Below are 57671 nucleotides of genomic sequence, written 5' to 3' on the forward strand. Positions count from 1 at the left end.
ACGGACCGGCTTCACCCGGAGCCGGACGCTCCAACGCCCATACCGCGGTCTCCGGCCACCACGTACAGCGCGGATGGGTCAGCACCCGCCGGCGCTGTCGGTCGAAGGCCGCCCAGCCGTGCTGGAGCCGCTCCGGACGGTCGGCGGCGTACGCGGCGGGCAGCATCCGGTGGTACTGGCCGCCGGGCTGCTCCGCCGTGTCGATCAGCGTCACATCGGCGCCCGCGCCGAGCGCCGCGCCGGCCGCCGCGAGGCCGGCGGGACCTGCGCCGACCACCACGACATGACGGCGCGTCACCGCTCCTCCTCGACCCGGGACTGAGTGGTCACCACGTCGCCGTCGCGGGCCCGGCGCCGACAGGCGCGCACGTCGCGCTCGGTGCCCACGGTCACCAGGCAGTCGAAGCAGACGCCGATGCCGCAGAACACCCCGCGGGCGCTGCCGGAGGGGCCGCGGCGCCAGGCCAGGCGGCCGGCGGCGAGCATCACGCCCGCGAGACTCTGGCCGGCGATACCGTCAAGGGGCTCGCCGTCGACGGTGATCCGCAGCGGCCGGTCACGCCGTCCGGCGGCGTCGCTCTCCACGGGGACACGTCGCGGGCTCATATCGTCTCCTCATTTCCGGTGCGCGCGGCTGCGCCGAGTACGGCCGGACGGTCCACCCGGAACGCCGTCGCGTCGATCTCCGTCGGCTGATTGAGCATCAGGTCGCGCAACATCACCGCCGTGCCGAGTGACAGGCCGACCCCGGCGCCCTCGTGGCCACCGGCGTGCCACAGGCCCGGGAGCCGGGGGTCGGAGCCGATGACCGGAAGGTGATCGGGCACGTAGGGGCGGAAGCCGCCGTACGCACGCATCACCGGTACGCCGGCCAGGCCGGGGAACAGCCGCAGCGCCTTGGCGGCGATCGCCGAGAGCACCTCGGGGCGCAGCCGGTCGTCGAAGCCGGCCCGACGGCGTGAGGAACCCAGCAGAACGCTGCCCGCCCGGGTGGACTCCACCACCGCCGAGGTCTGCAATTCCTCCGCGCTGTTGCCGACCGCGCCCACGTAGTCGGCGTCGTAGACCTTGTGGAACACCATGGGCGGCAGGGGAGTCGTTACGAGGATGTCGCCGCGCCGGGGCCGGACGTCGACCGGTGCCCCGAGGCGGGCGGCCAGCTCGCCGGCCCACGGGCCCGCCGCGTTGACGAACAGGTCCGCATCGAGGAGGCCGGCCGAGGTACGTACGGCGATGAGGCGGCCCCCGCGCGTGACGGCCCCGAGCACCTCGCACCCGGTCCGCAGCGCCGCACCGGCCGTGAGTGCGTCCGTGAGCAGTGCCACGGCAGCGCCTGCGGGCTGCACTTGGGCGTCGTCGGGGTAGTGCAGGGCCGCGGTGTGGTCGCGGGTGACATGGGGCTCGGCCTCGGCGAGCGCTTCCGGGCCGAGGACCTCCGCCCGTACGCCGGCCTCGCGCTGGGCGCCGGCGAAGCGGGCCAGCTCACGGGCGCCGGCGTCGGTGGTCGCGACGACGATGCCTCCCTTGGGCTCCCACTCCACCGCCGCCACCGCCGCGGCCCCCCGCGCGGACCGCTCGGCGATCGCGCCGAGCACTTCGGGCCAGAGCCTCCGGGACAGCTGGGCCAGCAGCAGCTCCGGGCCGGGGCCCTTGTCGGAGAGGAGGACGTTGCCTTCGCCGTGCGAGGTGGTCGCCGCGGCGGGGCCGCCCCGGTCGACGACGGTGACGCGGAAGCCGGCGAGGGCGAGTTCGCGAGCGCAGGCCGCACCGACGATCCCGGCGCCCAGCACCGCCACGCGCGTTCCGCTCATCGCTCCTCCGTTCGGTTTAACGAACGAAGGTGAGGCTATGGCGGGGTGAGGGGCATGTCAACGGCCAAGCGGCGGCAAGGAATCGCGGTGGGGCGTCACCTGCGGCGCCCCCTGGTCCTTGCGGTATTGCAGCAGCAGTACGGAGCGCACCGGACCCCCGGTCGCGAGGTATGCGTGCGGCAGGGACGCGTCGAAGCCCACATAGTCGCCCGGGCCCAGCTCCACCTCGTGCCGGTCCACCCGTACGCCCAGCCTGCCGCACTGTACGACGGTGTGCTCGGTACCGGTGTGGCCGAGCGACTCCTGCCGGCAATCCGCCCTGAACTGCTGGTCGTAGACCTCGAAGACGGTGTCGCCCGTGTCGATCCGCCTGAGCGCGCGCAGGTCGACCCCCTCGCCGCTCAGCACCTCCACGTCATCGGCGCGCACCACGGTCAGGCCGCCGGGTGGCCGCGCGTCCAGCAGATCCGACACCGGCATTTCCAGTGCGCGCGACAGGCTGAACACCGTCTCGATGGTCGGGTTGCCGCTCCCGGACTCCAGCTGCGACAGCGTCGCCTTGCCGATCCCGGAGCGCCGTGACAGCTCGGAGAGCGACAGCCCGTGCAGGGCCCTTGCCCGCCGGAGATTGGCCGCCAGCATCTCCTGGATCGAGCCCCTGTGGTCGCTCACGCCTTCCCCCTCCATCGCCTTCGTTCACTTTAACGAACGAAGCGGCTCGCGCGGCACCCACCACAGCCGCGGCCTGAGCACGATTCCCCGGGGAAGCGCTCCGCACCGAAGCCTCGGATAAGGTGATTCCGTAGGAAATGCACCCTCCCGGGGTTAGGTCGATGCGTTGGACACACACCAGTCGGCGGGCGAGGTGCCGGCACAGCCCCCGGCGGTCGTCGGGTACGCGGGTGTGCTCCGCGAACTGCTTCCGATCGCGCTGTGGCGCGAGGACGCGGACGGGCGCATCGTCGAGTGGTCGCTGGCCGCCCGCGACCTGCTCGGACATCAGCCCGAAGACGTCATCGGCCGTCCTGCCACCCCCCTGCTGGTTCCCGACGGCAACCGGGAACTGGCCGATCAGCTGACGCGGCGGGTCCAGGGGGGAGAGACCGTCGTCGGAACCCTGCCGGTGCGCCATCGCGACGGTCACGACGTGACGATGGAGATGTGGATCGTCCCCGCCACCGACCCGCGGGGACGGCCGGGCACCCTGCTGATCGCCGTGGAGACCTCGGAAGTCCTGCACATGCGGGACTCTCTGGCGGCCCTCGAGAGCCTCTTCACCCAGTCACCCATCGGCCTCGCCACCCTCGGACCGGACCTCCGGTTCCTGCGCGTCAACGACGCCCTGGCCCGGATGAACGGTGTCTCCGCCGCCGAGCACCTGGGCAAGCGGCTGACCGAGGTGGTGCCGGGCGTCAACGCCACGGCGCTGGAGGCGACGATGCGCCAGGTCCTGGAGCGGGGCACGACCGTGGTCGACGCCCGCCGGACCGGCCGGACCCCTGCCGACCCCGACCGCGACCGCACCTGGTCCTGCTCGTACGCCCCGCTGCTCGACAACGCCGGCCGGCGGCTGGGGCTGATCGCCTCCCTCATCGACATCACCGAGGGCCAGCAGGCACAGATCGAGGCCGAGCGGGCCCAGCACCGTTTCGCTCTGCTCGCCGAGGCCGGCACCCGGATCGGCACCACCCTGGACCTGCGGCAGACCGCCGAGGAAGTCGTGCAGCTGCTCGTGCCGCAGCTCGCCGACTCGGCCGACGTACAGCTGCTGGAAGAAGTCCTGGAACCGGACGAGGCCGCCGCGTCCACCCGCGGTGTGGTCCGCCGGCTGGCGGCCGCCTTCCCCGAACCGTCCGCCCCCACGGCGAAACTCGTGCCGGGCATGACCTTCCGGATTCCACCCGGCTCCGTGTACGAGCGGGTCATCGCCGACGGTCTGCCCATGAACCTGTACCAGTCCGACGTCCCGGCGCTGATCACCGACCCCCGCGCCGACAGGCTGCGTACGTACCTCACGACCCTGGGTTCCGCGCGGCTGATCCCCCTGGTCGCCCGTGGCAAGGTGCTCGGCGCGGTGGTGATCACGCGACTGCGCACCCGCGAGCCGTTCGACGAGCAGGACTGCGTACTCGTCGACGAGCTGGTCGCGCGCGCCGCGCTGAACATCGACAACGCGCGGATGTACACGAGCCAGCGGGAGGCCGCCCTCACCTTGCAGCGCAGCCTGTCGAACAACGCGCTGCCCGAGGTCACCGGCCTCGAACTCACTGGGCGCTACCTCCCCGCCAGTGACCACGACGTCGGCGGCGACTGGTTCGACGTCATCACACTGCCCCAGGGCAGGACCGGACTTGTCATCGGGGACGTGATGGGGCACGGGATCCATGCGGCGGCCGTCATGGGACAACTGCGCACAGCGGTACGCACGCTCGCCCGCCATAACGTCTCCCCTGCGCAGATGCTCCGCTCCCTCGACGCCGTCGTCGCCGATCTGGGCGAGGACGAGATGGCGACCTGTGTCTACGCCGTCCACGACCCGACGACGGCCACCTGCGTGATCGCCAGAGCGGGCCACCCCCCGCCGGCCGTCGCCACGGCCGGCGGGGGGATCACGTTCCTCGACGGTCCGCAAGGCGTGCCCCTGGGGACGGGAGGCGAGGACTTCCGGACCCAGCGGGTGGCGCTGCCGCCGGGCAGCCTGCTGGTGCTCTACACCGACGGCCTCATCGAAGCCCGTGACAGGGACCTCGACGAGGGGTTGGAGCAGCTCGCGCGGGCGCTGGTCCACCGCGAACAGCCGCTGGACGACCTCTGCGACGGCATCCTCGAACAGCTGCTGGCCGCCCGCCTGGCACAGGACGACGTGGCGGTGCTCCTGGCCCGCACCCGGCGGACATGAGCCTTGGACGGACATGAGCCTCAGAGCGTGTCGATGTCGATGTCGTCGATGTCGAAGAAGCCCAGGAGCTCCTGTTCCGGGTCTCCCGAGGCGCCCGGCAGCGCCTGCTCGGCCCAGATGACCTTGCCCGCCGGCGTGTACCGGGTCCCCCACCGCTGGCTCAGCTGCGCCACCAGGAACAGTCCGCGTCCTCCCTCGTCCGTGGTGGCGGCGTAACGCAGATGAGGTGAGGTGCTGCTTCCGTCGGACACCTCGCACGTCAGTGTGCGGTCCCGCAGCAGCCGTATCCGGACCGGCGCGGAGCCGTAGCGGATGGCGTTGGTGATCAGCTCGCTGAGGATCAGCTCCGTACCGAACGCGAGAGCCGACAGACCCCATTCGTCCAGTTTCTTCACGACGACGGCCCGCATGGCACCGACCGCGCTCGGTTCGAACGGCACGTCCCACTCGGCCACGCGGTCCGCGCCGAGTGTCTTGGTCCGGGCGATGAGCAGGGCCACGTCGTCCCGCGGACGAGCCGGCAGCAGGACGTCGAGAACTGCCCGGCAGCTCTCCTGCGGGTGCCGGTCGGGATGGCTCAGGGCCCCGCGCAGCAGCTCCAGTCCCTCATCGATGTCACGGGTACGGTCCTCGATCAGCCCGTCCGTGTAGAGCACGAGCTGGCTGCCCTCTTCCAGGTACAGCTCGGCGGTTTCGAACGGCATCCCGCCCAGCCCCAGCGGCGGTCCGGTCGGCAGCTGAAGGATCTCCACCGGTCCGTCGGGACGGACCACCAGCGGCGGCGGGTGTCCCGCCCGTGCCATGACGCAGCGCCGGGACACCGGGTCGTACACGGCGTACAGACAGGTGGCACCCAGCATGCCGTCGTCGGCGTCGGCGTCGGCGCCGTCCTCGCCGTTGTGGTCGATGCGCTGAACGAGGTCGTCGAGACGGGACAGCAGCTCGTCGGGCGGCAGGTCGAGGGACGAGAAGTTGTGCACCGCCGTACGCAGCCGCCCCATGGTGGCCGCGGCGTGCAGCCCGTGGCCGACCACGTCACCGACGACGAGGGCGACGCGGCTGCCCGACAGCGGGATCACGTCGAACCAGTCGCCGCCCACCCCGGACTGCGCGGGCAGGTAGTAGTGCGCCACCTCGACGGCGCTCTGTTCGGGGAGGCCGCGCGGCAGCAGACTGCGCTGGAGCGCTACGGCCACGGTGTGTTCGCGGGTGTAGCGGCGGGCGTTGTCGATACTGACCGCGGCCCGCGCGACCAGTTCCTCGGCCAGGGACAGATCGTCGTCGTCGAAGGGTTCCGGCTTCTCCATGCGCCAGAAGTTGACCACTCCGAGGACCACGCCCCGCGCTTTGAGGGGCGCTGTGATGAGGGAGTGGATGCCGTACTCGACGATGCTCCGCGCCACGGGCGGGTCCTGGGCGAACCAGCCCGGCGCGTCGGACAGGTCGGGCACCAGCTCGGCCTGGCCGCTGCCGAGCCCGCGGGCCTGCGGGGTGGACGGGAGGAAGTCGATCAGTTTGCCGCGCGGATAGAGGGGCTGGTCGTCGCGGATGCCGCTGACCGCCGTACGCCGCAGGTCCGCGCCCGAGCCGGTCGGCTCGTCGCCGTGCAGCACCTGGTCCGCCAGATCGACGGTCACGAAGTCCGCGAACCGCGGTACGGCGACGTCCGCCAGCTCCTCGGCCGTGCGCACCACGTCGAGCGTGGTACCGATGCCGACACCCGCGTCGTACAGCAGTTTCAGCCGTCGGCGAGCGGCGTCGGCCCGGCGCGTCAGGACGCGCATCTCGGTGGAGTCGCGGATGGTGACCGCCGTCCCCTCGGGCTGGCCGTGGGGTTTTGTCGGCCGTTGGTTGACCACCAGCAGCCGGTTCCCGGCCGCGAGGACCTCGTCCGTGGCCTCCCGGCCGGACAGCAGGAGGCCGGCCATCTTCTGGTCGAGGCGGGGAAGCTGCCCGATGTGCTGTCCCTCCGCGTCGGCCGGAAGATCGAGCAGCCGTTTCGCCTCGTCGTTCGCCAGCAGCAGGCGGCCGTCCCCGTCGGTGATCAGGACGCCCTCCCGGACGGCGTGCAGGACCGCGTCGTGGTGTTCGTACATACGGGTCATCTCAAGCGTCCCGAGCCCGTGGGTCTGCCGCCGCAACCGCCTGGTGACCAGTGCCGTGCCGATGGTGGCCACGGCCAGGCCGGCCGCGCTGACGCCGAGGATGACAGGGAGCTGCCGTTCGACCACACCGGTGACGTTCTGCACGGTGAGACCGGCCGAGACCAGCGCCACGACCTCGCCGTCGGCGGCGGTCACCGGGACGATGGCCTGTATCTCCTGGCCCAGAGGCCCTTCCACGCTCTCGGTGTGCACCCGGCCGGCCAGGGACGGCTCGATCGTGCCGACGAACCGCTGGCCGATCCGGTCGGGCTGGGGGTGCGTGTAGCGGATACCGCGGGTGTCCATCACCACGATGAAGTCGACGCCCGCCCGTCTGCGTGTCTCTTCCGTGAGCGGCTGGAGGATCCTGGACGGATCGGGGGCCTTCAGCGCCTCCTGGAGCCCGATCGAGTGGGCGAAGGTCTCCGCGACCGCGACCGACCGGTTACGGGCCTCACGATCGCCGTCGTGGCGCGCCTGAAGCACCAGTGCCAGCACGGCACCGGCGGCGAGCAGCAACACGATCGCCACCTGGAGGACGAAGACCTGTCCGGCGACGCTCCGCGGGCGCTTCCTGGTTAGTGACCGCACCGACACGCCCGGTACGGGGTGAAACGATCGACCACATTGTTATTTGTACTCCCGCGCGGCCTCCCGCGCCTAGGTGGTGCGCAGACCTTCGTGGTGCCGAGGGCCATTCGCGCGACGGGTGAGCCGTGTCTCACCAGCGCGGTGGCGCTTGTCTATGCAACGAGTTGCATAGAAGGATCGGGGCATGGCGCTCGAACACGCGATCCTCGTTTCCCTGCTGGAGCAGCCGGGCTCCGGCTATGAGCTGGCCCGGCGGTTCGAGCGGTCCATCGGTTACTTCTGGAACGCCACGCATCAGCAGATCTACCGCGTGCTCAAGCGCATGGAGAGCGACGGCTGGATCGACGTTCGCGACGTACCGCAGCAGGCCCGGCCGGACAAGAAGGAGTACTCCGTCGCAGCCCTCGGCCGGGCCGCCCTGTCCCAGTGGCTGCACGAGCCGATCGAACCCGAGAGCGTCCGGCACGACCTCGCCGTGAAGATCCGCGGCGCGGCCTTCGACGACCCGGCCGCGCTGATCCGCGAGGTCGAGCGGCACCACGGGGCGCACACCGACCGGCTCGCGCACTATCTCGCGGGGGAGCGGCGGGACTTCACCGGACCCGAGGCCACCGCGGGCAGCGAGCCCGGTGCCGGGCGGGAGCTTCAGCATGTGGTGCTGCGCGGCGGCATCGCGTACGAGCGGATGATGCTCGCCTGGCTCGACGACGTACTCGCCACCCTCCACCGACTGGGCACCCGGCGCTGACGCGCCATCACCCCTGACCTCCCACCACCTCACCCTCAAGCCGGAAGGCGAACATCCATGGCTGACCCGTTGCTGTTCAACCCGCGCACCTACGACCCGGCGCACTTCGACCCCGAGACCCGCAGGCTGCTGCGTGCCACCGTCGACTGGTTCGAGGACCGCGGCAAGCGCAAGCTGATGGACGACTACCGCTCCCGTGCCTGGCTCGGGGACTTCCTCGCGTTCTCGGCCAAGGAAGGCCTCTTCGCCGCCTTCCTCACGCCCGCCTCCGCCTCCGCTTCCGAAGGGCAGCCGGAGCAGGACACGCGCTGGGACACCGCCCGGATCGCCGCGCTCAACGAGATCTTCGGCTTCTACGGGCTCGACTACTGGTACGCGTGGCAGGTCACCATCCTCGGTCTCGGCCCGGTCTGGCAGAGCGACAACGCCGCCGCTCGAACCCGCGCGGCCGAACTCCTCTCCCAGGGCGAGGTGTTTGCCTTCGGCCTGTCCGAGAAGACCCACGGCGCCGACATCTACTCCACCGACATGCTGCTGGAGCCCGACGGTGACGGCGGCTTCCGGGCGAGCGGTTCGAAGTACTACATCGGCAATGGCAACGCCGCCGCCCTGGTCTCCGTCTTCGGCCGCCGCACCGACGTCGAAGGCCCCGACGGCTACGTCTTCTTCGCCGCCGACAGCCGCCACCCGGCGTACCACCTCGTGAAGAACGTCGTCGACTCGTCGAAGTACGTCAGTGAGTTCCGCCTCGACGACTACCCCGTCGGTCCCGACGACGTGCTGCACACCGGCCGCGCCGCCTTCGACGCCGCCCTCAACACCGTCAACGTCGGCAAGTTCAACCTGTGCACCGCCTCGATCGGCATCTGCGAGCACGCGATGTACGAGGCCGTCACCCACGCGCACAACAGGATCCTCTACGGTCGCCCCGTCACCGCCTTCCCGCACGTGCGCCGCGAGTTGACCGACGCGTACGTACGCCTCGTCGGGATGAAGCTGTTCAGCGCCCGCGCCGTCGACTACTTCCGCTCCGCCGGCCCCGACGACCGCCGGTACCTGCTGTTCAACCCGATGACGAAGATGAAGGTGACCACGGAGGGCGAGAAGGTCATCGACCTCATGTGGGACGTCATCGCCGCCAAGGGCTTCGAGAAGGACACGTACTTCTCCCAGGCCGCCGAGGAGATCCGGGGGTTGCCGAAGCTGGAGGGCACGGTCCACGTCAACCTCGCGCTGATCCTCAAGTTCATGGCCAACCACCTGCTGCGTCCGGCCGAGTACGCGCCCGTGCCCACCCGACTGGACGCGGCCGACGACGCGTTCCTCTTCCGTCAGGGGCCGGCCCGTGGCCTGGGATCCGTACGCTTCCACGACTGGCGCCCCGCCTATGACGCGTACGCCGATGTGCCCAACGTCGGCCGCTTCCGGGAACAGGCGGACGCCCTGTGCGAGTTCGTCACCACCGCCGCCCCCGACGAGCAGCAGAGCCGAGACCTGGACCTTCTCCTCGCCGTCGGCCAGTTGTTCGCGCTGGTGGTTCACGGCCAGCTGATCCTGGAGCAGGCGCGCCTGACCGGCCTGGACGAGGACGTGCTCGACGAGCTGTTCGCCGTCCTGGTACGCGACTTCTCCTCGTACGCCGTCGAGCTGTACGGCAAGGATTCCGCTACCGAGCAGCAGCAGAACTGGGCCCTGGGCGCGGTCCGGCGCCCGGTCGTCGACGACGCCCGCGCGGCCCGGGTCTGGCAGCGCGTGGAGGCGCTGTCCGGGGCGTACGAGATGGCGCCGTAACAGCGCGGCGAGTGAGCGGTGTGCCGCCGGCCAGGGCCGATACGCCCTGGCCGGCGTTTTTACCGGCCCCGACGTGACGTTCTCACGCCGCATGCGTGACAAAGGGTGGTGTTTCGTGGCGGGCAACTCTGGAATCCTCGCTAGTGATCAGAGCGAATATTCCCGACAAGCGCCCAGATTTCCAGCCAGGCCACAGAGCAACGGATCTGCCTCAGGGACACCGAGCCCACGACGGAGACTCCCGTGGATATGCGCTACGAGGCCTATTGCCTCATGGATCCCCACTTTTACGACACGCCTACCAGCGCGCAAGGGGACAGAGCAGACTTCGAGCGGACGCGATGTCCGGCTCCCGACGGGTGGCTGCGCGCCGAACTGGGCGAGTGGGTGGTGCTCGGTCCGGAGGGCGCCGAGCTGCCCCCGCAGGGCTGGAAGATCCATGTGTCGGCGTGCCTCGACAACGCCCGGGACATCCTCGACGACGTATGGGACTACTGCGTCGCCCGCCGGATCGCCTTCAAGTTCCTCCCCAGCGAGGACGACCTCCTCCTCGCGAACGGGAAGTACGCCCCCCGCGGATCGAGCGGCAAGTTCCTGACGATCTATCCGGCCGACGAGGCCCAGCTCGAGGTGGTCCTCCGCGAGCTGGGCGCCGTCCTGGACGGCCGGCCCGGCCCGTACATCCTCAGCGACCTGCGCTGGGGCTCCGGTCCGCTGTACGTCAGGTACGGCGGTTTCACCTACCGGACCTGCGTATCGCCGGAGGGGGAGCCGGTGCCGGCGATCGAGGACGAGTCAGGCCGGCTCGTGCCCGACGTGCGCGGACCCACGTTCCGGGTGCCGGACTGGGTGACGATGCCCCGCTTTCTCGAACCCCACCTCGCCGCACGCAACAACATGACCGTCGGTGATCTGCCGTACCGCATCGAGAGCGCCCTGCACTTCTCCAACGGCGGTGGCCTCTACACCGGTCAGGACGTACGGACAGGACAGCGAGTCGTGCTCAAGGAGGCCCGGCCGTACGCGGGGCTCACCCTGGACCGCGCCGACGCGGTCACCAGGCAACGCCGTGAGCGGGAAGCCCTCGAGCGATTGAGCGGGCTCGATTGTGTGCCCGCCCTGCTCGACCACTTCGTACTGGGGGAACACCACTTCCTGGTGGAGGAGTTCGTCGAAGGGCAGACGCTCAACAGCCTCTTCGTCGACAAATGCCCCCTCGTGCTTCCGGAAACCGACGACGCGGACACCGCCGCCTACACCGCATGGGTTCTCGACATGCTCGACAAAGTCGAGCGCGCCGTCGCCGCCGTGCACGAGCGGGGCCTGATTGTCGGCGACCTCCACTCGGACAACATGCTGGTCCGCCCCGACGGCCGACTGGTGCTGATCGACTTCGAGGGTTCGGTGGACGTGGCCGACCAAGGGGAACAGCGCCTCGCCGCCCCCGGGTTCGTGGTCCCGGCCGGCCGGACCGGTGTCGAGATCGACCGCTATGCCCTGGCCTGCCTGCGACTCTCGCTTTTCATACCGCTCACCGGCCTGCTGCCGCTCGACGAGGGAAAGGCGCGGCAGCTCGCCGAAGAGGCAGCCCGTACATTCCCGGTGCCCCACGGATACTTCGACGACGCGGTACGAGTGATCACCGGGGAAAGCCCCGGGGCACCGGCAGGCGCCGACACCCAGCAGCGGCTGGAACCGGACCGTGAGGGCTGGATACGCGCCCGCGACTCCATGGCCGCCGCCATCCTGGCGTCCGCGACACCCGAGCGTGACGACCGGCTCTTCCCGGGCGACATCGAGCAGTTCGCCGCGCCGGGTGGGGGTCTGGGCCTCGCGCACGGTGCGGCCGGGGTGCTGTACGCGCTCGACGCGGTCGGCGCCGGGCGCCACCCCGACCACGAGGAGTGGCTCGTACGCCGCGCCCTGCACCCGGAACCCCTCACGCGCCTCGGCTTCTACGACGGCCTGCACGGTGTCGCGTACGTCCTCGACCACCTCGGCCACCGCGAAGAGGCGATGAAGGTCCTCGACATGTGCATGGGCGAGCAGTGGCAGCAGCTCGGACCCGACCTGCGCTCGGGACTGGCGGGAATCGGCCTGAACCTTCAGCACTTCGCCGCGGCCACCGGTGACCTCGCGCTCCGTGACGCGGCGTTCTCGGTGGCGGGCATCGTCGCCGACCGGCTGGGACCGGCCGACGGGGCGGCGGACGATGACGACGAGAACGCGTACGCCGGGCTGCTGCGCGGCTCGACGGGGCCCGCCCTGTTGTTCCTGCGGCTTCACGAGTACACCGGCGACCCGGAGTTCCTCGACCTGGCAGCCACGGCGCTCCGCCAGGACCTGGACCGTTGTATCGTCCGGGCGAGCGGGGCGATGGAAGTCGACGAGGGCTGGCGGACCTTGCCGTACCTCGGCAACGGCAGCGCGGGCATCGGCCTGGTGCTCGAGGACTACCTCGCCCACCGTCAGGACGACCGGTTCCGCGAGGCGGCCGCCGCGATTCGCAGGGCGGCCACGGAACAATTCTTCATCCAGTCCGGGCTCTTCGCAGGCATGGCGGGGATGATCCTGACCCTCAGCCGGCCGCATCCTCCCGGCACAGCCGCAGAGCGTGACCCGGTGGTTGCCGAGCATGTGCGCCGTCTGTCACGGCACGCGCTCACCTACGAGGGTCACCTGGCCTTCCCGGGCGAACAGCTGATGCGGCTCTCCACCGACCTCGCGACCGGCAGCGCGGGCGTCCTGCTCGCCGTCGGCTCCGTCCTTCACAACAGCCCCGTGCGGCTGCCGTTCCTCGCTCCCAGCGACGGACACGCCGCACGGTCACAAACCCCTTCGTCCCCACGAGGTCAGGGAGGAGGTGAACCTCGATGACACTCCTGGAACTGCAGAGCCTTGAGCCGGATGTCAGCTACGGCGGCGGCGGCAAGAAGAGGCACAGCAACTTCAGTGTGACGCTTTGCGCCGGCGGCGCGAGCAACGTCAGCCTGTTGCTTTGTAGCGGCAAGTAACCGTCGAATGCGGGGGCGCCTCGTGCGTCCCCGCCCAACCCGTATCCCGGTCTCGCACGGACCCGAGGTTTTCACCACGGCGCAGGCGCGCCGCTCGGTACCGAGCGCGACCGGGACGGCTGGGAGGAGCCATGAGCCTCCGCGCGGCGGACCGACTTCTGCTGGCGTCAGCCCGCCGAGGCGGTGTCTGGGTGGGCGTCACGGCGGCCACATCGTTGCTGCTCACCGGCGCTACTCTGGCGCTGCCGGCCGTCATGGGCCGTACGCTCGACGCCGTCCTGAGCGACGGCGACGTGGCCCGGTGGCTGGCCCTGAGCGGCGCGTTGATCTTCATCCTGGTGGCCTGCGACGCCGTGGACGATCTCGTGGGGCAGGCGGCAGAAGCCAGGTCGACCGCGTGGCTGCGGCATACGCTGCTGGGGCATGTGCTCGCGCTCGGCACGCGTGCCACCCGCAGGTTCACACCGGGAGACCTGGTGAGCCGCCTGGTCGGCAACTCCGCCAGGACCGGGAACATCGCGTCGGGCCTGGTATGGGTGGTCATGGGCCTCGTCCCGCCGATCGGAGCGATCGTCGCCCTGGCGTTCATCGACTACTGGCTGTGCCTCACCTTCCTGGTGGGGATGCCCCTCGTGGTCCTCATCGTGAGGGCCTTCCTCCGTGGCATCTCCGACGCGAACGAGGGCTACTTCCGCGTGCAGGGCACCATCGCCGCACGGCTCACCGACGCCCTGGGCGGAATCCGGACGATCACCGCGGCAGGAACCGTCGACCGTGAGGCGCAACGGGTCCTCGCGCCCCTTCCCGAACTGCACCGGCACGGAATGGGCATGTGGAACGCGATCGCGCGGATCTCGGCGCGCGGAGATCTCGTCGTTCCCCTGCTGGTGGTAGCCGTCCTCGCAGTGGCCGGACTGGGGCTCGCACAGGGGCGTATCACGCCGGGAGACGTGCTCGCGGCGAGTGAGTACGTCGTCATGGCGGCCGGCCTCGGCGGCGTGATGTCGTCGCTGAACCAGCTGGCCCAGGCCCGCGCGACGGCCGGGCGGATCGCCGAGGTGGTCGCCGAACCACCCGTCGTGTACGGGCATGAGCGACTTCCCGAAGGCGGCTCCGGGCGGCTGGAGTTCCGGCGGGTGACCGTACAGGGGGCGGGCGGCCCTGTCCTCAAGGACCTCGATCTGGCCCTCCCGGGAGGCGCTCTGGTCGCCGTGGTGGGCAACTCCGGAGCGGGCAAGTCGCTGCTCGCCGCGCTGGCCGGGCGCCTCGTCGATCCGGACGAAGGTGACGTGCTGCTCGACGGGGTGCCGTTGCGCCGCCTCGCGCGGGGCGAGCTCCGCCAGGCCGTGGCGTACGGCTTCGAACGCCCCGTGCTGCTCGGCGAGACCTTCGCCGACGCGATCGGGTTCGGACCACGGACCCCCTCCGCGGACGAGGTGTCGGCGCAGGCCGAAGCCGCCCGGGCCGACGCGTTCATCCAGCACATGCCGTCGGGTTACGACAGTCGCGTCGCCGACACCCCCGTCTCCGGCGGGGAGGCGCAACGGGTCGGGCTGGCGCGCGCGTTCGTCCAGGCCGGTCGGGTGCTCATCCTCGACGACGTGGCAGCCAGCCTGGACACCGTGACCGAGCACCACATCAGCCAGGTGCTCACTGGCGCGCTCGCCGACCGTACGCGCCTCATCGTGACGCACCGGGCCTCCACCGCGGACCGGGCGGAAGTCGTGGTCTGGCTCGCCGACGGCGGAGTCCGCGGGCTGGGGACGCACCGCGAGTTGTGGGCGGATCCCGGCTACCGGGCCGCGTTCCAGCCGGTTTCCCCCGCCCGCTCCGAGCCGGTGGCCGGCGTGGGCGCGGGCGCGGGGGGTGTGCGGTGAACCGGCGGTCCCTGCAGATCCTGCGCTCGTCGCTGAGTCGTCGCCGCCGGGCGTACTTGCGGCTCGTGGGCTGGTCGCTGGTGCAGGCCGTACCGGCCTTCCTGTCCGGGTGGGTCGTGGCCCGCGCCGTCGACCGGGGATTCCTCGCCGACCGGCCCGTCACCGGCCTCCTCTGGCTGGGGGTACTGGCGGTCGCCTTCGTCGTCGGAGCGTGGGGAACCCGGCACGCCATGCTGGGGCTCGCCGCGCTCATCGAACCGTTCCGGGACGAGCTCGTCACCCTCGTGACCACGGGCACCCTGCACCGGTCCGCCCGGCTGGGGGAGCCGGCCGACACCGCCGGCGTGGCACGGCTCACCGAGCATGTGGAGCGGGCCCGCGACGCCTACGGTGCGGTCGTCCTGTTCATACAGGGCTTTGTCGTCACGTCTGTGGGCGTCCTGCTGGGCATGGCCAGCCTCGATCCCGCACTGCTCCTCCTCGTCCTGCCCCCGCTGCTGCTCGGGCTCGCCCTGTTCGTCGCGGCGCTGCCGGCGATGGCCGCACGGCAGCGCGCGGTCATCCTGCTGGACGAGCGCATCGCCGAGACCACGAGCGCCATGACGGCCGGGCTGCGGGACGTGGTCGCCTGCGGCGCCGAAGAGCGCGTACGAGCAGAGACCGGTGCACAGGTCGACGCCGCGAGGCGGGCGACTGTGTCGCTGGCGCGGCTCACCGCGGTCCGGACTGCCGCCCTGGGAATCAGCGGCTGGGTGCCCCTCTTCCTCATCCTGCTGGGAGCGCCCTGGCTGGTGCGCAACGGCGTGACGGCAGGGGCGATCCTGGGCGCGGTGACGTACGTGTCGCAGGGCCTGCAACCGGCCCTGCAGGGCTTCGTCCAGGGACTCGGCAGCAGCGGACTGTGGCTTTTGGTCACGGTGGGACGGATGGCCGAGGTCGGGGAGGACCCCGAGGGCGCGGAGGACGCCGACAACGCCGGGGGGACCGAAAACGCCGACGACGCACCGGAGCCGGTGGCCGCCGTTACCGGCCCGCCGGCGGGGCTCGTGCCACGGCGGCTGCGCGGACCCGGACTCGTGGAGATTCGCGGCCTCACCTTCGGCTACGCACGGTCCGCGGAACCGGTGATCCGCGACCTCGACCTCGTACTGCGCCCGGGCGAACACCTGGCCGTGGTCGGCCCCAGCGGCGCGGGAAAGTCGACCCTCGCCGCGCTGATCGCAGGGGTGCTCGAACCGCAGGCCGGGCAGGTGCGCCTCGATGACGTGCCGGTCCGGGCGCTGGGCGGCGACGACCTGGCCCGCCACCGCGTGCTGATCCCGCAGGAGGCGTACGTATTCACCGGCACGCTGGAGGAGAACCTCACCTACCTCGCACCCGGTGCCACCCGGCCGGACATGGAGGCGGCCGTCCGCGCCGTCGGCGCGGCGCCGCTCGTCGAGCGCCTGGGCGGCTACGACGCTCCTCTGGACCCCCGTGAGCTCTCGGCCGGCGAACGCCAGCTCATCGCTCTGGCTCGGGCCCTTCTCCCGGCGCCGCGGCTGACCCTGCTGGACGAGGCCACCTGCCACCTCGATCCGGTGGCCGAGGCGATCGCCGAGGACGCCTTCGCCCGCCGCCGGGGCACCCTGATCGTCGTCGCCCACCGCATCAGCTCGGCCCTTCGAGCCGATCGGGTCATGGTCATGGACGGTACGCGGGTACGCCTGGGCACGCACGAGGAGCTGATGGCCGACTCCTCGCTCTACCGGGATCTGGTCGGTCACTGGGGCCTGGCCGAGCCGTTTCCTGAAGTCCGGACTCCGGCACCCGTAGGGCGTATGGCATGTACGCGATGATCAGGTCCTTACTTCGGCTGTCACACCCAGCCCGACTCCCGAGCTATCCGGATCGCATCGATCCGGTTGCGTCCCCCGACCTTGTTCGTGATCGCCGACAGGTGGTTGCGGACCGTGCCCACAGACAGGGACAGCCGCTCGGCGATGTCCCTCGTGGGCGTGCCGTCAGCGGCCATCCGCAGGACTTCCACTTCCCGGGGGGTCAGTGGGTTCTCTCCCGAGTCGAGTGCGACCAGCGCGAACTCCGGGTCGATGAACCGCTGCCCTCTGACCAGCTTGCGGACGCCGTAGACCAGGCGGTCCGCCGGGGCGTTCGTACTGATGACACCGGCAGCGTGCAGGTCGAGCATGCGCCGCAGGCGCTCGGGCGTCGGCGAGGCCATCATCAGCAGCATCCGGCAGTCGGGGAGACGCGCGCTCAGCTCGCCCGCCGCGGCGAGTTCCTCGCCCTCCTTGCAGTCGACGTCGATCACGACCACATCGGGGCGGCACATCAGCGCCCGCGTGAGGACCTCACCATTCCCGTCGGCTTCGGCGACCACTTCGATGTCCCCTTCGCGCGAGAGAAGAGCGGCAATCGCTCCCCGCACGAGGCGGGTGTCCTCGACGAGAAGAACGCGGATCAAGGCTGCTCCCACCTGGCCCTATGCGGCCTGTTGTCACACCTTGCCTTACTGTCACACCTCGCCTTGTCCTCTTCCACCCCCTTGGACATCACTAGACGCATTATCTCTGCTCATGTCCGGAATTTCAGTTCGGCCATGAACAGGGGAGCGCCGCCGGGCGCAGCCCACCCCGAACAGTCCACCAATACGCGCGGCCCCGCCCGGCCGCGGGCTGCAATGAAAGGGTGACCGCGCCCCCGGACGACTGCCTCGCGCGCAACGAGTGGCTCTGCGGCGCGTACCTGTCCACCCGCCGCGAGATCCTCCTGGACGCCGTACTCCAGCACCTCCAGCTGACCGTCGTCTCCGTCCTCCTCGGGCTCGTGCTCGCCGTCCCCCTCGCCGTCGCCGCCCGACGCCGGCGCGGGGCGGCGGGCCCGGTGCTGGGCGTGACGACCGTCCTCTACACGATCCCGTCGCTCGCGATGTTCTCGCTGCTGCTGCCGGTGTACGGGCTCTCCGCCTGGCTCGTCATCGCGGGGCTCGTCCTCTACTCGCTCACCCTGCTCGTACGCAACATCCTCGCCGGACTGCGCGCGGTGCCCGAAGAGACCCGGCAGGCCGCCCGCGGCATGGGTTACGGGCCCGTCAGGCTGCTGCTCGCCGTCGAACTGCCCCTCGCGTTCCCCGCCGCCATGGCCGGCCTGCGCATCGCCACCGTCTCGGCGGTCTCCCTCGTCACCATTGGCGCGATCGTCGGGTACGGCGGCCTCGGCAACCTCATCTACACCGGCATGAACGCCTACTTCAAGGCCCAGGTCCTCACCGCGTCCGTCCTGTGCGTCGTGATCGCCGTCGCCGCCGACCTCCTGCTGCTCGGCGTTCAGCGGGCGCTCACGCCCTGGATGCGGGAGGCGCGAGCGTGAACACCCTCAGCGCGGCCTGGGACTGGCTCACCAGCTCCGCGAACTGGTCGGGCGAGGGCGGCATCTGGAGCCGGCTCGGCGAGCATCTCTTCCTCACCGTTGTCTGCCTGCTGCTCAGCTGCCTGATCGCGCTGCCTGTCGCCCTCGTACTCGGCCATCTCGGCAAGGGCGGGGCGCTCGCCGTCAACATCTCCAACGTCGGTCGCGCCGTCCCCACCTTCGCCGTCCTCGTCCTGCTGCTGCTCACCCCGATCGGCAGGCACGGCGAATGGCCGACGATCATCGCGCTGGTGCTCTTCGCCGTACCGCCGCTGCTCACCAACGCCTACGTCGGCATGCGCGGCGTCGACCGCGACATCGTCCGGGCGGCGCGCGGGATGGGCATGACCGGCGGCCAGCTGCTGTGGCGCGTCGAGCTCCCGCTCGCCCTTCCGCTCATCCTCACCGGAGTGCGTATCGCCGCCGTACAGCTCGTCGCCACCGCGACGATCGCCGCGCTCGCGGGCGGCGGCGGTCTCGGCCGGATCATCACCGCCGGCTTCAATCTCGCCAGCACCCCGCAGGTGGTCGCGGGGGCCGTGCTGGTGGCGGGTTTCGCGCTGCTGATGGAGGGTCTGTTCGAGGTCGCACAGCGGCTCGGGCCCCAGTGGACAAGGCGCGGTGCGACGTGAAAGCCGTTCGCGTCGCCGCCGCCGTCACGTTTGGGCTCACCCTCACCGCCTGCACCACAGGGCCCGCCCTGGAGGACCGGGGCGAGGTCACCGCGCCGCCCGGCGACAGCCGCCGGCTGACCGTCGGATCGGCGGGCTTCACCGAGAGCGACCTGCTCGCCCGGATGTACGCTCTCCTCCTCGACCGGGCCGGGTACGCGACGACGATCCTGTCCGTAACGAACCGTGAGATCTACGAACCCGCTTTGGAGAGCGGCCAGATCGACGTCGTACCCGAGTACGCCGCCACCTTCGCCGACTGGCTCAACTCCAAGGCCAACGGCGCCGACGCCGCGCCCGTCGGCTCTCCCGACCTCGGCGCCACCATGACCGCCCTGCGCGCGCTGGCGGCCCCGCGCGGCCTCGTCGTCCTCCACGCCGGCCGCGCCGTCGACCAGAACGCCTTCGCCGTCGCCGCGTCGTACGCCGCGAAACACCGGCTGAAGACCCTCTCCGACCTGGGCAGGTCCGGGCAGCCGGTGCGGCTCGCGGCGGGCGACGAGTGTGTCCAGCGCCCCTACTGCGAGCCCGGCCTCAAGAAGACGTACGGCATCGACATCACCGCCGTCGATCCCAAGGGCGTCGGCACCACCCCGGCGAAACAGGCCGTCCAGAACGGCCAGGACCAGATGGTCCTCACCACGACGACCGACGCGACCCTCGACGACTTCGGCCTGGTGCTGCTGAAGGACGACAAGAAGCTCCAGAACGCCGACCACATCGTGCCGGTGGTCAACAGGTCGCGGGCCGGATCCGCCGGGGTGAAGCGCGCTCTGGACAAGCTCAACACCGTACTGACGACCAAGGACCTGGCGTCCCTCAACGAGCAGGTGGACAGCTGGCGCAGGCTGCCCGAGGACGTCGCCCGGAGCTACCTGGAGTCCAAGAGGCTGATCCCGGCGGGCAGCTGAGGCATCAGGCCGCCGGGTAGACGTCCAAGCGGCCGCACATGCCGAACCTTCCGAGGTGCGCCGGCTGCTCCGCCCGTACGACCGCCTGCGCGAGGTACCCGCAGTCACCGTCCGCGAGCCGGTCGAGCTGGTCCCGGGTGTCGGCCGACGCGGCAGCCGCCCCGTCCCGCCACCGCTCGCGCCAGCCGCCGGTCAGCGGGCCGACCAGAGCCGCCGCCGCCCGGTGGAACGCGGCGAGCGGTCCGGGGTCACCGGCGTCGGCCGCCGCGCGGAGCGCCGCGAACCCCGCTACGGCGAGGTCGCGGCGTACCCGGGCCGCGTGCGCCAGCTCCTCCTCGGTGCCGCCGGCGGGCAGCGTCACCGCGGCCCGGTACGCCGCGGGGTCGGCCAGCAGGGGCGGGGGCAGGGTGAGTACCGCGTCGCCCGCCTCGGGGAGGCCGCGGTTCTGCATGAGTACGACGATGGTCAGGCCGCCGTCGTTGACCAGCCGGTGAATGGTGCCGGGCGTGAACCACACCAGCGCCCCCTCGGCGAGCGGCGTCTGCCGGAAGCCGGACGCGGTGAGCGTCTGCACCGCTCCCCGGCCGCCCGTCACCAAGTAACCCTCGGAGCAGGTGAGGTGGAGGTGGGGTGTGCCGCCGCGCAGCCCGTCGGCGGCGGGCCAGTCGTACACCCGCAGCAGCGAGACGCCGACACCGCCGGGCACTCCCTCGTATCCGGTCACCACGCGAGCTCCTCGGCGCCCCTCGGCAAGCGCTTTCTTCCCCGCAACCTAGAGTCACCCGACACGCCGGTCAAGAGGCCCCCGCGCACAGGTGATTGACCGCTACGCGTCCGCCACCGAGTCGAAGGCCACCTGGCCGCGCGGTACGCCTCGCGCGTCCGCGTCGACCGACCGGCGCAGCGCCTCGTGGAGCTTCGCCGGAGTGAGTACGCCGACGAACTTCGCGCCGTCGAGCACCGCCACCCACCCCGCGTCGTACTGCAGCATCTCGCCGAACGCCTGCTTGAGCGGCGCCCCCACCGGCACCCAGGCCTCCATCCGGCGGGCCAGGTCACCCACCGTGCCGCCGCTGCCCCGTCCCGCGATGCTCAGCTCTTCGGTGGACACCCAGCCGTGCAGCTCGTTCCCGTCCGTGAGGACCACGGCCCACCGGGCACCGTCGGCGCGCAGCCGGGCCGCCGCGTCCCGCGCGGGCTCGTCCAGGCGGGCGACCGGCGGCTGTTCCAGGTCGGTGGCCTCGATCTCGGTGACGGACAGCCGCTTCAGGCCCCGGTCCGCACCCACGAACCGGGCCACACAGGGGGTGGCCGGCGCGCCGAGCACTGTCGCCGGCGTGTCGAACTGCTCGATGCGCCCCTGTCCGTACACCGCGATCCGGTCACCCATCCGTACCGCTTCCTCGATGTCGTGCGTCACCAGCAGAACCGTCTTGCGGACCGTCGCCTGGAGACCGAGGAACTCGTCCTGGAGTCGCTCGCGCACCACGGGGTCGACCGCTCCGAACGGTTCGTCCATCAGGAGCACCGGCGGATCGGCCGCCAGCGCGCGGGCGACGCCGACCCGCTGGCGCTGCCCGCCGGACAGCTGGTCCGGGTAGCGCGACCCGTACACGGACGGATCGAGCCCCACCAGGTCGAGGAGCTCCGCCGCCCGCGCCCGGGCCTTCGGCTTCTTCCAGCCGGTGAGGAAGGGGACCGTGGCGGTGTTGTCGAGGACCGTGCGGTGCGGGAAGAGACCGACCTGCTGGATGACGTAGCCGATACGGCGGCGCAGCCTGACCGGGTCGACGGCCGCGATGTCCTCGCTGGCCACCAGGATCCGGCCCGAAGTGGGCTCGATCAGCCGGTTCACCATCATCATGGTGGTCGTCTTCCCGCAGCCCGAAGGGCCGACCAAGGTGACCAGCTCACCCTCCGCCACTTCGAAGGACAGGTCGTGGACGGCGGCCGTGCCGTCCGGGTACACCTTGCCGACCTGCTCGAACCGGATCATGTACGCCACGGTAGAAGCGGCAGGGACAAGGCGCACACGGGCCGCGACTGTACGAGTCACCGCCCCAGGGTGTGCTGAACTATGCGGAAGTGAACAGAACGGGAGTAACTGTGACCAGCTATCGCCAGCCCGGCACCGTCCTCACCGACCACCGTTTCACCGTCCCCCTCGACCACGCCCGCCCCTCGGGGGAGCGCATCGAGCTCTTCGCGCGAGAGGTCGTGTCGAGCTCCAGGACCACCGCGGACCTGCCGTGGCTGGTCTACCTGGAGGGCGGCCCGGGATTCGGCGCACGCCGCTTCGTCGGGCGCCAGGCGTGGCTCGGCCGCGCACTCCAGGACTTCCGGGTACTGCTCCTCGACCAGCGCGGCACCGGGCTCTCCACGCCCGCCAACCGGCAGAGCCTGCCTCTGTGCGGCGGCCCGCAGGAGCAGGCCGACTACCTCGCCCACTTCCGCGCCGACTCGATCGTCCGCGACTGCGAGACGATCCGGCACCGGCTGACCGGCGGCGCGCCCTGGACCGTACTCGGCCAGAGCTTCGGCGGCTTCTGCGCCACCCACTACCTCGCCACCGCCCCCGAAGGGCTGAGTACGGTGCTCATCACCGGCGGCCTGCCGAGCGTCGACGGGCACGCGGACGACATCTACCAGGCGGCGTTCCCCCGCATGGAGCGCAAAAACGCCGCCCACTACGCCCGTTACCCCCAGGACGTCGAGCGGGCGCGCCGGATCGCCGAGCACCTGACCGAGAATCAGACCGTGCTGCCGAGCGGCTACACCCTCAGCCCCGAGGCATTCCAGTCGCTCGGCATCATGCTCGGCTCCGGCGACGGCAGCCACCAGCTGCACTACCTCCTGGAGAACGCCTTCGCCCGTACGTCGCACGGCCCCGCGCTCTCGGACACCTTCCAGGAGGCCGTGCAGAGCGCGCTCTCGTACGCCGCGCATCCGCTCTACGCCGTCCTGCACGAGGCGATCTACGCCCAGGGCGCGCGGCCCACCGCCTGGGCGGCCGAACGGGTGCGCGCCGGGTTCCCGCAGTTCGACATCGGCAAGGCGCTCGCGGGCGAAGGGCCGGTGCTCTTCACGGGCGAGACCATCCACCCCTGGCACTTCGACTGCGACCCGGCGCTGCGCCCGCTGCGCGAGACGGCCCAGCTGCTCGCTGAACGTACCGACTGGCCCGTGCTGTACGACGCCGAGCGCCTCGCGGCCAATGAGGTGCCGGTCGCCGCCGCCGTCTACCACGACGACCTGTACGTCGACACGGAGCACGCGCTCCGGACCGCGCGGACCATCAAGGGACTGCGCACCTGGGTCACCGACGAATTCGAACACGACGGTCTGCGGACGGGCGGCCCGCGCGTACTGGACCGGCTGCTCGCACTGACGCGCGGCGACATCTAGCGCGGCAACCAGCGGCAACAGCCCGCGAGTAGAACCGGAATGGGAGGTTCGCCGCTTATTCTGCGCCCATGACAACCGAGCCGACACAGCAGCCGCAGCAGTCCCCCCAGCCTCAGCAGCTTCAACCGATGCCCTCCGACTGGCAGCGCGCCCTCGCCGTGGTGGCGCACCCGGACGATCTCGAGTACGGGTGCGCCGGCGCCATCGCCGGATGGACCGACGGCGGCCGCGAAGTGACGTACCTGCTCGCCACCCGTGGCGAGGCCGGGATCGACAGCCTGGAGCCGGACAAGTGCGGCCCGCTGCGCGAGCAGGAGCAGCGGGCCAGTGCGGCGGTTGTCGGCGTCTCGGCGGTCGAGTTCCTGGACTACGAGGACGGCGTGATCGAGTACGGGACCGGGCTGCGCCGGGACATCGCCGCCGCCATCCGCAAGCACCGCCCCGAACTCGTCATCACCCTCAACCACCGGGACACCTGGGGCGGCGTCGCCTGGAACACGCCCGACCACCGGGCGGTGGGCCGGGCCACCCTGGACGCGGCGGGCGACGCCGGCAACCGCTGGATCTTTCCCGAGCTCACCGAGCAGGGGCTCGCACCCTGGGACGGGGTGCGCTGGGTCGCCGTCGCGGGCTCCACGACGCCCACCCATGCGGTGGACGCGACGCCCGGGCTCGAGCGCTCCGTACGCTCGCTGCTCGAACACCGGGCGTACATCGAGGCGTTGACGACGGAGGACCCCGAGACGTACTGCCGTACGTTCCTCACCCAGAACGCGCAGCGCGCGGCGGAGCGCTTCGGCGGAAAGCCCGCGGTCACCTTCGAGGTCTTCAGCCGCTGAGCCGTGACGGTGACGGTGACGGTGACGCTGTGATGCTCACGCTTCGTCGCAGAGCATGCCGACGCGGAGCTTGGTGAGGGTCCGGGTGAGGAGGCGGGACACGTGCATCTGCGAGATGCCGATCTCGGCTCCGATCTCGGACTGCGTCATCTCCTGGCCGAAGCGCATCTCGATGATGTTCCGCTCCCGGTCGTCGAGTTCGCCCAGCAGGGGCGCCAGGGTCTGCAGGTCCTCGACCGTCTCCATGGCGGGGTCCGTCTCGCCCAGTACGTCGGCGAAGGTGCGCGACGTGTTGGCGTGGCCGTCGTCACCGGGGTCGTTGGGCATGTCCAGGGAGCCGGCGGTATAGCCGTTGGCGGCCACGAGGCCTTCGACGATCTCGTCCTCGCTGAGCTCCAGGTGCCCGGCCAGTTCCCTGACGGTGGGGTCCCGGTCCAGCGCGGCCGCCAGCTCCTCCCTGGCCTTGGCGAGCTCGACCCGCAGCTCCTGCAGCCGCCGGGGGACGTGGACGGCCCAGGTCGTGTCGCGGAAGAACCGCTTGATCTCGCCGACGATGTAGGGAACGGCGAAGGTGGCGAACTCCACCTCGCGGCTGAGGTCGAACCGGTCGATGGCCTTGATCAGCCCGATGGTGCCGACCTGGACGATGTCCTCCATGTCGCCGCCGCCACCGCGGCCCCGGAAACGCCCGGCGGCGAACCGCACCAGCGAGAGGTTCATCTCGATGAGCGTGTTACGGGCGTACTGGTGCTCGGGCGTGCCCTCCTCCAGGACCTGAAGCTGGTCGAAGAACGCCTTTGACAGGCTGCGGGCATCCTTCGGGGCGACCGCCCCCGCGTCCTCGATCCACGGCAGCTCACCCGTACCGGGAAGCGTCCCGGTCCGCGCGCCCATCGCGACCTCAGTCCGCGGAACTTCCGAAATCCGCACCGGCGTTGCCGTCATGTTCCCGCCTCTCTCGTGATCGCTCCGTTCCTCCCGACTGCCCAGGCATCCTCGATGTATGTATCCCGCGGCCGAATGGGGGACGAGACGCGCCCGGCGGGGACCAAGGGGCGGGTACCGCTATCCGGCCCAACGTTGAATGGGCAAGGGCAACTTGCGGAATCGTCTGGATTAGACGTGCGCGCCATTGACAGCCTGTCAGGCCCCAGGAGGATTCTGTGGCGTTGTGATGCGCGATCGCCCACAGTTTTCGTCGGGACCCCTGGAGGACGTGTGACGCTCCGCCTGCGCCCGCTCGCCATGCTCGCTTCCGCTCTCGCTCTCGTGCTCGGGTTTCCGGCCGTCGGGGTGGCCGCCGACCCCCCGGCCGACACCGACCGAAGATCCGCCCCCGTCATCACCCCGACACCACAGGACCTCCGACAGCGCGACGACCGCGTCACCATCACCTCGACGGTGACGCTCGTCGCCGGCGCCGACGCCGATGCCGCCGCCCTGACGGTGACTCAGCAGGCGCTCCTCGACGCCGGTGCGCACCAGGTCGTACGCGGCGAACGCCCCGTCACGAACCGGCTCACCGTGTACGTCGGCGGCCCGGGGGAGACCCCGCAGACCGCCGGGGCGCTCGACGCGCTGGACATCGAAGGCCCCGGCCAACTCCCACCCGAGGGGTATGTCCTGGGCATCGGTGAACGCCGTATCGCGCTCTCCGGCAAGGACACGGCCGGTACGTACTACGCCGCCCAGTCGCTGCGCCAGCTGCTGCCCGAGCGCAAGGGCCCCGGCGCGAAGGTCGGGGGGGCCGAGATCCGCGACTGGCCCACCACCACGATCCGCGGCGTCATCGAGGGCTTCTACGGCATCCCGTGGACCCACGCGGCCCGCCTCGACCAGCTCGACTTCTACGGCGAGCACAAGATGAACATCTACGTCTACTCGCCCAAGGACGACCCGTACCTGCGCGAGAGGTGGCGGGAGCCGTACCCCGCCGCGCAGCTCGCGAAGATGAAGGAACTCGTCGACAGGGCGCGCGCCCGGCACGTGGAGTTCACGTACGCGCTGTCGCCGGGACTGAGTGTCTGCTACAGCTCCGAGGCCGACATCAAGGCGCTGACCGACAAGTTCAAGACGGTCTGGGAGCTCGGCATCCGCACGTACGCCGTCCCGCTCGACGACATCAGTTACACCAAGTGGAACTGCCAGGCCGACCAGGACAAGTGGGGGACGGGCGCGGCCGCGGCCGGCGCCGCCCAGGCATACCTCCTCAACCGGGTCAACCGGGACTTCATCGCCACCCACCCGGGCGCCGCGCCGCTCCAGATGGTGCCGACGGAGTACTACAACGTCACCCCGTCCCCGTACAAAAAGGCGCTCGCCGAACAGCTCGACGAGGACGTGGTGGTCGAGTGGACCGGTGTCGGCGTCATCGCGCCGGTGATAACGGTGGCGCAGGCCAGGGCCGCGCGTGATGTCTTCGCGCACCCGATCCTGCTCTGGGACAACTACCCGGTGAACGACTACGTCATCCACCGGCTGGTGCTCGGTCCGTACAACGGCCGGGAGGAAGGGATGCCCGCCGAGCTCGGCTCCGGCATCACCGCCAACCCGATGAACCAGGCGTACGCCTCGAAGATCCCGCTGATGACGGTCGCCGACTACACGTGGAACGACGCGGCCTACGATCCGGTCAGGTCGTGGCAGACGGCGATCTCCGAGTACGCGGGCGGCGACGCGAAGACCGAGAAGGCCCTGCGGATCTTCTCCGACGTCAACTACAGCTCCCGCATCAACGCACAGCAGGCACCCGCTCTGGCCGCCTCGATCGAGCGGTTCTGGGAGTCCGGGGACGCGGACCGGCTGGACCGCGCCCTTGACGGCCTGCAGAAGGCTCCGGACGTGCTGCGCGACCGTCTCGCCGAGCAGGAGTTCATCGACGACAGCGGGCCGTGGCTCGACGCCGCCGAGGCGTGGGGCGTCGCGACGCGCGCGGCTCTGCGGCTGGTCGAGCTGGCCCGCGACGGAGACGGCGCCCGGGCGTGGGACCAGCGGCAGCGACTGCCGGGGCTCGTGGCCGCGGCGAAGGCGTTCACGTACACCGACCTCAACGGGCGCAAGATCCCGGTCGTCGTGGGCGAGGGCGTACTCGACAAGTTCATCGAGGACGCGGCCGCCGAGCACGACCGGCTGCTCGGCGTCAGCGGCGCGGTCAAGGGCCTCACCAACCTGCCCACCTACCAGGGCAACGTGATCGCGCGGATGCTCGACGGGGACGACAGCACGTTCTTCTGGAGCAGCCGGGCCACCGCCACCGGTGATCAGGTGACGGTCGACCTGCGCAAGGAACGCGAGATCGGCCGTATCTCGCTCGCCATGGGAAAGCCGGGCAGCGTGAACGACTACATGCGCAACGGCGTGCTGGAGTACTCGTCGGACGGCTCTTCCTGGGAACAGCTCGCGACGTTCTCCGGTACGCCCGTCGTGACGGCGACGGCTCCGGAAGGCACCAAGGCACGGTACGTGCGGGCGCGGGCCACCGCGCGGCAGACGAACTGGCTCGTCGTGAGGGAGTTCGCCGTCGAGACGACGGACGCCTCCGTGTCCGGCGGACCGCCGGCGGCGACGGGCAGCAGCCTGCGCGCGGCGGCCGACGGAGACGTGACGAGTGTCTACCGCGCCGCACGCGCGGCAGAGCCGGGCGAGGCACTCCAGGTCGACCTCGGCGGGACGCGGGAGGTGCAGTCAGTGACCGTCCTCCAGCCGAAGGGCAGCTCCGCGCGGGGCGCCGTGCAGGTACGGGCCGCGGACGGCGACTGGCGTACGGTCGGCGCGCTCAAGGGCGGCTACGGGGAGTTCCCGGTGGACGGTGAACCGGTCTCGGCCGTACGACTGCTGTGGAGCGAGGGCGGCAGCACCCCGCAGATCGCGGAGGTGGTCGTCCGGTAGCGGATGTTCGGTGTGGCGCGGCGCGGCCCCCGGGTGATCGATCGGCCCGGGGGCCGCGCTGTGTCCGGCCGTACTGTGGATATGACCGTCGCTACCTGACACCTGGCACCGTTTTGCGCCCCCTTTACTATGGGGGGCGGGATCCTCCGTCCCGCCCGGAACATGTGAACCAAGAAGGAGCTGCAGTCCCGCAATGGGTGAGCCTCCCAGTACGAGCCGTGCCATTCCCGCCCTCTCGAACCGTGGGGCGGAGGTGGCACGGTGATCGAAGTTCTTCTTCTGCTCCTCGCTCTCGCACTCACCCTGGCGTGCGCGTTGTTCGTCGCGGCCGAGTTCTCGCTGACCACGGTCGAGCGTGGCGAGCTGGAACGGGCCGCGCGGGCCGGTGAACGGGGCGCGGTGAGCGCCCTGAAGGCCGCCAAGCGCCTGACCTTCCAGCTCTCCGGCGCCCAGCTGGGCATCACGGTGACCTCGCTGGTCATCGGCATGCTCGCCGAGCCGTCCCTGGCCGTGCTGCTGCGCGGCCCGCTGGAAGCCGCCGGGCTGCCCGCCGGGGCGGTGTCCACCGTCGCGACGCTTCTCGGCGTCGCCCTGTCCACCGTGGTGCTCATGGTGGTCGGGGAGCTCGTTCCCAAGAACTGGGCGATCTCCAATCCGCTGGCCGTCGCCAAGGTCGTGGCCGGACCGCAGCGCGCGTTCACCGCCGCCTTCGGTCCGCTGATCCGCCACCTCAACAACACGGCGAACCGCATGGTGCGACGCTTCGGCCTGGAACCCGCCGAGGAACTCGCGTCCGCCCGTACGCCGCAGGAGCTGGTCGCACTGGCGCAGCACTCCGCCCGCGAGGGCGCGATCGAGCAGGACTCCGCCGAACTGTTCGTCCGTACCCTGCACCTGAGCTCGCTGACCGCGGAGAACGTGATGACGCCGCGCGTGGACGTCCAGGCCCTGGAGGCCCGCGCCACCGCCGCCGACGCCGCCAACCTCACGCTGGCGACCGGCCTGTCCCGGTTCCCCGTCTACCGGGGCACGCTGGACGAGGTGATCGGCACGGTTCACATCCGCGACGTACTCGCTCTGGACGAGACGAAGCGGGACCGGACTCCGATCACCGAGCTCACCACCGAGCCACTGCTCGTACCCGATTCGCTCCCCGTGGACCGGATGCTTCAGCAGCTGCGCCGCAGCCGCACCATGGCCGTGGTGATCGACGAGTACGGCGGCACGGCGGGGGTCGCCACGGTCGAGGACGTCGTCGAAGAAGTCGTCGGCGAGGTACGTGACGAGCACGACCCGGACGAACGGCCCGGCCTCGCGGCCGGTGCCCCGTCGCCGGACGGCCACGCGGTGTGGGAAGCGGACGGCAGCGTCCGTCTGGACCAGCTCCAGGAGATCGGCTTCAGCGCCCCGGACGGCCCGTACGAGACACTCGCCGGGCTCATCGCGACGCGTCTGGAGCGCATTCCGGCGCCCGCCGACCGGCTCGACGTCGACGACTGGAAGATCGCCGTCCTCGACGTGGAGCACCACCGCGCGGACCGCGTCCGGATCACCGCACCCGCACGGGCCTCTGTGACCGCGACGGCGTCCGTTTCCGCAGTGAAGATCGCGGAGGAAGCCCGATGACCGCCCTCCAGCTCGCCATCGGCGCGCTCACCCTCCTCACCAACGCGTTCTTCGTCGGCGCGGAGTTCGCTCTCATCTCCGTACGCCGCAGCCAGATCGAACCGCAGGCCCTCCAGGGCAGCCGCCGCGCCAAGAGCACTCTGTGGGGCCTCGAGCACCTGTCCGCCGTGATGGCCTCCGCGCAGCTCGGCATCACCATCTCCTCGCTCGTCCTCGGTGCGGTCGCCGAGCCGGCCATCGCCCACCTGCTGGAACCGCCGTTCCAGGCCGTCGGCGTGCCGGACGCGCTGATCCACCCGATCGCGTTCGTGATCGCACTGACGCTGGCGACGTACCTGCACATGCTCATCGGCGAGATGGTTCCGAAGAACATCGCACTCGCCGCCCCGGTCCCGACCGCGCTGGCACTGGCTCCGGCGCTGGTGGCGCTGACCCGTGCTCTGCGGCCGGTCATTTTCGGCATCAACGCGTTCGCCAACGTGCTGCTGCGGATGCTCAGGGTGGAGCCGCAGAACGAGGTGACGTCCGTCTTCACCGACGACCAGCTCGCCCGTCTCGTCAAGGACTCCAGCGAGGCCGGTCTGCTGGCGCCGGCCGACGGCGAGCGCCTGCGCGACGCCCTGGAGCTGGGCAACCGGCCGGTGGGTGAGGTGATGGTGCCGCTCAGCAGGATCGTAACCGTGGACCACACCACCACCCCGCAGCAGCTGGAGCGGGCGGCGGCGACCTGGGGATTCTCCCGGCTGCCGGTCACTGGGCCGGGCGACGAGGTGCTGGGTTACCTGCACATCAAGGACGCCCTGGGCGTCGTCGAGCGCACCCGGCCGTTCCCGCGCGGCGCGCTGCACCCGGTGATCCGGGTCGAGATCGATACGCCGCTCGACGACACCATGACCGCCATGCGGGCCGCGGGCACGCACCTGGCCGCCGTCACCGGCGACAAGGGCACCGTCATCGGCTTCGTGACCATGGAGGACGTACTGGAAGAGCTCGTCGGGCCGGCGGCGGCGGGCGGGGCGATCCCGGTCTGACGACATCCGGCTGTGCTGATGAAGCCGAGACTGTTCCCATCGGGGCAAGCGACCGCTTAGTATGCGCCGAGCGTGGTACTGCCTACGGTGTTGTGGAGGATCTCGGATGCAGGCATGGCGAGTGCACGAGAACGGCGAGCCCGGCGAGGTGATGCGGCTGGACGAGGTCGAGAAGCCCACGCCGGGCGAAGGGCAGCTTCTGCTGAAGGTCCGCGCCGCGAACATCAACTTTCCCGACGCCCTGCTCTGCCGAGGCCAGTACCAGGTGCGGCCGCCACTGCCCTTCACCCCGGGCGTCGAGATCTGCGGCGAGACCGAGGACGGCCGCCGGGTGATCGCCAACCCGGCGCTGCCGCACGGCGGTTTCGCCCAGTACGTCGTCGTTGACGCGGCCACGGTACTGCCCGCCCCTGAGTCGCTGGACGACGCCGAAGCGGCCGCCCTGCACATCGGTTACCAGACGGGCTGGTTCGGCCTGCACCGCCGGGCGCGCATCCAGGCGGGGGAGACCCTGCTCGTGCACGCGGCGGCGGGCGGCGTCGGCAGCGCCGCCGTACAGCTCGGCAAGGCGGCGGGCGCCACCGTCATCGGCGTCGTCGGCGGCCCGGACAAGGCCCGTATCGCCCGGGAGCTGGGCTGCGACCTGGTCATCGACCGGCGCAGCGAGGACATCGTCGCCACGGTCAAGGAAGCCACCGGGGGGCGGGGCGCGGACGTCGTCTACGACCCGGTCGGCGGCGAGGCGTACGCCAAGTCGGTCAAGTGCGTCGCCTTCGAGGGCCGCATCGTCGTCGTCGGCTTCGCCAGTGGCGCGATCCCCTCTCCGGGCCTCAACCACGCGCTGGTGAAGAACTACGCGATCCTCGGCCTCCATTGGGGCCTTTACAACACCATGGACCCGGCCGCGATCCTCGCCTGCCACCAGGAGCTGACGAAGCTGGCCGCCGAGGGCGCCATCAAGCCCCTGGTCAGCGAGCGCGTGGCCATGAAGGACGCGGCGGACGCCGTCCAGCGCGTCGCCGACGGCACGACCACCGGACGCGTGGTCGTCGTACCCGAGGGGATGGCCCGATGACGGACGCGACCGAAGTACGAAGCCTGACGAAGGAGTTGCTGGCGGCCCACCCGCCGGCCACCACGGACCGTACGGACTTCCTCAAAGCCCGCTTCGACGCCGGACTCGCCTGGGTCCACTACCCGGTGGGCCTCGGCGGCCTCGGCGTGCCCCGCTCCCTCCAGGCCGTCGTGGACGCGGAGCTGGCGGCGGCCGGCGCGCCCGACAACGACCCGCGGCGCATTGGCATCGGCCTCGGCATGGCCGCGCCGACCATCCTGCGCTTCGGTACGGACGAGCAGAAGCAGAGCCTGCTGCGGCCCCTGTGGGTCGGCGAGGAGGTGTGGTGCCAGCTGTTCAGCGAGCCGGGCGCGGGCTCCGACCTCGCGGCGCTCGGCACGCGCGCCGTGCGGGACGGTGACGAGTGGGTCGTCGACGGGCAGAAGGTGTGGACCTCCAGCGCCCATGTGGCGCGCTGGGCGATCCTCATCGCCCGTACGGACCCCGACCTGCCCAAGCACCAGGGCATCACGTACTTCGTCTGCGACATGACCGACCCCGGGGTCGAGGTCAGGCCGCTGCGCCAGATCACCGGCGAGGCCGAGTTCAACGAGGTCTTCCTCACCGGCGTACGCATCCCCGACAGCCGGCGCCTCGGCGCCGTCGGCGAGGGCTGGAAGGTCGCCCAGACCACGCTCATGAACGAGCGCGTCTCGATCGGCGGCTCCCGCATCCCGCGCGAGGGCGGCATGATCGGCCCGGTCGCCAAGACCTGGCGCGAACGCCCCGAACTGCGCACCCACGATCTGCACCAGCGCCTGCTGGACCTGTGGGTCGAGGCGGAGGTCGCGCGCCTCGCCGGCGAGCGGCTGCGCCAGCAGCTCGTGGCCGGCCAGCCGGGACCCGAGGGCTCGGGCATGAAGCTGGCGTTCGCCCGCCTCAACCAGGAGATCAGCGGCCTGGAGGTGGAACTGCGCGGCGAGGAAGGGCTGTTGTACGACGACTGGACCATGCGCCGTCCCGAACTCGTCGACTTCACCGGCCGCGACGCCGGCTACCGCTACCTGCGCTCCAAGGGCAACAGCATCGAAGGCGGCACGAGCGAGGTGCTGCTCAACATCGTCGCGGAACGCGTACTCGGCCTGCCGTCCGAGCCGCGCAGCGACAAGGACATCGCCTGGAAGGACCTGGCTCGATGACTGATCTGCTCTACTCCGAGGCCGAAGACGACCTCCGCGCGGCCGTACGCTCCCTCCTCGCCGACCGCTGCGACGCCGCGGCCGTGCTCACCCGCGCGGAGTCGGACACCCCGTACGACCCGCGGCTTTGGGCCTCGCTGGCCACCGACATGGGCCTCGCTGGCCTCCTGGTGCCCGAGAAGCTCGGCGGTCAGGGCGCGACGCACCGCGAGGCCGCTGTGGTCCTGGAGGAGCTCGGACGCAGCGTCGCCCCGGCCCCGTACCTCACCGGCGCGGTCGTCGCCGCCGAGACGCTGCTGGGGTGCGACACGGAGGATGCGGCCGTCGCGGAGCTCCTCGGCGCGCTCGCGGGCGGCCGTACGGTCGTGGTGCTCGCCGCTGCGCTGTCCGCCGCTCCCTCGGCCGAACTGTCCGGTGCGGTACGGGCGGACGGCAGCTCGCTGAGCGGACGTATCACCGGCGTCGCGGACGCGGCCGCCGCCAAGGTCCTGCTCGTACCGGCCGAGGACGGGCTGTACGCGGTGGAAACGGGGGCGCCCGGTGTCAGCGTCGAGTCGCTGACGCCGCTCGACCTGACCCGGCCGCTGGCCACTGTCACCTTTGACGGAGCCCCCGGCCGCCGGCTCGCCGGTTCGGCGGCGGCTCCCGTACGGCGCGGACTGCTCGCCGGGGCCGGGCTGCTCGCCTCGGAGCAGCTGGGGCTCGCGGAGTGGTGTCTGGAGGAGGTCGTCCGCTACACGCGCGACCGCAAGCAGTTCAACCGCCCGGTCGGCTCCTTCCAGGCGCTCAAGCACCGCATGGCGCAGCTGTGGCTGGAGGTCGTCTCGGCGCGGGCCGCCGCCCGCAACGCCGCCGACGCCCTGGCCACGGGCAGCGAGGACGCGCCGCTCGCGGTGGCGGTCGCGCAGACGTACTGCTCACGGGTCGCGGTGCACGCGGCCGAGGAGTGCGTACAGCTGCACGGCGGCATCGGCATGACCTGGGAGCACCCCGCGCATCTGTACCTGAAGCGCGCCAAGGCCGACTCGATCGCGCTGGGCGCGCCGGGCAGGCACACGGAGGCGGTGGCGGAGCTGGTGGGTCTGCCGGCGCCCCTGTAAGGGGCAGTGGATCAAGCACCCCTCTACATGCGGTTTAATTGCGAGTCGTTCGCAATAACTGTTGATCTTGTTTAGGGGTGTGGAGAGCCATGCTGTCCCGATCGATACGTGGGGCGGCCGCCGCGACGCTGGCCGGAACACTGGCCATCACCGCGGCGGCCTGCTCGAAGCCGGGCGAGTCCGGAACCGGACACGGAGCCGGGGATTCCGCGGTCGTCGGCATCGCGTACGAGCCCGAGACCCTCAGCCCGCTCCTGGGCTACGGCAAGGACGGCAACTCCAAGATCTTCGACGGGCTGCTCACCTTCGACGAGGACATGACGCTCCGGCCGGCGCTCGCCGCCGAGCTGCCCGAAGTCGCCGACGACGGCAGGACGTACACGTACACGCTGCGCGAAGGCGTGAAGTTCAGCGACGGGCAGCCCTTCACGTCGAAGGACGTGGTCTTCACCTACAAGACCATCCTCGACAAGAAGACCAACAACGCCTCCAAGACGGAACTCGACGCGATCAAGGACGTCAGGGCGGACGGGGACCACAAGGTCGTCTTCACGCTCAAGTACCCGTACGCGCCGTTCGCCGAGCGGACCGTCCTTCCGATCGCTCCCGAGCACGTCGCGGGCAAGCAGGACGTCAACAGCGGCTCCTTCACTACGAAGCCGGTCGGCACAGGACCATACGTCCTCACCGGCTGGTCCAAGGGCGAGAAGCTCAGCTTCAAGGCCAACCCCGGTTACTGGGGCGGCGAGCCGAAGGTGAAGAAGTTCACCATGGCGATCATCAAGGACGACGACGTGCGCGCCACGCGACTGCGCACCGGTGACCTCGACGGAGCCATCCTCCCGCCCAACCTCGCCAAGACCTTCAAGGACGACAACGGTCGTACAACGCACGCCGCCAGGTCCTTCGACTACCGCACTGTGACACTGCCGACGCACAACAAGGTCGCGGGCGACACGGACGTACGGCGTGCTCTCGACGTCGCCGTCGACCGCGAGGCCATGGTCGACAAGATCCTCGAAGGCGCGGGCAAGCCGGCGTACGGTCCCGTTCCGACCGACAGCCCCTGGTTCGCCAAGGGCACCGAGCGCGTCCACGACCTCGCCAAGGCGAAGAAGATCCTCGACGAGGCGGGCTGGAAACCGGGACCCGACGGCATCCGCGTCAAGGACGGCGTACGCGCCCAGTTCCCGCTCTGGTACCTCTCCGGCGACAAGCTCCGCCAGGACCACGCGCTCGCCTACGCGTCCGACGCGAAGAAGGCCGGCATCGACATCAAGACCCAGGCGGGCACCTGGGAGGTCATCATGCCGCGCATGAAGCACGACGCGGTGCTCGCGGGCGGCGGCTCACCCGGCGACCCGGACTTCGACCAGTACACGCTGCTTCAGTCCTCGCTGGCGGGCGACGCCTTCAACAACATGGCCTGGTACGACAACCCGGCCGTCGACAAGGCGCTCAAGGAAGGCCGCGAGAGCGGCGAAACGGCCGACCGCAGGGCCGCGTACGACACCATCCAGCGCGAGCTCGCGAAGAACCCGGGCTACACCTTCCTCACGCACATCGACCACCTGTACGTCGTCGACGACAAGTGGTCCGGGCTGACGACGCAGACCGAGCCGCACGACCACGGCCTGGCCTCCGGCCCGTGGTGGAACGTCGAGGACTGGACGCCGAAGAAGTGACACGCCCGGGCGGGAGCCGAAAGCTCCCCTGGGGGCCGATGGCGAGGATGGCGGGGCGGCGGATCCTTTTCGCCGCCCCCGTCCTGCTGGTGGTGACCTTCGGCGTGTTCGCCGTCGCCGCCGCCTCGCCCTTCGATCCGGTAAAGGCATACGCGGGCACCGCGGGCCTCACCGCGTCGCAGGAGAACCTCGACCAGCTCCGCGCCAACCTCGGCGTCGACCAGCCGCTCGTCGAACGCTGGTGGCACTGGATGACGTCGGCCGTCACGGGTGACCTCGGCGACTCCAGCGTGATGCGCCAGCCCGTCACCGACGTCATCGCCGAGCGCCTCGGCTGGTCGGTGCTCCTCGCCGTCACCGCGTTCCTCGTCGCGATCCTGCTCGGTACGTCGCTGGGTGTACTGGCAGCGCGGCGGCAGGGGGGCTGGCTGGACCGGGCGGTCACCTCGGCCGCGTACACCCTGGAAGCGGCGCCCGCCTTCTGGCTGGGCCTGCTCGCCATGTGGTTCTTCGCGCTGGAGCTGGGCGTACTGCCGGCGGGAGGTCTGACCGACACCGACAGTGACGTGATCACTTTCGGGCAGGTCGCCACGCACCTGGTGCTGCCGGCGGCCGTTCTCGGGGTTTCGCAGCTTCCCTGGTTCTTTCTTTACGTACGCCAGGGTGTCGCCGACGCCCTGGAGGAGGACCCGGTACGCGGCGCCCGCGCGCGCGGGCTGAACGAACGCACCGTGCTGCTCGGGCACGCCCTGCGCTCCGGGATGCTGCCGACACTCACGCTCGTCGGCTCCCGCGTGCCCGAACTCATCACCGGTGCGCTGCTCGTGGAGACGGTCTTCAGCTGGCCGGGCATCGCGGCGGCGACGGTACAGGCGGCGACCTCCGTGGACTTCCCCCTCCTCGCGGCGCTGACGGTGCTCGCCACGGCGGCGGTCCTCGCCGGAAACCTCCTCTCCGACCTGCTGTACGGACTCGCGGACCCGAGGGTGGGCTTCGATGGCTGAACTGGCCGCTGAAACAGCTGTATGGCACTCCCACGGGCGCACTCGCCGCTCCACGCGCACGATCCGCGTCCGCACCTCCGCCGTGATCGTGGTGGCGGTGCTGCTCGCGGTCCTCGTCGTACCGCCGCTGGCCAACCTCGACCAGCAGGCCGTCGACCTGTCGATGAAGCTCCAGCCGCCGTCCCTGGCCCACCCCTTCGGGACGGACGACGTCGGGCGCGATCTGCTGCTGCGCTGCGTGTACGGCCTGCGCGTCTCGCTCCTGGTCGGCCTCGTAGCGGCTCTGGTAGCCACCTTCATCGGTACGGCGGTGGGGGCGGCGGCCGCGGCGTTCGGCGGCTGGACCGACCGGGTGGTGATGCGCCTGGTCGACACCTTCTCCTCCATCCCGCACCTGCTGCTCGGCATCTTCATCGTCGCGATGTTCCGGCCGGGCGTGTGGCCGGTGATCGTGTCGGTGGCCCTGACGCACTGGCTGTCCACGGCCCGTATCGTCCGCTCCGAAGTGCTGTCGCTGCGCTCGCGCCCGTACATCGACGCGGCGGTCTCGGGCGGCGCGTCGCGGTGGCGGGTCGCCGTACGGCACCTGCTGCCGGGCGTACTGCCGCAGGCGGGGCTCGCGGCCGTGCTGATGGTCCCGCACGCGATGTGGCACGAGTCGGCGCTCTCGTTCCTTGGCCTCGGCCTGCCGACGCACCAGGCGAGCCTGGGCAACCTGGTCCAGTCGGCGCGCAGTTCGCTGCTGGCCGGCGACTGGTGGCCGACCCTCTTCCCCGGCCTCCTCCTGATCATCCCAACTCTCGCCATCGCGGGCCTGGCAGGCGCCTGGCGGGAACGGATCAATCCCCGCCGCCGATCGGAGCTGATGCTGTGACGACGCCCCAGAACGTCCATCCGGCCTCCTCGGCCGGTGCCGCCCCCGACGCGCAGACAGCGACAGCGGTCGCCCCGTGCGCGGCGGAAGCGACTGCGGCGTCCGCGCCGGCACCGCACAGGAACGTCTCCAGCACAGACGGCACACCGGAACGACCTGCTGACCCGCACGTCCCGGGAACCGCTTATGAGCGTTCCCGCGTCGCATCCGAGTCCATTCCGGGGAACGTGCACAGTTCGTCCAGTTCCGCGTACGGCGCCGAGGCGTTCACGCCGGTCCGGTCCGCCGACCCGCGTGACGCCGGAGCGCGTTCGAAGCGTTCCGAAGAGGCAGCCCTCTCCGTTCCGGGGAACGTTCCGAGCGCTGCACGGGAACGCTCCGAACCGACTCCGGCGGCCCACGGGTCTGTTCCGGGGAACGTTCGTAAGTCGGCCAGTTCCGTGTCGGACACCGGCACGGGGGGTGATGCCCTTGCGGGCCGTACGTCGCAGCCGTCCGCCGGCTCGCGAGCTGCGACGGACCCTTCCGCGTCGCAGAACAGGACGCCCCTGTTGTCCGTACGGGGGCTCTCCGTGCGGTTCCGGATGCGGGGCGGGCGGTACATCGCCGCCGTCACCGACGCCGACTTCGACCTGGCGCCGGGGGAGTGCCTCGCCCTCGTGGGGGAGAGCGGGTGCGGCAAGTCCGTGCTCGCCTCCGCGCTGCTGGGGCTGCTCCCCGGCAACGCCCAGACCGCGGGTGCCGCGCGTCTCGGGGACATCGATCTGCTCACGGCCGACGAACGCACCCTGGCGCGCACCGTGCGGGGGCGCCGTATCGGACTCGTACCGCAGAGTCCCGCCGCGCACCTCACGCCCGTACGGACCGTCGGAGCGCAGCTCGAAGAGACACTGCGCGAGCTGACCGGCACGCCAAAGCGTGACCTGCGCGAGGCGGCCCGCGCGGCGGCAGAGCGGGCCGCGTTCCCCGTGGACCATCTCGACCGCTACCCGCACGAGTTGTCCGGCGGCCTCGCCCAGCGCGCCGCGACCGCCCTCGCCCTTGTCGGCGACGCGCCCCTGCTGCTCGCGGACGAGCCGACCACCGGCCTCGACCGCGACCTCGTCGACCGCACCGTCGACGAGCTGCGCCGGCACGTCGACGAGGGCCACGCACTGCTGATGATCACCCACGACCTCGCGGCCGCCGAGCGCATCGCCGACCGCGTCGCGGTGATGTACGCGGGCCAGATCGTCGAACTCACCGACGCCGCCCGTTTTTTCGCAGCGGTGCCCGGCCCCCGGCACCCGTACGCCCGCGGCCTGCTGAGCGCCCTTCCCGAGCGCGCTTTCACGCCGATCCCCGGCATGCCGCCCGAGCTCGGTGACCTGCCCCCGGGGTGCGCCTTCGCGGCCCGCTGTACGTACGCCACCGACGCCTGCGCCGTACAGCCCCACTTCGTGGACGGCATCGCCTGCCACCACCCGCCTGCCGAGGAGCGTGCCGCACGTGCTTGAACTCGACGCGATCACCGCCGGTTACGAGCGCGGGGCACCGGTCGTACGGGACGCGCACCTCACCGTCGCACCCGGCGAAGCGGTCGGCCTGCTCGGCCCGAGCGGCTGCGGCAAGTCGACGCTCGCCAGGGTCGCCGCCCTCCTGCACCGCCCCGACGCGGGGACCGTCACCCTCGACGGCCGCGTCGTCACTGGCTGGCGCCACCGCGCCCCGCGCGAACAGCGCACAGCCATCGGCGTGGTCTTCCAGCAGCCCCGGCTGTCCGCCGACCCCCGCCTGCGCCTGCGCGACCTGATCGCGGAACCCTTGCGCGCCACTGGACGGCGTAACGAGGCGGCCGCCATCGTGCGCGAGCTGTCCGAGACCGTAGGCCTCGGCGACGACCTCCTCGGTCGGCGCCCGCACGAGGTGAGCGACGGCCAGCTCCAACGCGCCTGCCTGGCCCGCGCCCTGGTGCTGCGTCCGCGCTGGCTGGTGTGCGACGAGATGACAGCGATGCTGGACGCGTCGACGACGGCAGCCCTGGTGGCGGTGGTCGAGGAGTACCGGCGCGAACGCGGCGCCGGCCTGCTGACCGTCGGTCACGACCGCGTCCTCCTGGAGCGCTGGTGCGACCGTACGGTCCGCTGGGAGGACGTCGCGGCCGCCTGAGCCTGACGAGCCGCCGAACCACCCTGAACCGCAGGCGACGGGTGGCCAAACTCTTGTCAGGGCCCTGCCCATTGGCGCTGTACGGAGCGGATACTCACCGGAGTCCCGAACGCCCCGTACACCTCCGGAGGCACCATGGCCGTCGCCGCGCCCACCCGCCGCAGGGTCGTCACCACCCTCGCCGCCGCCCTCGCGGGAACCATCGCCGTTCCCGCGTACGCCCAGGCCGCCGAGCGCAACCCGCAGAGGCCCAACAGGCCCAAGAAGCCGCTGCGCCGCGCCCACGCGCACAACGACTACGAGCACGAGCGCCCACTCCTCGACGCCCTCTCCTACGGCTTCACCAGCGTCGAGGCGGACATCTTCCTCGTCGACGGGCAGCTCCTCGTCGCCCACGACCCGGTCGACCTCGATCCCTCCCGCACCCTCGAATCGCTGTACTTGGCCCCCCTCGCGGCCAGAATCAGGGCCAACCACGGCTCCGTGTACCGCGGATACCGCCGCCCCGTGCAGCTGCTCATCGACATCAAGAACGACGGCGCAGCCGCCTACGCCGAACTGCACCGCCAACTGCGCCGCCACCGCCGAATGCTGAGTACGTACGCACACGGGAACGTCCGCCCCGGCGCGGTGACCCCCGTCATCTCCGGCGACCGCGCCGCCCGAGCCCCCATGGAGGCACAGCCGGTCCGCCACGCCTTCTACGACGGGCGCCTCGACGACCTCGGCGCCGCCGACCCGGCCCCCGCCTCCTTCATCCCGCTGATCAGCAGCAACTGGACGCACAGCTTCACCTGGCAGGGCGCCGGCCCCTTCCCCGCCGCCGAGCGGGCCAAGCTGCACGCCCTCGTCTCCACCGCCCACCAGCGCGGTCAGCGGGTCCGTTTCTGGGCCACACCCGACCTGCCCGGACCCGCGCGCGACGCCGTCTGGAGCGAGCTGCTCGCCGCGGACGTGGACCACATCAACACCGACGACCTCGCCGGCCTGGAACGATTCCTCCGCACGCACGACGCGTAGTCGGCCATCACAACCAGTCAACACCCGTACGGCGTACACGTCTTCCGCCCAGACAGGCCCTCCGCTGGGCCACACTGACGGCCGGATGCCGCAATACAGGCGCGGCGGAGGAGGTTGACCATGGCCATTTCGATCTCGTTGGTGCTGCTTCTGCTGATTCTCGCGGTGATCTTCCTGCGCAACGGGGGACTGAAGGTCTCACACGCGCTGGTCTGCGCCCTGCTCGGCTTCTTCCTGGCCGGTACGAGCATGGGCCCGACCATCCAGAACGGGATCGCCGCCACCGCGGACGTGGTCGGCGACCTCAGACCGTGATGCTGGTTCCCATGGACACTTCAAGGGGTCGGCTCTAGCCTCGGGCGGCGGCGCGACCAGCCCCCCGTCCAAGGAGCCCGATGTCCCGGTCCTGCAGAGCGCACGCGCGTGCACTGGCCCTCGCCCTGGCCCTCGTTGTCCCGGCGGTCCTGCCACCGGGCGCCGCCCTCGCAGAGGAGATACCCAAGGCGCCGGGCCACCGGCTGGTCAGCTCGTACGAGGGCGAGCCGGCCACCGCACAGCCGATTCCCGGCGACGCACCCCCTCAGCACCCCTTCCTCGCCCCGAACGGCCGCAGCGGCATGCACGCGGACGGCGCGGGCAGCGGCACCCACCCGTACTCCGGGCCGCTGGGACGCGACCCGCAGGTCACCAGCCAGAAGATCGCGGCGCTGGGCGGCGAGTGCGCGACCGCGACCTTCGACGCGGCGGGCCGCCTGATCACCGTCTGCGGCACGTTCCAGGGCTTCCGGCTCAAACTGCTGCACCCGCGAACGCTCGCGACCCTCGCCGAGTACAAGCTGCCGCAGCGCTCCTCGACCGTGGAGGCCATCACCCGCCTCGACTTCGAGAAGATTTTCAAGGACACCTCGGGCGGCGCCTACTTCTACCTGGACCACCAGGACCGGGTGGTGCTCGCCGACTCGCGCCAGCACGTGCTGCGGATAGCGCACGAGCGGACGGCTGACGGCGGTTGGCGCTTCGTCGTCGAGGACGACTGGGACCTCACCGCGCACGTCCCGCACGACTGCGTGACCTGGACGAACCTCTATCCCAGCGGCACGTGCGATCCCGTGACCTCCGTGATGCCCGACTGGCAGGGACGGATCTGGTGGGTGACCCGGCTCGGCCGCGTCGGCACAGTCGACCCCGAGACGGCCCGGATCCGTACCGTCCGGCTCGCAGGGGAGGAGATCCAGAACTCCTTCTCGGTGGCCGAGGACGGCGTCTCGATCGTCTCCGACCACGCCCTCTACAGCTTCCGCGCCGACCCCGAGGGCACCCCCAGGGTGCAGTGGCGCCAGACGTACGACCGGGGAACGGGCACCAAGCCCGGATCGGTCAACCAAGGATCGGGCACTACCCCCGACCTGTTCGGTGACGGCTACGTGGCGATCACCGACAACGCCGACAACCGCATGAACGTCCTTGTCTACAGGCGCGCAACGAACGTTCCCGGGAACGACCGACTGGTCTGCAAGGTGCCCGTCTTCACCGCCGGGAAATCCACCACGGACAACTCACTCATCAGCTGGGGCAACAGCCTCGTCGTCGAGAACAACTATGGCTACGAGAACCCGTCGTCGCTGCTCCTGGGACGCAGCGTCCCCGGCGGCGTCACACGGATCGACGTACGCGAGAACGGCAGCGGCTGCGACACCGTCTGGGAGAGCGACGTACGATCGCCGTCCACAGTCCCCAAGCTCTCCACCGCCAACGGACTGCTCTACTTCTACGCGAAGGAGCCGAACCGGCTGGGCATCGACGCCTGGTACCTGACAGCCGTCGACTTCCGTACGGGAAAGACCCGCTGGCGGCAGCTCACTGGCACGGGCCCGGCGTACGACAACAACTGGGCGCCGATCACCATCGGCCCGGACGGCACCGCCTACGCCGGTGTCTTCAACGGCATCGTGGCGGTGCGCGACCGGGACTGACAGCGGCGCGCGCGCACCGGTCAGATCAGCCGTGACCGGATCAGGAACCGCACCCCTTCCGGCGCCTCCAGCGAGAAGCCGCTGCCGCGCCCTTCCACCACGTCGACAATCAGCCGGGTGTGCCGCCACGCCTCGTACTGCGAGGAGGACATCCAGAAGGGGACGGCTTCATCGACACCCTCGACCGTGAGGGATTCCAGGAGTACGTCACAGCCGCCGGTACGGAACTCGCCGTCCGGATAGCACATGGGCGCACTGCCGTCGCAGCAGCCGCCCGACTGGTGGAACATCAACGGGCCGTGGGACTCCCGCAGCCGCCGCACCAGACCGGCGGCCGCGGGGGTGAGCTCCACGCGAGGCGTGTCAGTCATCGTGTCGCCCATCTCCGGTTCATCGACGTGTCATTGAGGCAGTGACCCAGCCAACGCTCCGCAAGGTTGCGAGGCGGTTGCACGCGAGGGCGGAACTCGGTCGCCCAGACGTCGGATGCGATCATGTCCACGTTGAGTGGGTCGACTGGCGACTTGCTGCCGCACTGCTGCTTCTCGTCCGCAGCTTCGGATTCTCCTCCTGGGACGACAGCAGGGACTGAACCAGGGAAGTGAGAGCGCGCTCGCAACGTGTTCCTGTCCACCACGGCCGGCAAGGCGCACGGCGCTGTTCTACGCCGCCGCGTGGATGTGGAGTTCAGCACCTCACCGGGCCACGCCGGCCGACATGGACCCGGGGCATCGTCTCCTAGCAGTACGGTCAGCAGCACCGCGCGTACGATCGCCCGCGCCGCATGCGCCACACGTCGGCGGCGACCCTGTGGGAGAGTCGGGCGGACCCGAGCTGGTTGCCTACGTCCCGTCGCAGGTGAGCGTCAGCGAAGGCGCCCTGTACCTGGACATCACGACGTACTCGCCTCGCGCCGCCAGAAGCCCGGTGCGCAGGGCGTTTCCCCTTGCCCGGGCCGTCGGCCGTGGTCTGAGACGGGTTCGTGGTCATGATGACGGGTATCAGTCCCTCTCGGCGGCCGGCGCCGTGTCCCTGTACGGGTCGGCGGGCTCCGGGATCTCTTCGACAGCGGTCGCGTTCAGTGCGGGGCGCGCCGCGTCCGAGCCCGCGGGCCCGGTCGGCTGCCAGATGCCTGTCACGACCACCCAGGTGTCGGCGGCCGGCGCCTGTGCCCCGTACACCTCGACTTTGAGCACCCCGGCGTCCGCGGCGCAGCACTGGATGAGAAGCCGGCTCAGGTACCAGCGGCCGTCGTCGCCGGGCGTGACGAAACCGCTGATGCGGACGGTGCGGTCGCGCAGCGATCGCTCGGTGTCGTAGACGGCGCGGGAGCTGAAGTCCCGTACCGAAAGGGGGAGCGGGTCGGTATCCGGCAGTGCGGGGAAGGTGCCGGCGAGTGAGTCGGCCTGGACCTCGTCGCGTGCGGCGGTGTACGAGCCGAGGGCGGGCGGGGCGAACAGCAGCAGCATCACGGCGGGCACGTACAGCAGCCAGCCGACGCGCGGACCGTGCGCATGGTCGTGGCCCTCTCCACCGCCGTGGGGCTGGGCGTACCCACGTGCCTCACGTACGGCTGCGGCCAGGCCGAGCAGGAGCAGGACCACCCCTGTGGCGATCAGCAGGGGCCGCAGCCCTTCCTTCACGTACCGCAGGTACAGCTCGCTCAGCAGCGAGATCCGCAGGACGGCGGCGCCCATCAGCACAAACAGCAACGCCTGGAAACGGTCCCTCACAGCAGCCACCAGCCCACGAGAACGCTCGACAGTACGGCCACCGCGAAGGTGGCAGAGGAGAACCGGACGGCGAAGGCCCGCCCGAAGGTGCCGGCCTGGAGGGCGATGAGCTTCACGTCCACCATCGGCCCCACCACCATGAAGGCGAGCCGCGCGGTGGGGGAGAAACCAGTCAGAGAGGCCGCCACGAACGCGTCTGCCTCCGAGCAGACGGCGAGGACCACGGCCAGGCCGGCCAGGGCCAGGACGGACAGCCAGGGCGAACCGGAGACGGCCTCCAGCACTGACTGCGGCACCACGACGTTGAAGGTCGCCGCGGCCATGGCGCCCACGACGAGGAACCCTCCGGCATGCATGAAGTCGTGTTGCAGCCCGTCGCGGAACTGTTCCCACTTCCCGGTCTCCGGCGTACTTTCCCGGGCTTTGCGCAACTGCAGCCACTCGGGCCTGCCGAGGCCCAGCCAGAGCCAGCCCATGGACACCGACACGGCCAGCGAGGCGACCAGCCGGGCGAGCACCATCTCCGGGCTGCCGGGGAAAGCGACCGCGGTCGCCACGAGGACGACCGGATTGATGGCGGGCGCGGACAACAGGAACGCCAGGGCCGCCGCGGGCGTCACCCCGCGACGCATCAGGCTGCCCGCCACCGGCACCGAGGCGCACTCGCAGCCCGGCAGCACCACCCCGGCCGCACCCGCCATCGGGACCGCGAGCACCGGGTTGCGGGGTAGTGCTTTGTCGAACACCGAGGCGGGGACGAAGGCGCTGATCGCCGCCGATATGAGCGTGCCGAACAGCAGGAAAGGCAGCCCCTGGACCGTGATGGCCACGAAGACCGTGCGCCATGCCCGGAAAGCCGGTGTGTCCAGCCGGAAGGCGAGATCCGGCCCGATCACCATCGCCACCGTGGCCACGAACAGCAGGAGAATCCCGCCGGTCATCGCGACGGTCACACCGCGCACCAACAGCCGCAGCACTTCGCCCCACCCCCTTGGAAGAGGCAAGGCCAATGGGCGGCGACGCCCGTGCCATGCCGAAGAGAATGCTGGCAGACGCCGGCAGCCGGTGATCAGTCAGGTCGGTACTCGTGTCCGAGCAGTGAGTCCATCGTCTCGCGGAGGTGACCGATGAAGTCCTCGAACTGCTCAGGGTTCCGGCATCCAGAGCGCGGCCCGCGAACTCGGGGCTGCCGCTCGGTGTGCTCGCGCTGCGCGGGTGCCCGATGTGCTGGACGATCGGGCTGATGCAGACCATCTCGCGGGGGCGGCTGCGGCGTTCCTGCGAGGACGGCCAGTGCGAACTGGAGCGCGGTGGGCGCGAGTGAGCCGCTGCTCACCGGGGCCGGACCCGTCGGCTCACGCCGACAAGCACGCCTGCAAGCGCCGTGGCGGCGGCCAGCCTGCGCGTAGCGGTGCGCCGTCGTCCGCCCCATCCGCCGTGGACGGCTCCCTGCCCGGGCGCGGGTGAGTGCAGGTTGCCGGGGCCGGCCGGAGCAGGTTCCGTACGCGACAGTTGACCCTTGTCGGACGTACGGGCCATGACCCGCTCCAGCGGCCCCGGCGTCAGCCGTGACAGCAGCACCAGGGGCCGGCCCATCGGCCCGACCACCACTTCACGCCGGGGCTTCCTGGCCAGAGCGACGATGGTCCTGGCGACGCGCTCGGGGCTGTAGACCGGGGACATGGCAACCGGTGTGCGCCCCGTGTAGTTCGCGGCGTGCGCGAGCAGCGGTGTGTCGATCGTCGCGGGCAGCACCGTGCACACATGGATGTGCTTGGCTCCGTCCAGCCGCAGCTCCTGGCGCAGGCTCGCGCTCAAGGCCCGGACGGCGTACTTCGACATGCCGTACGCGTGGGTGTACGGCTGACTCGCCACGCCGAGAACGGACGAGACGTTCACCAGCGTGCCGTTGCCCTGCTCACGCATCACCCGGAGCGCCGCCCGGGCTCCGTGCACGTACCCCATGACATTGACGTCCAGCACCTTGCGGAAATCCTCCAGAGGGACCCCCAGAAAAGGACCGAACGCGGTCACGGCCGCGGCGTTGACCCATACATCGATGCGGCCGAACCGCTGCCTCGCCTGCCGGGCGAGGTTCTCCACCGCCTCGGCGTCCGTGACGTCGGTCGGCACCACGAGAGCGTCCCCGCCGCGCTGATCTCCGCACGTGCGCGCCACCGCCTCCAGAGCTTCCTGACGGCGTGCGGCCAGCACCACGGCGCAGCCCTTGCGGGCGAACGCCACGGCGGTGGCCCTGCCAATGCCACTGGACGCTCCGGTGATCACGACCACGAAATCGCGCATGTCTCAGCTGTACCCGCCGAGGCGGTCCGACGCGCGGGCAGGAACGTCTATGCGCGCCGGCTCCACCGCGATGAGGTGCCATGGGTCCGGCCATGGAAATCCGGTTGCTGGAAGGGTTGGTGCGGAGTGTCTTCGCTGTCTGCGGATTCCGGTCCGGTGCGCGTGCTGGACGTGTCGAGTGCCGCGTACCGGCGGGCGTTCGAGCTGTTTCTGGCCGGTACGGACGAGAAGGCCGTCACCCACGCCCGCCTGGCGGACCTGGTCGCAGGGCTTGAACGGCGGCGGGTGTTCCTGGACGTGGGGGCTGGTGCGGGGGAGACCACCGCCCATCTGGGGCAGCACTTCGAGCGGACGGTGGCGGTCGAACCGAGCGCTTCGATGCGGGAGAGGCTCCTCCAGGCGTGCCCCGACGCCGTTGTGGTGGCTCGGCCGATTGAGAGCGCGGACGGCGCGGACGGCGCGGACCTCAAGGGCAAGGCGGACCTGGCCCTTCTCTCGCACGTCCTGTACTACCTGCCCGAGGAGGCGTGGCTGCCCACCCTGAGGCGCGTGCTCGGCTGGGTGGCGCCGGGCGGCACGCTGCTGGTCATGTTGCAGAGCCCCGGCAACGCCTGCATGCGCATGGTGGAGCACTTCACCGGTACGCGCTTCGATCTGCGGCCCATTGCCCGCCAACTCCGGGGGCAGGAACCGGAGCAGGTGTCCGGGTGGTCCATCGAGACGCTCGACGTCCGGTACCGGACCAGGCGCTTCGCCGAAGCCATGGACGTGGCTGAGTTCATGGTCAATGTGCCCGTGCTGCCCACCCTCGACCCCCTGCCTGCCAGAGCCGACCTCGTCGCGTACGTGGAGAAGCACTTCGCCCGTCCGGACGGCACGTACGTCATCAGTCACGCCCACGACATCCTGTGCGTCCGCCGCACCTCAGATCCGGGCGCTTATTGAGAACGAATGTCATGTGCTAGTTTCACATTCATTCATTCCTCATCGTCCGCATCGCCCGCATCGCTCCCGGAGTACCCGTGCACCTGCGCATACCCCTGCTCGCCACCGGCCTGGCAGCAGTGTCGGCCCTGCTCCTGACCGGCTGCTTCGCCGCGGCAGGTGACGACACCTCCGGCTCCGGAGCCGGCCGCGGCGACCGGATCAGGCTCGCGATGCTGCAGCCGCCCCGCTCCGGCCTGTCCCCCCTGAGCGACGACGCCTTCAAGCTCTCGCGCTGGTCCACGGCCGAGACGCTGATCAACCTCGACGAGGAGGGCGACGCCCAGCCCGCTCTGGCCACCGACTGGGAGCGGACGTCCGACAACACCTGGGAATTCACCGTCCGCGACGGCGTGACCTTCCACGACGGCAGCGAACTCACCGCCGAAGTCGCCGCCCACGCGCTCACCCGCGCCACCAAGGCCTCTCCCAAGCCGCGCATCCTCGACGGCGTGGAACTGACCGCGAAGGCCGACGGTGACAAGGTCGTCGTCACCACCGCCGATACGGACCCCCTGGTGCCGCAGCGGCTCTCCTCGCCGCAGCTGTCCGTCCTCGCCCGAAGCGCGTACGGGAAGAACGGCAAGGTGAACCCGGTCGGCCACGGCAGCGGCGCGTACAAGCTGATGAAGGTCAACGGCACCACGACCGCCACGCTCGACCGCTACGACGGCTACTGGGGCGACAAGGCCAAGGCCGCCGGGATCGACGTCTCCTTCGTACCGGACGGCGCCGCCCGCGCCGCCGCCATCCGCAGCGGCGAGGCACACATAGCCGAAGCCGTGCCGGTCTCCCAGGCCTCGCTCCTCGACGAGAAGACGATCACCGAGGTGCCGATGCCGCGCACCAACACCCTGTATCTGAACACCGAGGCCGGACCGTTCGAGGACGCCGGCCTGCGTGCGGCCGCGCGCGAGGCGATCGACGCCGAGGAACTCGTCAAGGGCGTGTACGAGAACCGGGCCGACCTCGCCGAAGGACTGCTCGGGCCCGCCCTGCCCTGGGCCGCCGAAGGGCGCGCCGCGCTGAAGAACCGTACGAAGGGCGACGACCCCGACGGGTCCTCCATCACGCTCGCCACCTTCTCGGACCGGGCCGAGCTGCCGGAAGTCGCCTCAGTTGTGCAACAGCAGCTCGAAGACGCCGGATTCAAGGTGAAGCAGGTGGTGCGGGAGTACGCGCACATCGAGGAGGACGCGCTCGCGGGCAAGTTCGACGCGTTCATCCTGTCGCGGGCCACCGTGCTCGACTCCGGTGACCCCGCGGCGTACATGCAGTCCGACTTCACCTGCGAGGGCTCCTTCAACCTCGCCCAGCTGTGCGACAAGAACGTCGACAAGGCCGTCCGGAAAGCCACGGCGGCGGCCGCGGGCGACGCCCGCCGCTCCGCGATCCTGGAGGCGGAGGCGGCGGTGCTGAGGACCGACGCCGCCATCCCCATGCTGCACGAGCGCGTCATCCAGGGCGACGCGCCCTCGGTCTTGGGCTCGGCGAAGGACCCGCGCGAGCGGCTCCTCATCACCTCCGACACCCGCCTGAAGTGACGGCCGTCCCCCTGCGGGAGCGCGCCGGTGTGCTCATCTCGCGCACCGGCGCCCTCGCGCTGATCATTGCCGTCGTCGGACTGCTGCCCTGGCTGTCCGGCCGCGACCCGGCCCTGTCCGTGCTGCGGGCGCGTTCCGCCGAACAGGAGCCGACGAAGGAGGCGCTGGACGCCGTACGCCAGGAACTCGGCCTCGACGCCGGGCCCTTGTCGCTGCTCGGCGACTGGATCAGCGGCGTGGCGCGCGGTGACTTCGGACGCTCCTGGGCCAATGGCGCCGAGGTGCTGCCGTCCGTGCTGTCCGGCCTCGGCGTCTCCCTGACGCTGATGGGCGCGGCGCTGGCCGTCGCGCTCCTGCTGGCCTGCGCGCTGTGCGCGCGGACGCTGGTGCGCGGGGCACGCGGCACCCTGCGAGGCGGCGCCGGTACGGGCGCACCGGCGGCGGTGCTGGCCGCGCTGCCGGAGTTCCTGCTCGCGACGCTGCTCCTGGTGACGCTGTCGGTGTGGCTGGGCTGGTTCCCGCCGTACGGATGGCAGGGGCCGCGGCATCTCCTGCTGCCCGCGCTGGCGCTGGGCATTCCGGCGGGCGCAATCGTGGGGCGGCTGGTCGACGACGCGATGCCCGCGGTGTTCGAGGAGCGGTGGGCCGGGCTGTGGCGGTCCTCGGGCTGCACACCGGGCGTCATCGCGCGGGCGGCGCTGCGCCGCGCCATGCCCGCCGTGCTGCCGCAGCTCGGCCTGGTCGCCGTCGGGCTGACGGGCGGCGCCGTCGCGGTCGAGACGGTGTTCGCGGTGCCCGGCATCGGGCGTACCGCGCTCGGGGCCGCGGAGTCACAGGATCTGCCGCTGCTGCAGGGTTCGGTGCTCGCCCTCGTACTGCTGGGTCTGGTCGCCGGAGTGGTGGCGCAGGCCGCGCGGCACCGGATGCTCGGGCCGGGGCTGCGGGACGCCGCGCTGTCGCTGCCCGCGCCGGTCGCGGCGGAGGCAGGCCGGCTGCGCCGGGCGGTGCCGGTGGTCTGCGCCGGTGTGCTGATGGCCGTGATCTGCTGGGGTCTGCTGCTCGACCCGTTGCGCGTCGATACGGTGGCCAGGCTCGGCGCGCCGGGCTGGGAGCATCCGCTCGGCACCGACTCGCTCGGCCGTGACGTCCTCGCCCGGGTCGGCCACGGGGCGGCTGCCACGGTGGGGGTCGCGGTGCTGGTCTGCGCGGGCTCGTACATCATCGCCGTGGCCGCCGGGTTTCTCCCGCGCCTCGCGTCGGGCGCCGCGGAGTCCGCGAACGCGGTGCCACCGGTGATCGCCGGCATCCTCGTCGCGGCGATCCTGGGCACCGGCACCCTCGGCGCCTCCCTCGCGGTCGCGCTCGTCTCCTGGCCGCCGCTCGCCGCGCACGCGGCCGCGCTGGTCCAGGAGACCCGTGCCGCCGCCCATCTCACCGCGCAGCGCGCGATCGGCTCCCCGCCGTCGTGGATCCTGACCCGCCACATCCTCCCGGCGGTCGCGGCCCCCGTCGCCCGCCACGCCGTCCTGCGCCTCCCCGGCATCGCCCTGGCCCTGGCCTCCCTGGGATTCCTGGGGCTGGGCGCACAGCCTCCGGCGCCGGAGTGGGGGCTGACGCTGGCCGAGTCCCTGCCGTACGTGGAGCGGGCACCCTGGGCCGCCTTGGCGCCCGCGGCGATGCTGATGCTGCTGGCCGCACTGGCGGTGTCCTTGTCCACGCTGCCCGCGCCGGCGGCGGGGAGAGCGCTCTTCGCAGGTGTACGACGCCGACTGCGCGGCTCTTTGGAAGGAAGTTCCTCATGAGACTTCTTCTCGACGTACGGGATCTGCACATCACCGTGCGCGGGCTGCACGCCGTGCGCGGGGTGTCCTTCACGGTGCGGGCGGGCGAAGCGCTTGCCGTCGTGGGGGAGTCGGGGGCCGGGAAAACACTGACCGCGCGGGCCGTGCTCGGCCTGCTGCCGGCCGGGGCCCAGGTGCGGGGGAGCGTGCGGTTCGGGGGCCGGGAGTGGGTGGGGGCGCCTCAGTCGGCGTACCGGGAACTGCGGGGGAGGCGGACGGCCTTCGTGCCGCAGGACGCGCTGTCCGTACTCAGTCCCGTGCACACCGTCGGCGAGCAGCTCGCTCTCGCCGTACGGTCCGTTCGTCGGGGCATCGGACGGAAGGCCGCCTTCGCAGCGGCGCTCGCCGCGCTCGACCGGGTCGGCATCGCGGACGCCGGGCGGCGCGCCCGGGCGTACCCTCATGAGTTCTCCGGCGGCATGCGTCAGCGTGCCGTCATCGCGATGGCCATGATCAACGAACCGGAGCTGGTCTTCGCCGACGAGCCGACGACCGCCCTCGACCCCACCGTGCAGGCGCAGATCCTCACCTTGCTCGGCGACATCAGGAAGGAGACCGGCGCTGCGCTCGTCCTGATCACCCACGACCTCGCGACCGTCGCCGGACACGCCGACCGGGTGCTGGTGATGTACGCGGGGCGGCCCGTGGAATCGGGGCCGGTCGCAGAAGTCTTCGCGGCGCCCCAGGCCCCGTACACCGCAGGGCTGATCGCCTCCCTGCCGCCCGCACGCGCCGCACACACCGCGCGTGCCGTCGGCAGGAGGCTGCCGTCGATCGCCGGTGCCCCGCCCTCCCCGTCGGCGCTGCCGCCGGGCTGCGCCTTCGCGCCCCGCTGCCCGGCCGCCGACGAGTCCTGCACGAAGACCCCGCCCGAGCCGGTGGTTGCCGCAGCCGGGCGAACAGTGGCGTGTCACCGCCGGGGCGAACTCCCCGTACCGCTTGCGCAGTTGTTCGAGGAGAGCGCCGCATGACTCCGCTTCTGGAGGTCGAGGACCTGACCGTGCGCTATCCGGGGCGCGGACGGCGGGGAGAGCCGGTCCTGGCCGTGGACCGGATCTCCTTCGAAGTCGGCGCCGGACAGACGCTTGCCCTGGTCGGGGAGTCCGGCTCCGGCAAGTCCAGCACCGCTGCGGCCGTACTGATGCTGCGACGCCCCGAGTCGGGCTCGGTCCGCTTCGAGGGGCGGGAGCTCACGACGCTGGGGGAGCCGGAACTGCGGGCGCTGCGGCCCGCGTTGCAGCCCGTCTTCCAGGACCCGTACGGATCGCTCAGCCCCAGACTGCGGGTACGGGACGCCATCGCGGAGCCACTGCGGGTGCAGGGCCGCTGGGACCCGGTGGCCGGCCGGGCCCGGGTCGCGGAGCTGCTGGAACTCGTCGGGCTCGACGGTTCCCTGGGCGCACGCCTGCCGCAGGAGCTGTCGGGCGGCCAGTGCCAGCGCGTCGGCATCGCCCGCGCCCTGGCGTGCGGCCCGAAGGTGCTGGTGCTGGACGAACCGGTCTCCGGGCTTGACCCGTCCGTCCGGGCCGGGGTGATGAATCTGCTGACCGGCCTCCAGGACGAGCTGGGGCTCGGCTGTCTCCTCATCTGCCACGACCTCGCCCTCGTACGGCATGTGGCACACCGGGTCGCGGTGCTGCACCGGGGACGGATCGTGGAGCAGGGCGCGGTCGCGGAGGTGTGCGAGACCCCCTCGCACGCGTATACGCGCGAGCTGCTGGCCGCCGTGCCCGCTGTTAGCCGGTGGTCAGCCCCGGTTCCTGCAGAGCCATCCGCGCAGCAGCCGGCTGACGGCGGGCATGGCGACGTACGTCATGCCCACACTCAACACCGCTGATATCACAGCGGTGTTGACGAGCAGCGGCAGTGCGGAGGCGAGCGGAGAGACGAACGTGACGTTGGCGATCAGCGAGATCGGGTAGACGGCGAGCGACGAACTGATTGCCATCTTCCAGCGGGGCGGGGCCGGCTGCACGGACCCCGGCTTGGCGAACCAGGTTTCCATTCCCGTCAGTTCGCGCCGCGCGATCTCGGTGTGGCGGTGCCCCTCACAGTGGTCGAACCACGCTGCCCGTTCCGGTGAGTCCTGCCATGTCCGGCACGCGGCGGCATCGCGGAAGCGGTGGACGAGGAACCACGGGCTGCCGTCTGCCGACGGCCGGAACAGGCCGTACCCCAGGTGCCCCGGGAATCCGGCGGCGGTTTCGAGAATGCCCGACGCCCACTTCTCGAAGGCGGCCTCGTGGCCCGGCTCCACCTGGCGGGCGATGAGTAGCGTCACTTCTCCGGTGTCGGCCGGTACGGCGGCGTGCTCAAGACTGATCGCGGTCACTGGTTCGTCTCCTCGTATGTCCCGTGCCGCGCCCGGCTCCACCCTAGGCGGTGGAGGCGGTGTTACGCGCCGGTGGGCCAGGTCTCGTCTTCGGCCGCATCGGCCGGCACGGTGTGGAGAGGGGGCCGGCGCGGTGGTGCGGTCCGGGAAGCCGAAAGCGGGGCGAGCGGTCAGGCGCGCGGGCGCAGCCCGGCGTCGACGACCGTGGCGATCGCCTCGCAGTAACGCACGATGCCAGGTGAATGCACTGGGCACGGACGCGGCGTCTTGGTGGTCGGCGCGAGGCAGAAGTGCAGGTGGTCGTCGTCCCGGTGCACAGAGGTGAGCCCGCCGCGGCAGTCCTGCGGGCGGGCCCGCTCGTCGTCGTTGCAGGGCAGCCGTTGCGCCCAGGTGTAGCGGGCACCCGCTGGGCTCACCGACAGGCCGGCGTCCGCCACCAGGTCCCGGCCGGCGGCCGCCTGGGCCCGGTAGATGCCGTTGACCCGGCGGACGCGGTCCGGAGAGAAGGCGTCCGGGCCCTGCAGTACCCAGACGATTCTGGGACGGGGGATCCCGACGTCGCGTGCCGCCGCCGCGATCTGCTCCGTGAGCGCTTTCGCGTCGGCCGCGTAGCGGGTGTAGTAGCGCGATCCACCGCCTTGGGGAATCGAGTCCATGCAGGGCGTGTACGCCCAGGAGTTCCCCCAGAACTGCAGGACGACGACCTTCGGCCGCTGCGACCTGACCAGGGCGGCCGCCTTGTCCTGTGGCGGCACGAGGGAGTCGCGGGCCGTGCCGGCCAGGTAGTCGCACAGTGTCGTACCGGAATACGGTGCACTGTGTACGGTCGCCCGCCCCGCGGCGGAGATCCGGTCGGCCAGGACGCGCTGGGTCTCCATGGCGAGCGAGTCCCCGAGGTAGAGCACGCGCGACCTCTCCCGGGGCGGCTGCGACTTCGCCGGTGTCCCGGCGGGCGGGACCGAAGCGGACTCCACCGGCCGCGCGGCGGTCGGCGCACCGGGGCCGGCCGGTGGGGGAGCGGCAGCGATGGAGGCGTCCGACGGATCCGAGCAGCCGGTCACCCAGGCCAGCGCGAGCGCGGCCAGAATCACTGAGCGCCTGCACCGTCGCCTCACAACTGACCCCCTCCGCACGGCAATGGGGGGACCCACCCTGGCCCCACGAAGAGCGGGCGTCCAGTCGCGCACGTGACAAATCGCAGGCATCGTCCGGTGCGGCCCGGGGCCGGAAAAGCGCTGTGCGCGTGACCGGACTGCGTGATTGCATGGGCTTCATGGTGTCCACTGACCGGCTGCTGGCATTCGCGGCCATGTCGTTCCTGCTGATCGTGATTCCCGGCCCCAGCGTGCTGTTCGTGATCGGGCGCGCGTTGGCGCAGGGGCGCCGCGCCGCGCTGACCACGGTCGTGGGGAACACGCTCGGAGCGTACGTGCTCGTCGTGGCCGTGGCACTCGGGGTCGGGGCCGTCGTTGAGCGCTCGGTGCTCGTCTTCACGGTGCTGAAGCTCGTGGGCGCCGCGTACTTGGTGTATCTCGGTGTCAAGGCGGTGCGGCAGCGCGGGTCATTGCATGCCGCGTTCACCGGTGACGGTCCTGCGCATGGCAGCATGCGCACGTTCTGGGAGGGCTTCGCGGTCGGCGTGGCCAACCCCAAGACCATCGTGTTCTTCGCCGCCGTACTGCCCCAGTTCGTCGACCGCACCCAGGGGAACGTCACGGCTCAGATGCTGTTGCTCGGCCTGGTCTTCAATGTCATCGCGGTGGCTTCCGACAGCGTGTGGGGACTGGTCGCGGCCACCACGCGAAGCTGGTTCGCCCGCTCACCGCAGCGGCTCGCCCTGGTCGGCGGGGTCGGTGGGATCACGATGATCGGCCTCGGCGTCACCGTCGCCGCGACAGGCCGCAAGGACTAGTACTGCAACGGCTTTCGCATGACGGTTGGGCAGCCGGGGGCCCGGTCAGGTGGCGGGCAGCGGTCGGGTCCCGTGCGGGTGCAGGCGGTCGGTGAGGAAGGCGAGGATCTCGTCGCGGGCCCGGACCGTGGGGTGGCCGGCCTCGTCGACGAGATGGGCGGTGACGACGCTGTGCGGGGTGCCGACCAGATCGGCGAAGAAGGGCGGCGGGGCCGGGTTGGCGGCGCTGTCCGGGAGGACACGCCCGTCGAAGGCGTCGCCGAGCAGCGATCGGTAGGCGGCGAAGCGCTGCCCCGTGCACCAGCGGTCGCCCTCGAAGCGGTAGGCGAGGACGGTGAGTCCGTCGCGGTCGAGCCGGTCGCGCACCGCGCGCGCGTCCGCCGCGTCGAGTTCGAGTCCGCCGGGGTCGTCGAGCGGCAGCGACGGGTGGTTGACCACCGGGGCGATCACCGCCGGCTCCAGGGCCATGGTGAGGGCGAAGTTGCCGGTGAAGCACAGGCCGATCGCACCCACCCCCGGCCCACCGCACGCGGTGTGGGCCTGGCGCGCCAGGCCGCGCAGCCAGCCCGTCACCGGGCTGGTACCGCCCCCGGCGAAGGCGCGGAACTCGGCGCTGACACAGGCGCGGCGGACGACCTCCCGGCCGCCCTCGACCGTGGGGAAGGCGCCGTCCGCCCCGAACAGGGAGGGGACATGGACGGTGAAGCCCGCGTCCCGCACCCAGCGCGCGAGCCGCAGGACATCGGGACTGATGCCCGGCATCTCGGGCAGCACCACGACCGCGGGCCCGGCCCCGGCTACGTACACCGTTTTCTCCACCCCCTCCACGGCCACGCTCCGGCGGGTGAAGTCGGTGATCGGATCGTCGTCGCTCATGGGGCCAGCCTGGTACAGGAACCGGCCGCCGGGTGAGGGGCGGGATCGCCAAGGCCAGGGGTAATCTCGCCACACGCGAGGAGGCGAGCGGTACGCGGCCGGCGACACGGGCCGGGGACACCAGGGGGTACGGGAGCGATGGCGGAGGCGACGCGGCAGGCAGCGGAACATGCGGGTCCGGGCGCCGGGCCGGGTGCGCTGCGGGTCGGGGTCCTGGCGTACCCGGACTGCTTCGCGTCCGAAGTGTTCGGCGTCCCCGATCTGTTGACGATGGCCGGGCATGTCGCCGGACCGGACGCGCCCGGCTACCGGGTGTCGGTCATCTCGCCCCGCCGCCGGGTCACCGCCTCGGGCGGCGCGAGCCTGGACGTGCGTCCCTTGCGCGAGGTCGACGTCCTCGTGGTCCCCGGCTTCGAACTGCGCCCGGACACGGACCTCGACGCGCGACTCGCCCGGCTCGCCCCCGAGATCGCGGCGATCCGCGCGCAGGCCGCCGCCGGCACCGCCGTCGTCTCCCTGTGCGTCGGCGCGTTCCTGCTCGCCGACGCTGGGCTCCTCGACGGGCGCCGGGCCACCACCTCCTGGCTGCACGCCGGCGAACTGGTCAGGCGCTGCCCGGACGCCGACGTGCGGCCCGAGCACCTGGTCGTCACCGACACGGGGGTGACGACCACGGCCGCCTTCAGCGCCATGTACGACTTCGCGCTGGACCTGATCCGCCGACACGACGGCGCCCGGGTGGCCCGCACCACCGCACGGTTGGCGCTCGTCGACGACGCGCGGACCTCCCAGACCCCGTACGTCGACCCGCGGCTCCTCCCGCAGCCCGGCCGGGAGTTCTCCCAGCGGGTCATGCGGCGGCTCGACCAGAACCTCGCCGAGCGGTACGACCTCGCCGCGCTCGCGGACGCCTTCCGGGTCAGCACCCGCACGTTGCTGCGCCGCTTCGCCGAAGAGACCGGACGCAGCCCGCTGGCCCATCTGCAGGCTTCCCGGGTCCGCCGCGCCCGCCATCTGCTGGAGACCACCGACCGCACCGTCGCCGCCGTCGCCGCGGCCGTCGGCTACCAGGACCCCGGTACCTTCGCCGCCCTCTTCGCCCGCCACACCGGCCACCGCCCGAGCGCCTACCGGGCCGCCTTCCGCCGCACGGCCCGGGCGTCCACCCCGGACGGCGGCGTCCAAGGGGTGTCCCGTAAATGATCTCGGTCTGGCCGTGCCCACGGCGGTGGGGGATGACGAGTCCGGTGCCCGGGCAGCGGCCGACCGACCACGACGACCAGACGGGTGTCGGCGGGGCGACCAGTACAGGGCCGCGGCCGGTGCCATCGGCGCCGACCCGGATGCGGCATGACCCTCCCTCCGCCAGCTGCACGTGCCCCGGGGCCGCACCGGTGGGAGAGTCGGAGGGCGAGCTGTTCAGACCCGGAGGCG

Annotated in this window: 50 protein-coding genes (1 of these 50 running past the window's edge); 34 read left to right on the plus strand and 16 right to left on the minus strand. The window is 71.3% G+C overall.

Annotated features, from left to right (window positions below):
- The 4 genes in view from ABZX79_RS06630 to ABZX79_RS06645 are tightly spaced (at most 57 nt apart) and all read right to left on the minus strand, a layout consistent with a single transcriptional unit that may run on beyond the window.
- Positions 1-298, minus strand: the start of a protein-coding gene (locus tag ABZX79_RS06630) for an FAD/NAD(P)-binding oxidoreductase (protein ID WP_355252626.1). It extends 1184 nt beyond the left edge of the window; 298 of the gene's 1482 nt are visible here — the first part of the coding sequence; it begins with the start codon at positions 296-298; its stop codon lies beyond the left edge, outside the window.
- Positions 295-606, minus strand: a complete 312-nt coding sequence (locus ABZX79_RS06635) for a (2Fe-2S)-binding protein (protein WP_355252629.1) — start codon at positions 604-606, stop codon at positions 295-297. Before ABZX79_RS06635 ends, ABZX79_RS06630 begins: the two co-directional genes overlap by 4 nt.
- The gene (locus ABZX79_RS06640) at positions 603-1811 is read right to left on the minus strand and encodes an FAD-dependent oxidoreductase (protein WP_355252632.1); all 1209 of its coding nucleotides are present in this window, start codon (positions 1809-1811) and stop codon (positions 603-605) included. Before ABZX79_RS06640 ends, ABZX79_RS06635 begins: the two co-directional genes overlap by 4 nt.
- A 57-nt stretch (positions 1812-1868) precedes the next feature.
- Positions 1869-2483, minus strand: coding sequence for an XRE family transcriptional regulator (locus ABZX79_RS06645; RefSeq protein WP_355252635.1), 615 nt, complete (start codon positions 2481-2483; stop codon positions 1869-1871).
- A gap of 166 nt (positions 2484-2649) precedes the next feature.
- On the opposite strand from ABZX79_RS06645, the gene ABZX79_RS06650 reads away from it, so the two are divergent.
- Complete coding sequence (locus tag ABZX79_RS06650) at positions 2650-4710, plus strand: SpoIIE family protein phosphatase (protein ID WP_355252638.1); 2061 nt, start codon at positions 2650-2652, stop codon at positions 4708-4710.
- A 20-nt stretch (positions 4711-4730) separates the two neighbouring features.
- Here ABZX79_RS06650 and ABZX79_RS06655 read toward each other — a convergent pair whose 3' ends face one another.
- Positions 4731-7451: a SpoIIE family protein phosphatase gene (locus tag ABZX79_RS06655; protein ID WP_355252641.1), complete on the minus strand. Its 2721-nt coding sequence runs from the start codon at positions 7449-7451 to the stop codon at positions 4731-4733.
- A gap of 178 nt (positions 7452-7629) precedes the next feature.
- On the opposite strand from ABZX79_RS06655, the gene ABZX79_RS06660 reads away from it, so the two are divergent.
- The 6 genes from ABZX79_RS06660 (at position 7630) to ABZX79_RS06685 (ending at position 16713) form a co-directional block, all read left to right on the plus strand.
- Positions 7630-8193 (plus strand): PadR family transcriptional regulator, encoded by a 564-nt coding sequence (locus ABZX79_RS06660; protein WP_355252644.1) that lies wholly within the window; start codon positions 7630-7632, stop codon positions 8191-8193.
- A 57-nt stretch (positions 8194-8250) separates the two neighbouring features.
- Complete coding sequence (locus ABZX79_RS06665) at positions 8251-9984, plus strand: acyl-CoA dehydrogenase family protein (protein WP_355252646.1); 1734 nt, start codon at positions 8251-8253, stop codon at positions 9982-9984.
- Positions 9985-10233: 249 nt separating this feature from the next.
- Complete coding sequence (lanKC, locus tag ABZX79_RS06670) at positions 10234-12861, plus strand: class III lanthionine synthetase LanKC (RefSeq protein ID WP_355252934.1); 2628 nt, start codon at positions 10234-10236, stop codon at positions 12859-12861.
- The gene (locus tag ABZX79_RS06675; protein ID WP_355252648.1) at positions 12858-12998 is read left to right on the plus strand and encodes a SapB/AmfS family lanthipeptide; all 141 of its coding nucleotides are present in this window, start codon (positions 12858-12860) and stop codon (positions 12996-12998) included. The genes lanKC and ABZX79_RS06675 overlap by 4 nt, the downstream gene beginning before the upstream one ends.
- Positions 12999-13129: 131 nt before the next feature.
- Positions 13130-14875 (plus strand): ABC transporter ATP-binding protein, encoded by a 1746-nt coding sequence (locus tag ABZX79_RS06680; protein ID WP_355252651.1) that lies wholly within the window; start codon positions 13130-13132, stop codon positions 14873-14875.
- Positions 14872-16713, plus strand: coding sequence for an ABC transporter ATP-binding protein (locus ABZX79_RS06685; RefSeq protein ID WP_355252654.1), 1842 nt, complete (start codon positions 14872-14874; stop codon positions 16711-16713). The genes ABZX79_RS06680 and ABZX79_RS06685 overlap by 4 nt, the downstream gene beginning before the upstream one ends.
- A 20-nt stretch (positions 16714-16733) precedes the next feature.
- Here the strand turns inward: ABZX79_RS06685 and ABZX79_RS06690 are convergent, their stop codons facing one another.
- On the minus strand, positions 16734-17339 hold the full coding sequence (locus tag ABZX79_RS06690; protein ID WP_355252657.1) for a response regulator transcription factor: 606 nt from the start codon (positions 17337-17339) through the stop codon (positions 16734-16736).
- 224 nt (positions 17340-17563) lie between these two features.
- Here ABZX79_RS06690 and ABZX79_RS06695 point away from each other — a divergent pair, with 224 nt between their 5' ends.
- Genes ABZX79_RS06695 through ABZX79_RS06705 form a run of 3 tightly spaced genes read left to right on the plus strand, consistent with a single transcriptional unit; the run spans position 17564 to position 19865 of the window.
- Entirely contained in the window at positions 17564-18244 is a 681-nt protein-coding gene (locus ABZX79_RS06695; protein WP_355252660.1) for an ABC transporter permease, read from the plus strand.
- A complete protein-coding gene (locus ABZX79_RS06700; RefSeq protein ID WP_355252663.1) occupies positions 18241-18915 on the plus strand; it encodes an ABC transporter permease in 675 nt (224 codons plus the stop codon). The genes ABZX79_RS06695 and ABZX79_RS06700 overlap by 4 nt, the downstream gene beginning before the upstream one ends.
- Positions 18912-19865 carry an ABC transporter substrate-binding protein gene (locus tag ABZX79_RS06705; protein WP_355252666.1) on the plus strand — a complete coding sequence of 318 codons (954 nt, stop codon included), beginning with the start codon at positions 18912-18914 and terminating at the stop codon, positions 19863-19865. The genes ABZX79_RS06700 and ABZX79_RS06705 overlap by 4 nt, the downstream gene beginning before the upstream one ends.
- A 4-nt stretch (positions 19866-19869) precedes the next feature.
- Here the strand turns inward: ABZX79_RS06705 and ABZX79_RS06710 are convergent, their stop codons facing one another.
- Positions 19870-20589: a cupin gene (locus ABZX79_RS06710; protein WP_355252669.1), complete on the minus strand. Its 720-nt coding sequence runs from the start codon at positions 20587-20589 to the stop codon at positions 19870-19872.
- Positions 20590-20691: 102 nt separating this feature from the next.
- Positions 20692-21861, minus strand: a complete 1170-nt coding sequence (locus ABZX79_RS06715) for a betaine/proline/choline family ABC transporter ATP-binding protein (RefSeq protein ID WP_355252672.1) — start codon at positions 21859-21861, stop codon at positions 20692-20694.
- A 110-nt stretch (positions 21862-21971) separates the two neighbouring features.
- On the opposite strand from ABZX79_RS06715, the gene ABZX79_RS06720 reads away from it, so the two are divergent.
- Both ABZX79_RS06720 and ABZX79_RS06725 read left to right on the plus strand, forming a co-directional pair.
- Complete coding sequence (locus ABZX79_RS06720) at positions 21972-23270, plus strand: alpha/beta fold hydrolase (RefSeq protein ID WP_355252675.1); 1299 nt, start codon at positions 21972-21974, stop codon at positions 23268-23270.
- Positions 23271-23338: 68 nt separating this feature from the next.
- Positions 23339-24109 carry a PIG-L deacetylase family protein gene (locus ABZX79_RS06725; protein ID WP_355252678.1) on the plus strand — a complete coding sequence of 257 codons (771 nt, stop codon included), beginning with the start codon at positions 23339-23341 and terminating at the stop codon, positions 24107-24109.
- A gap of 36 nt (positions 24110-24145) precedes the next feature.
- Here the strand turns inward: ABZX79_RS06725 and ABZX79_RS06730 are convergent, their stop codons facing one another.
- Complete coding sequence (locus tag ABZX79_RS06730) at positions 24146-25003, minus strand: SigB/SigF/SigG family RNA polymerase sigma factor (protein WP_355252937.1); 858 nt, start codon at positions 25001-25003, stop codon at positions 24146-24148.
- 324 nt (positions 25004-25327) lie between these two features.
- Between ABZX79_RS06730 and ABZX79_RS06735 the strand changes: the two genes are divergently transcribed.
- The 14 genes from ABZX79_RS06735 to ABZX79_RS06800 all read left to right on the plus strand — a co-directional run bounded on the left by ABZX79_RS06735 (position 25328) and on the right by ABZX79_RS06800 (position 42711).
- Positions 25328-27997 carry a beta-N-acetylglucosaminidase domain-containing protein gene (locus ABZX79_RS06735; RefSeq protein ID WP_355252680.1) on the plus strand — a complete coding sequence of 890 codons (2670 nt, stop codon included), beginning with the start codon at positions 25328-25330 and terminating at the stop codon, positions 27995-27997.
- A 261-nt stretch (positions 27998-28258) separates the two neighbouring features.
- The gene (locus ABZX79_RS06740; protein WP_355252683.1) at positions 28259-29623 is read left to right on the plus strand and encodes a hemolysin family protein; all 1365 of its coding nucleotides are present in this window, start codon (positions 28259-28261) and stop codon (positions 29621-29623) included.
- Positions 29620-30654, plus strand: coding sequence for a hemolysin family protein (locus tag ABZX79_RS06745; RefSeq protein WP_355252686.1), 1035 nt, complete (start codon positions 29620-29622; stop codon positions 30652-30654). The genes ABZX79_RS06740 and ABZX79_RS06745 overlap by 4 nt, the downstream gene beginning before the upstream one ends.
- Before the next feature lie 106 nt (positions 30655-30760).
- The gene (locus ABZX79_RS06750) at positions 30761-31729 is read left to right on the plus strand and encodes an NADPH:quinone oxidoreductase family protein (protein ID WP_355252689.1); all 969 of its coding nucleotides are present in this window, start codon (positions 30761-30763) and stop codon (positions 31727-31729) included.
- Complete coding sequence (locus ABZX79_RS06755) at positions 31726-32907, plus strand: acyl-CoA dehydrogenase family protein (RefSeq protein WP_355252692.1); 1182 nt, start codon at positions 31726-31728, stop codon at positions 32905-32907. Before ABZX79_RS06750 ends, ABZX79_RS06755 begins: the two co-directional genes overlap by 4 nt.
- Entirely contained in the window at positions 32904-34007 is a 1104-nt protein-coding gene (locus tag ABZX79_RS06760; RefSeq protein WP_355252695.1) for an acyl-CoA dehydrogenase family protein, read from the plus strand. The genes ABZX79_RS06755 and ABZX79_RS06760 overlap by 4 nt, the downstream gene beginning before the upstream one ends.
- An 89-nt stretch (positions 34008-34096) precedes the next feature.
- The gene (locus ABZX79_RS06765) at positions 34097-35692 is read left to right on the plus strand and encodes an ABC transporter substrate-binding protein (protein WP_355252698.1); all 1596 of its coding nucleotides are present in this window, start codon (positions 34097-34099) and stop codon (positions 35690-35692) included.
- Positions 35693-35730: 38 nt separating this feature from the next.
- A complete protein-coding gene (locus ABZX79_RS06770) occupies positions 35731-36696 on the plus strand; it encodes an ABC transporter permease (protein ID WP_355252701.1) in 966 nt (321 codons plus the stop codon).
- On the plus strand, positions 36689-37570 hold the full coding sequence (locus ABZX79_RS06775; RefSeq protein ID WP_355252704.1) for an ABC transporter permease: 882 nt from the start codon (positions 36689-36691) through the stop codon (positions 37568-37570). Before ABZX79_RS06770 ends, ABZX79_RS06775 begins: the two co-directional genes overlap by 8 nt.
- 584 nt (positions 37571-38154) lie before the next feature.
- The gene (locus tag ABZX79_RS06780; RefSeq protein ID WP_355252940.1) at positions 38155-39066 is read left to right on the plus strand and encodes an ABC transporter ATP-binding protein; all 912 of its coding nucleotides are present in this window, start codon (positions 38155-38157) and stop codon (positions 39064-39066) included.
- Positions 39059-39718, plus strand: coding sequence for an ATP-binding cassette domain-containing protein (locus ABZX79_RS06785; RefSeq protein ID WP_355252706.1), 660 nt, complete (start codon positions 39059-39061; stop codon positions 39716-39718). The genes ABZX79_RS06780 and ABZX79_RS06785 overlap by 8 nt, the downstream gene beginning before the upstream one ends.
- A 135-nt stretch (positions 39719-39853) precedes the next feature.
- Entirely contained in the window at positions 39854-40738 is an 885-nt protein-coding gene (locus ABZX79_RS06790; protein ID WP_355252709.1) for a phosphatidylinositol-specific phospholipase C/glycerophosphodiester phosphodiesterase family protein, read from the plus strand.
- Positions 40739-40858: 120 nt separating this feature from the next.
- The gene (locus tag ABZX79_RS06795) at positions 40859-41053 is read left to right on the plus strand and encodes a hypothetical protein (RefSeq protein ID WP_355252712.1); all 195 of its coding nucleotides are present in this window, start codon (positions 40859-40861) and stop codon (positions 41051-41053) included.
- Positions 41054-41133: 80 nt separating this feature from the next.
- On the plus strand, positions 41134-42711 hold the full coding sequence (locus tag ABZX79_RS06800; RefSeq protein ID WP_355252715.1) for a hypothetical protein: 1578 nt from the start codon (positions 41134-41136) through the stop codon (positions 42709-42711).
- Between the two features lie 20 nt (positions 42712-42731).
- Here ABZX79_RS06800 and ABZX79_RS06805 read toward each other — a convergent pair whose 3' ends face one another.
- The 3 genes from ABZX79_RS06805 to ABZX79_RS06815 form a co-directional block, all read right to left on the minus strand.
- The gene (locus ABZX79_RS06805; RefSeq protein WP_355252718.1) at positions 42732-43082 is read right to left on the minus strand and encodes a DUF779 domain-containing protein; all 351 of its coding nucleotides are present in this window, start codon (positions 43080-43082) and stop codon (positions 42732-42734) included.
- A gap of 630 nt (positions 43083-43712) precedes the next feature.
- Entirely contained in the window at positions 43713-44453 is a 741-nt protein-coding gene (locus ABZX79_RS06810) for a TIGR03943 family protein (protein ID WP_355252721.1), read from the minus strand.
- A complete protein-coding gene (locus tag ABZX79_RS06815) occupies positions 44441-45385 on the minus strand; it encodes a permease (RefSeq protein WP_355252943.1) in 945 nt (314 codons plus the stop codon). Before ABZX79_RS06815 ends, ABZX79_RS06810 begins: the two co-directional genes overlap by 13 nt.
- Positions 45386-45564: 179 nt before the next feature.
- Here ABZX79_RS06815 and ABZX79_RS06820 point away from each other — a divergent pair, with 179 nt between their 5' ends.
- Positions 45565-45768 carry a hypothetical protein gene (locus tag ABZX79_RS06820; RefSeq protein WP_355252972.1) on the plus strand — a complete coding sequence of 68 codons (204 nt, stop codon included), beginning with the start codon at positions 45565-45567 and terminating at the stop codon, positions 45766-45768.
- Between the two features lie 8 nt (positions 45769-45776).
- Here the strand turns inward: ABZX79_RS06820 and ABZX79_RS06825 are convergent, their stop codons facing one another.
- Positions 45777-46748, minus strand: coding sequence for an SDR family oxidoreductase (locus ABZX79_RS06825; RefSeq protein WP_355252724.1), 972 nt, complete (start codon positions 46746-46748; stop codon positions 45777-45779).
- Between the two features lie 126 nt (positions 46749-46874).
- Between ABZX79_RS06825 and ABZX79_RS06830 the strand changes: the two genes are divergently transcribed.
- From ABZX79_RS06830 to ABZX79_RS06850, 5 genes are all read left to right on the plus strand, one after another.
- The gene (locus ABZX79_RS06830; RefSeq protein ID WP_355252727.1) at positions 46875-47693 is read left to right on the plus strand and encodes a methyltransferase domain-containing protein; all 819 of its coding nucleotides are present in this window, start codon (positions 46875-46877) and stop codon (positions 47691-47693) included.
- A gap of 83 nt (positions 47694-47776) precedes the next feature.
- Complete coding sequence (locus ABZX79_RS06835) at positions 47777-49276, plus strand: ABC transporter substrate-binding protein (protein ID WP_355252945.1); 1500 nt, start codon at positions 47777-47779, stop codon at positions 49274-49276.
- Between the two features lie 29 nt (positions 49277-49305).
- Positions 49306-51078 carry an ABC transporter permease subunit gene (locus tag ABZX79_RS06840; RefSeq protein ID WP_355252948.1) on the plus strand — a complete coding sequence of 591 codons (1773 nt, stop codon included), beginning with the start codon at positions 49306-49308 and terminating at the stop codon, positions 51076-51078.
- Positions 51075-52088, plus strand: coding sequence for an ABC transporter ATP-binding protein (locus ABZX79_RS06845; RefSeq protein ID WP_355252730.1), 1014 nt, complete (start codon positions 51075-51077; stop codon positions 52086-52088). Before ABZX79_RS06840 ends, ABZX79_RS06845 begins: the two co-directional genes overlap by 4 nt.
- Positions 52085-52954, plus strand: a complete 870-nt coding sequence (locus tag ABZX79_RS06850) for an ATP-binding cassette domain-containing protein (RefSeq protein ID WP_355252733.1) — start codon at positions 52085-52087, stop codon at positions 52952-52954. Before ABZX79_RS06845 ends, ABZX79_RS06850 begins: the two co-directional genes overlap by 4 nt.
- Here the strand turns inward: ABZX79_RS06850 and ABZX79_RS06855 are convergent.
- Both ABZX79_RS06855 and ABZX79_RS06860 read right to left on the minus strand, forming a co-directional pair.
- Positions 52865-53449, minus strand: coding sequence for an antibiotic biosynthesis monooxygenase (locus tag ABZX79_RS06855; protein ID WP_355252736.1), 585 nt, complete (start codon positions 53447-53449; stop codon positions 52865-52867). The two genes, ABZX79_RS06850 and ABZX79_RS06855, sit on opposite strands and share 90 nt — an antisense overlap.
- Before the next feature lie 170 nt (positions 53450-53619).
- Entirely contained in the window at positions 53620-54540 is a 921-nt protein-coding gene (locus ABZX79_RS06860; protein WP_355252739.1) for an SGNH/GDSL hydrolase family protein, read from the minus strand.
- A gap of 182 nt (positions 54541-54722) precedes the next feature.
- Between ABZX79_RS06860 and ABZX79_RS06865 the strand changes: the two genes are divergently transcribed.
- On the plus strand, positions 54723-55361 hold the full coding sequence (locus ABZX79_RS06865) for a LysE family translocator (RefSeq protein WP_355252742.1): 639 nt from the start codon (positions 54723-54725) through the stop codon (positions 55359-55361).
- A gap of 45 nt (positions 55362-55406) precedes the next feature.
- Here the strand turns inward: ABZX79_RS06865 and ABZX79_RS06870 are convergent, their stop codons facing one another.
- Positions 55407-56237: a dienelactone hydrolase family protein gene (locus ABZX79_RS06870; RefSeq protein ID WP_355252745.1), complete on the minus strand. Its 831-nt coding sequence runs from the start codon at positions 56235-56237 to the stop codon at positions 55407-55409.
- Positions 56238-56375: 138 nt separating this feature from the next.
- On the opposite strand from ABZX79_RS06870, the gene ABZX79_RS06875 reads away from it, so the two are divergent.
- Positions 56376-57440: a helix-turn-helix domain-containing protein gene (locus ABZX79_RS06875; RefSeq protein ID WP_355252748.1), complete on the plus strand. Its 1065-nt coding sequence runs from the start codon at positions 56376-56378 to the stop codon at positions 57438-57440.
- Positions 57441-57671: the final 231 nt, after the last annotated feature.

The sequence above is a fragment of the Streptomyces sp. NPDC002994 genome (assembly GCF_040611155.1).
Lineage (GTDB): Bacteria > Actinomycetota > Actinomycetes > Streptomycetales > Streptomycetaceae > Streptomyces.

What these genes read in the sequence shown, in the direction of transcription:
- ABZX79_RS06635 (WP_355252629.1), bottom strand. Translation starts at nt 606, where the DNA reads ATGAGCCCGCGACGTGTCCCCGTGGAGAGCGACGCCGCCGGACGGCGT.
- ABZX79_RS06640 (WP_355252632.1), bottom strand. Translation starts at nt 1,811, where the DNA reads ATGAGCGGAACGCGCGTGGCGGTGCTGGGCGCCGGGATCGTCGGTGCG.
- ABZX79_RS06660 (WP_355252644.1), top strand. Translation starts at nt 7,630, where the DNA reads ATGGCGCTCGAACACGCGATCCTCGTTTCCCTGCTGGAGCAGCCGGGC.
- ABZX79_RS06665 (WP_355252646.1), top strand. Translation starts at nt 8,251, where the DNA reads ATGGCTGACCCGTTGCTGTTCAACCCGCGCACCTACGACCCGGCGCAC.
- lanKC (WP_355252934.1), top strand. Translation starts at nt 10,234, where the DNA reads ATGCGCTACGAGGCCTATTGCCTCATGGATCCCCACTTTTACGACACG.
- ABZX79_RS06675 (WP_355252648.1), top strand. Translation starts at nt 12,858, where the DNA reads ATGACACTCCTGGAACTGCAGAGCCTTGAGCCGGATGTCAGCTACGGC.
- ABZX79_RS06680 (WP_355252651.1), top strand. Translation starts at nt 13,130, where the DNA reads ATGAGCCTCCGCGCGGCGGACCGACTTCTGCTGGCGTCAGCCCGCCGA.
- ABZX79_RS06715 (WP_355252672.1), bottom strand. Translation starts at nt 21,861, where the DNA reads ATGATCCGGTTCGAGCAGGTCGGCAAGGTGTACCCGGACGGCACGGCC.
- ABZX79_RS06725 (WP_355252678.1), top strand. Translation starts at nt 23,339, where the DNA reads ATGACAACCGAGCCGACACAGCAGCCGCAGCAGTCCCCCCAGCCTCAG.
- ABZX79_RS06730 (WP_355252937.1), bottom strand. Translation starts at nt 25,003, where the DNA reads ATGGGCGCGCGGACCGGGACGCTTCCCGGTACGGGTGAGCTGCCGTGG.
- ABZX79_RS06745 (WP_355252686.1), top strand. Translation starts at nt 29,620, where the DNA reads ATGACCGCCCTCCAGCTCGCCATCGGCGCGCTCACCCTCCTCACCAAC.
- ABZX79_RS06750 (WP_355252689.1), top strand. Translation starts at nt 30,761, where the DNA reads ATGCAGGCATGGCGAGTGCACGAGAACGGCGAGCCCGGCGAGGTGATG.
- ABZX79_RS06755 (WP_355252692.1), top strand. Translation starts at nt 31,726, where the DNA reads ATGACGGACGCGACCGAAGTACGAAGCCTGACGAAGGAGTTGCTGGCG.
- ABZX79_RS06760 (WP_355252695.1), top strand. Translation starts at nt 32,904, where the DNA reads ATGACTGATCTGCTCTACTCCGAGGCCGAAGACGACCTCCGCGCGGCC.
- ABZX79_RS06765 (WP_355252698.1), top strand. Translation starts at nt 34,097, where the DNA reads ATGCTGTCCCGATCGATACGTGGGGCGGCCGCCGCGACGCTGGCCGGA.
- ABZX79_RS06770 (WP_355252701.1), top strand. Translation starts at nt 35,731, where the DNA reads ATGGCGAGGATGGCGGGGCGGCGGATCCTTTTCGCCGCCCCCGTCCTG.
- ABZX79_RS06775 (WP_355252704.1), top strand. Translation starts at nt 36,689, where the DNA reads ATGGCTGAACTGGCCGCTGAAACAGCTGTATGGCACTCCCACGGGCGC.
- ABZX79_RS06780 (WP_355252940.1), top strand. Translation starts at nt 38,155, where the DNA reads ATGCGGGGCGGGCGGTACATCGCCGCCGTCACCGACGCCGACTTCGAC.
- ABZX79_RS06790 (WP_355252709.1), top strand. Translation starts at nt 39,854, where the DNA reads ATGGCCGTCGCCGCGCCCACCCGCCGCAGGGTCGTCACCACCCTCGCC.
- ABZX79_RS06795 (WP_355252712.1), top strand. Translation starts at nt 40,859, where the DNA reads ATGGCCATTTCGATCTCGTTGGTGCTGCTTCTGCTGATTCTCGCGGTG.
- ABZX79_RS06800 (WP_355252715.1), top strand. Translation starts at nt 41,134, where the DNA reads ATGTCCCGGTCCTGCAGAGCGCACGCGCGTGCACTGGCCCTCGCCCTG.
- ABZX79_RS06805 (WP_355252718.1), bottom strand. Translation starts at nt 43,082, where the DNA reads ATGACTGACACGCCTCGCGTGGAGCTCACCCCCGCGGCCGCCGGTCTG.
- ABZX79_RS06815 (WP_355252943.1), bottom strand. Translation starts at nt 45,385, where the DNA reads ATGACCGGCGGGATTCTCCTGCTGTTCGTGGCCACGGTGGCGATGGTG.
- ABZX79_RS06825 (WP_355252724.1), bottom strand. Translation starts at nt 46,748, where the DNA reads ATGCGCGATTTCGTGGTCGTGATCACCGGAGCGTCCAGTGGCATTGGC.
- ABZX79_RS06845 (WP_355252730.1), top strand. Translation starts at nt 51,075, where the DNA reads ATGAGACTTCTTCTCGACGTACGGGATCTGCACATCACCGTGCGCGGG.
- ABZX79_RS06850 (WP_355252733.1), top strand. Translation starts at nt 52,085, where the DNA reads ATGACTCCGCTTCTGGAGGTCGAGGACCTGACCGTGCGCTATCCGGGG.
- ABZX79_RS06865 (WP_355252742.1), top strand. Translation starts at nt 54,723, where the DNA reads ATGGTGTCCACTGACCGGCTGCTGGCATTCGCGGCCATGTCGTTCCTG.
- ABZX79_RS06870 (WP_355252745.1), bottom strand. Translation starts at nt 56,237, where the DNA reads ATGAGCGACGACGATCCGATCACCGACTTCACCCGCCGGAGCGTGGCC.
- ABZX79_RS06875 (WP_355252748.1), top strand. Translation starts at nt 56,376, where the DNA reads ATGGCGGAGGCGACGCGGCAGGCAGCGGAACATGCGGGTCCGGGCGCC.